The sequence below is a fragment of the Leptothrix cholodnii SP-6 genome (assembly GCF_000019785.1).
GTDB classification, from domain to species: domain Bacteria; phylum Pseudomonadota; class Gammaproteobacteria; order Burkholderiales; family Burkholderiaceae_C; genus Sphaerotilus; species Sphaerotilus cholodnii.
Window position 1 is genome coordinate 2,840,001 of record NC_010524.1, and the last position, 57,671, is coordinate 2,897,671.

Consider the following 57,671-nt stretch of genomic DNA (forward strand, 5'->3'; position numbering starts at 1 on the left):
GACCGGGAACGGAACTGTGGCTGGAATCGATTGCAGCCGCGGGATTAGCACGTTCCGAGCCAGAGCTCGTCGACACGCGGACGCTCAGCGCGACCGGTGTCGCGCCAGTTCCTGAGCCACGGCCCGCCGGACGACGTCTCGCAAGGTGGCGGCGAGTTCGTCGCGGGTCTGTTCGATGAACGACTCCATCAGGCGTGCGAATGCCGGGCCGACGCTTTCACGCACCCGGAACTCGAACATGCGATCGATCTGGCGCTGGACGTCGAGCAGGACCCGCTGCGTGAGTTCGTCTTCGTCGATCGGGAACGCACCCACCGTCAGGCTGCCATCTGCCGCACCGGGCCCGCAACGGTCGTTCGACAGGTCCACCGGCAGGTCGACCTCGAGCGAATGCAGGGGCACCACATTCAAGGGCATGACATTCGCGCCGCGGGCACCGGCGGCCGGGCTGGCCTGGTCGGCGGCGACCGGCGCGGTCTCGGAGAAGCCGACCACCTCGGTGAGCGTCGGGACGATGTCAGGAGGCGGACGCATGGTGGCGCTCAAGGTCGCACCTCGTGGCGTTCGATGGCGGCGCCCAGGCTGGCGTAGTGACGCCAACGCAGGCGGGCCTGCGAACGATCGGCCTCGGAGCGCCCGACCACCTCGATGACGCGCGCGAACTGCGATGCACAGTCGGGCACCTGTTCGGCCAGGTTCAGGAGCACGTCATGTCCGGCCTGTGTGCCGGCCTGATCGAGCAGGACGATCGGTGTCGCCTTCAATCGTGCGGGCAGGCGATCGGCCGAAACCCCGCGCCAGTGCGGCACGAAATCGATCGGATCGAAGATCCACAACTGGCGATCGAGTTCACCCAGCGCCGCGGAATCGCCTGTCACGGCGACCCGTGCGCCGGCCCGGCAGGCCTTGCGCAGCAAGCGGCAGGTGTAGTCCTGCCGTTGCGGCACGTTGAAGTGAAAGGCCACCGCCCCCATCGCCATGACACGCCTCAGCCTGCGTGCGAGAGCACGAAGTGGGTCAGCAAGGGCACCGGCCGACCGGTCGATCCCTTGGCCGCGCCGCTCTTCCAGGCGGTGCCGGCGATGTCGAGGTGCGCCCAGCGGTAGGCCGCGGTGTAGCGCTTGAGGAACATCGCCGCCGTGATGGCGCCGCCGGCACGCGGGCCGACGTTGCCCATGTCGGCGAAGTTGCTCTTCAGGGCCTCGTCGTATTCGTCGAGCAGCGGCATGCGCCACGCAGGATCGAGGGCACCCAGGCCGGCAGCGAGCAGGCCGTCCGCGAGCGCATCGTCGGCACTGAACAGGCCGCTCAGATGGTGGCCGAGCGCGACCACGCAGGCGCCGGTGAGCGTGGCGATGTCGACCACCGCGGCAGGCTTGAAGCGCTCGACGTAGGTCAGCGCATCGCACAGGATCAGGCGGCCTTCGGCGTCGGTGTTGAGCACCTCGATGGTCTGGCCGGACATGCTCGTGACGACGTCGCCCGGCTTGACCGCGCGGCCGCTGGGCATGTTCTCGCAGGTCGGAATCACGCCGATCAGGTTGACCTTGGGCTTGAGCGCGGCCACGGCGCGCATCGTGCCGAGCACGCTGGCGGCGCCACCCATGTCGAACTTCATCTCGTCCATCTCGGCCGCCGGCTTGATCGAGATGCCGCCGGTGTCGAACGTGATGCCCTTGCCCACCAGCACCAGCGGAGCGTCCTTCTTGGCGCCACCTTCGTAGTGCAGCACGATGAACTGCGGCGGCTCGTCGGAGCCCTGTGCGACGGCCAGGAACGCGCCCATGCCGAGCTTCTCGATCGCCTTGCGGTCGAGCACCTCGATCTTCAGGCCCTGCTCGCGCGCCAGGATGCGGGCCTGCTCGGCCAGCATCGTCGGGGTGCAATGGTTGCCGGGCCGGTTGGCCACTTCACGCGCCAGCGTCACGCCGGCGGCAATCGCCTTGCCACGCAGGATGCCGGCACGCACCGACGCCGCGCCGGCCTTGTCGCAGGCCAGCTGGAGCTTGACCAGCGCGGCCGCCGGCGGCGCGCTCGGCTTGCTGTGCCGGTAGGTGTAGAGCGCGTCGGCCAGTGCGGTGACCGCCGCTTCCGCATGCTCGGCGCCGAGCGGACCGGGCCCGGCCCAGGCCAGCACGGCGCCGGCTGCGCCGCTGGACTTCACTGCCGACAAGGCCCCGGCAACCGCCTTCTTGTAGGCCTTGACGGAAGCATCGGCCGCGACGGACAGCACCAGGCGCGATGCCTTCAGGCCCGTCGGCCGATGAATGTAGAGAACCTTGCCCGCCTTGAGTTCGAGATCGCCGTGACGCACGGCGTCGTGCGCAAGATCGGACAACACCGGTGGCAATTGCCATGCAGACGCATCGGCGGACAACACGACCACCAAGGCTGCGGCGGCTTGTCCGGGCAGATCCTCGTTGGCAACCTGGAGGGCTCGAACGTCCATAATTCCGTACTGATTTGAGACGGCTTGATGTTATTCGATTCCACATTGCGTAAAGAGTTGTCACGCAGCTTCGGCGGCACGCTGATCGTGATCCTGACCATCGTGCTGACGATGATGCTGATCCGCACGCTCGGCCAGGCCGCGCTCGGCCGCGTCTCGCCGCAGGACGTGGTGCTGCTGCTCGGCTACACCAGCCTGGGACACCTGCCGACGATGCTGTGCCTGTCGCTGTTCGTCGCGGTGGTCTCCACCCTGACCCGCATGTACGGCGACAGCGAGATGACGATCTGGTTCGCCAGCGGCGTGTCGCTGACACGCTTCGTGCGGCCGGTGGTGCGCTTCGGCACGCCGATCGTGTTCTTCGTCGCGGCCCTGCTGCTGTTCGTGTGGCCCTGGTCGAACCGCAATATCAGCGAACTGCGCGGTCGCTACGAGCAACGCTCGGATCTGTCGCGGGTCGCGCCGGGCCAGTTCCAGACCTCCAGCAACGGCCAGCGGGTCTTCTTCATCGACAAGCAGTCACCCGACGCCGGCACCGGACGCAACATCTTCATCCTCGATCAGCGTGTCGACCGCGAGTCGGTCACCAGCGCGCAGACCGGCCGCATCGACCTGCCTGACGCAGACGACACGCACCGCCGCCTGGTGCTCGACAACGGCGCCCGCACCGACCTCGACCTGAAGGGCGAGACCCGCACGATCTCGCGCTTCGACCAGTACAGCATCCGCATCAGCGAGAAGGCGCTCACCCGCATCGACGAGCCGCCGCCCAAGGCGCGCTCGAGCTTCGACCTGCTGCTCAGCAGCGACCCCAAGGTGCGCGCCGAACTGGCCTGGCGCGTCGGCATGGTGCTGGGCGGCATCAATCTGATGCTGCTCGGACTGGGCCTTGCGCAAGGCGGGCCACGCAGCGGTTCGGGCTGGACGCTGCTGCTGGCGCTGCTGAGCTTCGTCGTCTACTTCAACCTCATCAGCCTCAGCCAGGCCTGGGTGGCATCGGCCAGACTGAGCCTGGGCACGGCCCTGGCGAGCGTGCACGGCGGCGTGTTCGTGCTGTGCGCCGCCCTGCTGTGGTGGCGGGTGCGCGGCAAGGCCAGCTGGCGGCCGCTGCGCCCGGCCTGAAGGGAGATCGACATGCACACGATCCGTCGACTGCTCTACCGCGAGATCCTCGGCGCCACCGGCTACGTGATGGTGGCGTTCCTGGGCCTGTTCTTCTTCATCGACTTCATGGCCGAGCTCGAGAACATCGGCCAGCACGGCTACGGCGCGGCGCAGGCGGCGCTGGCCTGCCTGCTGCAGGTGCCCGGCCACGTCTACGAACTCGCGCCGATCGCGGTGCTGATCGGTGCGATCTACGCGCTGGCGAGGCTGGCGCATTCGTCGGAGTTCACCATCTTGCGCACCGGCGGGCTCGGCCCCGGGCTGGCGCTGCTGCTGCTCACCTGGCTGGGCCTGGGGTTTGCCGCCATCACCTTCGTGATCGGCGACTTCGTCGCGCCCTGGTGCGACACCCAGGCGACCCTGCTGCAGGCGCGCGCCAGCGGCAACCTGAGCGTGGCCAGCGGCGGCGCCTGGCTCAAGGACAGCGCCAGCGCGGCCGATGGCGAGCATCGCTACACCGTCAACTTCGCCGCCGCTCGCAGCGACGGCGAACTGGAGAAGGTGCGCATCTTCGAGTTCGGCCCCAAGGGCGCCCTGATCACCCGCACCACGGCCGAACGCGCGGTCATCGGCGACGACGGCACCTGGCAGCTCACCGACGTGCGGATCTCGCACTGGACCAGCGACCACACGCCGCGCCTCGATGCCGACGAGAAGCTCGCCAGCCACGTCTGGCAATCGGGCCTGACGCGCAACGTGGTGGCCGCCGCGGTGCTGCCGCTGCGCACCATGTCGACGCTGGCGCTCTACAACTACATGACCCACCTGGCCGATCACGAACAGGCCGCGCAGCGTTACGAGATCCAGTTCTGGAAGAAGGCGCTCTACCCCTTCGCCTGCCTCGTGATGATGGGCCTGGCGCTGCCGTTCGCCTACCTGCACGGGCGCAGCGGCGGCATCGGCCTGATGGTGTTCGGCGGCATCATGCTGGGCATCGGCTTCGTGCTGCTCAACAACCTGTCGAGCCACCTCGGGCTGCTGCAGAACTGGACGCCCTGGCTCGCCGCCAGCGCGCCGAGCGCGATCTTCCTCCTCCTGTCGCTGGCCGCTTTCAGCTGGCTGGTGCGCTACCGCTAGAACCCTCTCCCATGCAAGGCATCCTTCTTTTCGCCCACGGCGCCCGTGACCCGGCCTGGGCGCGGCCCTTCGAAGCCATCGCCGCGCAGATGCGCGCCGCCGCGCCGGGCACGCCGGTGGCGCTGGGTTTCCTCGAACTGATGCAGCCCGACTTCGGCGTCGCCAGCAGCGCCCTGATCGAGGCCGGCTGCACGCAACTGCAGGTGGTGCCGCTGTTCCTCGGCGCCGGCGGCCATGTGCGCCGTGACCTGCCGCTGCTGATCGAGCAGGCGCAGGCTCGCCATCCGGGCGTGGTGATCGCCGCGACGCCGGCCATCGGCGAGACCGAGGTCGTGACACGCGCGATCGCGCTGGCCGCGCTCGACCTGGCACGCGGCCACGCCTCGACAGCGGGCGCCGGTGCATGAACCTGCACCAGTTCCGCTTCGTGCAGGAGGCCGCGCGCCGCAACCTCAACCTGACCGAAACCGCCAAGGCGCTGCACACCTCGCAGCCTGGCATCTCGAAGGCCATCCTCGAACTCGAGGAAGAGCTCGGCGTCGACATCTTCGTGCGCCACGGCAAGCGCCTCAAGCGCATCACCGAGCCGGGCCAGCAGGTGCTGAAGTCGATCGAGGTGATCATGCGCGAGGTCGTCAACCTCAAGCGCATCGGCGACGACTTCTCGCTGCAGGACGTCGGCACGTTGTCGATCGCAGCCACCCACACGCAGGCCCGTTACGTGCTGCCGGCGCCGGTGGCGGCGCTGCGCAGCAGCTACCCGAAGGTCTCGGTCAGCCTGCACCAGGGCACGCCCGACCAGGTGGCGCAGATGGTGCTCGACGACGCCGCCGAAGTGGGCATGGCGACCGAGCGCCTGATGCAGTACGAAGACCTCGTCACGCTGCCGTGTTACGAGTGGCGCCACGTCGCGGTGATGCCGGCCGACCACCCGCTGGCGCTGGTCGAGCGCATCAGCCTGGAACAGCTCGCACACGAACCGCTGATCTCCTACCACCCGTCGTTCACCGGCCGCAGCAAGATCGACGCGGCCTTCGAGGCGCGCAACCTCAAGCCGCAGATCGCGCTCGAGGCGATCGACTCCGACGTCATCAAGACCTACGTGCGCCTGGGCCTGGGCGTGGGCATCGTGGCCGAGATGGCGGTGCGCGACGACCCGATCTGCGGCCCCGGCGGCGAGCTGGTGGCCCGGCCGGTGGGGCACCTGTTCGGCCCCAGCGTGGCGCGCATCGCCTTCAAGCGCAGCGCCTACCTGCGTCACTTCGTCTATGCGTTTGCCGAGCTGCTGTCCGAGCGGCTGTCGCGCGCCCTGATCATGCGGGTGATGCAAGGCTCGACCGAAAGCGGCAACGCCGCCGACGCCATGTGAACACCCGCACAAGCCACCGCCCCGCGACCTGAACCCCGAGCACCATGACCCTCGCCCTGCCCGCCTCGATGCCCGTCCCCGTCAGCCGCCTGCCCGCGGTCGGCACGACCATCTTCACCGTGATGTCGGCCCTTGCACAGGAGACCGGCGCGGTCAACCTCGGCCAGGGGTTCCCGGATTTCGACGGCGACCCGCGCCTGATGCAGGCAGTCAAGGACGCGCTCGACGCCGGCCACAACCAGTACCCGCCGATGGCCGGCGTGGCGCTGCTGCGCGAGGCGATCGCTGCCAAGATCGAGACACTCTACGGCCAGCGCTACGACGCCGGCAGCGAGATCACCGTCACCGCCGGCGCCACCCAGGCGATCCTGACCACCGTGCTGGCGCTGGTGCATCCGGGCGACGAGGTGATCGTGCTCGAGCCCTGCTACGACAGCTACGAGCCGAGCATCACGCTGGCCGGCGCGCGCACGGTGCACGTGCCGCTCACGCCGGGCACGTTCCGGCCCGATTTCGAGCGCCTGGCCGCCGCCATCACGCCGCGCACCCGGGCGCTGATCGTGAACACGCCGCACAACCCCAGCGGCACGGTCTGGACCGAAGCCGAGATGCGCACGCTCGCCGAGCTGCTGCGCCCGACGCCGATCATCCTGATCGCCGACGAGGTCTACGAGCACATGGTGTATGACGGCGCGGCACACCAGAGCGTGGCGCGTTATCCGGAGCTGGCGGCGCGCAGCGTGCTGATCTCGAGCTTCGGCAAGACCTATCACGTGACGGGCTGGAAAGTGGCGTTCGCGGCCGCGCCGGCCGCGCTCAGCGCCGAGTTCCGCAAGGTGCACCAGTTCAACGTGTTCACGGTCAACACGCCGATGCAGTACGCGCTGGCCGCCTACATGGCCGATGCGGCGCCCTACCTCGGGCTGGCGGCGTTCTATCAGCGCAAGCGGGACCTGTTCCGCGCCGGCCTGACGCAGACCGGCCTGCGGCTGCTGCCGTGCGAGGGCACGTATTTCCAGTGTGTCGACTACAGCGGCCTGCCCGCCGCGGTGGCCACCCTGCCGGAGGCCGATTTCTGCCGCTGGCTGACGCGCGAGGTCGGCGTGGCGGCGATTCCGCTGTCGGCCTTCTATCGCGACGGCTTCAACCAGCAGGTCGCACGGCTGTGTTTTGCCAAGCGTGACGAGACCCTGCAACTCGCGCTCGGCCGCCTGCAGCAGCACCTGCCGGGCTGAAGCGCCGCAGCGGCTCGACCGGCCCAGGCGTCAGAGCTTGTGATCGGTCGGGATGCCGATGCTGAAATTGGTCATCAGCTCGTCGTCCGCGTCGACCGACAGCTCCTCGGCGCTGACGCCCGGATCGGCGACCAGCGACGCCTGCGGCACGCCTTCGACACCCGGCTGACGGGTCTGCGTGAGGCCGGCCAGACCCACCTCGACCGGACGCAGCCCGGCGCGTGAAACCACCCGCAGCGCGCTGTCGGCCGCCGCGTCGATCAGCTGGCGAACCCCTTCGAGCAGCTTGTCGTCGAGCGCACGTGCCTCGGTGCGCAGGTAGAGCCGCCCGCGCAATGTCATCAGCACCAGCGGCGCGTCGGCGCTCAGCCAGCGCTCGCGGGCGCGGATCAGCCGACCGGCGAGTTCACCCTCGACCCAGCGGCGCGCATGCGGCGGCGATGCCGCCATCACGAGAAACGCATCGCCGAAAGCCGCCGGCGCCGCCAGCGCAACCGGATCGAACATCGCCAGCCAGCGCGCCTCTTCGGGCATGGAGGCGTCGATCTCGGTCTGCTGATCGCGGGTGAGCTGGTCGTAGGCCTGGGTTTCGAGCCGCTCGGCCAGCGCGCGGCTCATCACCAGCATCTCGAGCGCCTCCGGCAGCGCCAGTTCGACCCGCACGCGCAGTTCACGGTGGTGGATGTAGTCGCGCTGCGCGGGGCCCCACTCGAGCCGGGCCGGCAGGCCCTGGCTGCGGAACTCGAGCACGCAGCCGCTGCCGTCGCGCACCCGCTTGATCGTCTCGCCGCGCTGGCGCGCCCAGTCCTCCATCAGACGAGAGTCGGTATCGGGCGAGGGCCTGCGGCGCAGCAGGCGTGTCAAGGAGTCGAGCATGGCGTGGCCGTTTCAAATAAAGTGGGCTTCCCTCGTTCTTATCGACCGGCAACCGCAATGATTGAACTCTACTCCTGGGCCACGCCCAACGGTCACAAGGTCCACATCATGCTCGAGGAGTGCGGACTGCCTTACCGGGTGCACCCGGTCGACATCGGTGCGGGCGACCAGTTCGATCCCGATTTTCTCGCCATCAGCCCGAACAACAAGATCCCGGCGATCACCGATCCCGACGGGCCGGACGGCAAACCGATCTCGCTGTTCGAGTCGGGCGCGATCCTGCTGTACCTGGCCGGCAAGACCGGACGCCTGCTGCCCGCCGACACCGCCGGCAAGTACGAGGTGCTGCAGTGGCTGATGTTCCAGATGGGCGGCGTCGGCCCGATGCTGGGCCAGGCGCACCACTTCCGGATCTATGCGCCCGAGAAGGTGCCCTACGCGATCGATCGCTACACCAACGAGGCGAAACGGCTGTACCAGGTGATGAACAAGCGCCTGGCCAGATCGAAGTACATCGGCGGGCCGACCTATTCGATCGCCGACATCGCCATCTACCCCTGGCTGCGCTCCTGGAAGAACCAGGGCATCGACTGGAGCGACTACCCGCACCTCAAGGGCTGGTTCGACGAGATCGGCGCCCGGCCTGCGGTGCAGCGCGGCGTCGAGGTGCTGGCCGCCCGGCGCAAGCCGATCACCGGCGACAAGGAACGCGAGATCCTGTTCGGCCAGTCACAGCTGAACCAGCACCGCTGATCAGGCGGCCGAGCCGGTGGCGTCGGCCGCATCGGCCGCATCGGCCGGCTCGGCATCTGCTTCGGCATCGGCAGTGTCGGCAGCGGTGGCCTCGGCCGGTTCGACGGCGTCGGACCTGGCTTCGATCGACCGACCGGCCTCCTCGGGCTCGGTGAGCGGCTCCACCGTGACCGACACCCGCGGCTCCGGGCCGCCGCCGCCGCGGATCACGCCCCGCAACGGCGCGACATCGGCGTAGTCGCGGCCCCAGGCGAGCGTGACGTGATCGAGCCCTGCCGGCACCGCATTGGTCGGGTCGAGCGCGACCCAGCCGTGCACCGGGCACCACACCTGCACCCAGGCATGCGAGGCGTCGGCCCCCACCAGCCGCGGCTGGCCGGGTGGCGGCTGGGTCAGCAGATAGCCGCTGACGTAGCGCGCCGCCAGGCCCAGCGAGCGCAGCGCACCGATCATCACGTGGGCGAAGTCCTGGCAGACGCCGCGCCGCTGCGCCAGGGCCTCGGGTGCGCGGGTGGCCACCGAGGTCGCGGTGGTGTGGTATTCGAAGCGCCGGTAGACCAGGTGCATGAGCGCGACCGCACCGGCCAGCAACGGCGTGCCGGGCAGGAACACCTCGGCGCCCAGCCGCGCCAGCGCCGCGTCGCGCGGGGCGTAGGTCGACGGCAGCACGAACTCGAGCGCCTCGTCGAACGGCTGGCCGGGCTGATAGCGCAGGCGCCGGGCCACCTGCTCCCAGGGCGGGCTGGCCTTGAGCCGCATCGGCGGCGGCGCCAGCAGTTCGGCCGTGAAACAGGCCCGCACGGTCAGGCGCCGATGCACCCGCGAATGCGAGAACACCGCGCGCCAGTTGCCCCACGGATCCTGGCTCTGCTGCACCCCCGGCGCCATGTCGGCACCGGGATAGGACCGCAGCGCGCCATCCGGGTGCGAGCGCACGGACACCGCCACATCGGAGTCGGCCTGCGCGGCCGTTTCGGCGCCGGGCAGCGGCTCGGTCAGCGGCAGATCGAGTGGCGTGGGCGCATCCCACACCACGGCGTCGGGCCACGGATTGATGCGCAGCGACCAGTCGCGGATGCGCTGCCAGGGCGTCATGCGCGGACGCAGATGCGCCATGTGATGCGCGAGCTCGACCGGCCCGTCGTAGTCGTAGCGGGTTTCGTGCTGCACCCGCAACACCCGCACCGGGCGCTGGATCGGATGCACGGCCTCAGGCGTCGAGGGCAGCGCGCCCTCGCGTGGTTCTGCGCTCATTGCCACACCGACCGATCTGCCGCGCGGACGTGCGAGAACAGATGCTGGCTGACTTCGTTGGACAGCGTGCGGGCCGCGTCGCTGCAGCTCGCGAGGGCATCGATCAGGGTGCTGTAGGCGCCGTCCTCGTCGACGCTGCTGAGCGCCTCGAGCGACCACGAACCGGGCTGCGGCAGGGCATCGCTGGCGGCCTCGGCCCAGATCGGATCGTGGCGCGCCAGCTTGCGCAGGCGGTCGCGCATGGTGCGCGAGACCCAGGCCAGCGAGCGCGGGTTGTCGGTGTCGAGCACCAGCAGGTGCAGCAGCGGCGGCACTTCGCGGCGGGACTGGAAATTGGCGCGGTACGTGATGGTGGTCTCGAAGATCTCCAGCAGCAGCGCGAAGCCGTCGTCGAGGGCCGGCAGGCCGCTCTCGAAACCGAGCCGCAGCGCGTGCGCCAGCACGTCCAGACGCTCGATCTGGCGGCCGACGCTGAGCAGGCGCCAGCCGTCGTCGCGGGTCATGCGGTCGGTCTGCGCACCGGTGATGGCGCTCAGCCGGGTCATGGCGCGCGACAGGACGCCCAGCACATCGGACAGCGGCTCGTGGCCTTGCTGCGCCAGCACCTCGGCCAGTTCGCGGCCGAACTGCCGCTCCAGGTCGAGGATCAGCGACCAGTGCTCGGTCGACAGCCGATCGCGCAGGGCCTCGGCGCACTGGCGCAGCGACTGCAGGTTGAAGGCGACGCTGGAACCCGACGAACGATCCGCCAGCGCGCGCACCAGCGAGCGCTCGAACAGGCGCCCGGCCTGGGCCGAGGCCAGCGCCGGCGACGGCACGCCGGCATCGATCAGCCCGTGGCGCAGCAGCAGCGTGTGCAGCATCTGCAGCACCGGCGGGCTCGCGGTGGCCAGGCCTTCGAGCGCCAGGCGGGCCAGCCGCACGGTGTTCTCGGCCCGCTCGGTGTAGCGGCCGAGCCAGAACAGGTTCTCGGCCGACCGGCTGGTGATGACACGGTGCCAGCGCGCCAGGTCGGCCGGCGCCAGCGGCTTGGGCAGCAGGCTGGTGTCGTCGACCTTGCCGTCGGTGAGCACCCAGGTGTCGGTGCTGGCGCTGCCGCGCTGCATCGACAGGTAGGCGTCGGCGCCACCGCTGGCACCCGGGTTGGCGCTGCTGGTCTGCGTCGACGGGCGAGCGGCCACCCGGGTCAGCCCGCCGGGCAGCACGCACCAGCCGCCGTTGCCGTCGGTCATGGCGTAGACCCGCAGCACCAGCGGCCGCGGCTCCAGCCGGCCGTCGCGCCAGACCGGCTGCTCCGACGGATGGACCCGCGCCATCAGCGTGTGCGCGGCCGGATCGGCGTCGATGCGGGCACGCCAGGCCCGCACGCTGGCGCGGTCGAGGTCGCTGCCGAGCACCGGCTCGAAACCCTGCGTGACCGGGCCGCCGGGGAAGGTCGGCATGATCACGTAGTCGGCCAGTTCGTCGCGGTTGGCGGCCCAGACGCTGGCTTCGCCGCACCACCAGCTGGTGGTGGCCGGCAGGATCAGCTCCTCGCCGAGCAGGCGGCGCGCCGCGCCGGGCCAGAACGCGGCCAGGCCGGGGCTCTCGAGCACGCCGGCGCCGGGCACGTTGGCCATCACGAGCTCGCCGGCCCGCAGGGCCTGCAGCAGGCCCGGCACGCCGAGCGCCGACTCGGCGCGCAACTCGAGCGGGTCGAGCCACTCGTCGTCGACCCGGCGCAGCAGCACGTGCACACGCTCCAGGCCGTGCAAAGTCTTGAGGTAGAGACGCTGGTCGCGCACCGTCAGGTCGGAGCCTTCCACCAGGCTCAGCCCCAGGTAGCGCGCCAGGAAGACGTGCTCGAAATAGGTTTCGCTGCGCGGACCGGGCGTCAGCAAGGCCACGCGCGAGCGCTCGCCCGCGGGGCTGGAACGCATCAGGCCGTCCATCAGGGCCCGGAACGCCGACGCCACGCGCTGCACCCGCAGGTCGCGGAAGGCCTCGGGGAACTGCTGCGCGATGATGAGCCGGTTCTCGAGCAGATAACCCAGGCCCGACGGCGCCTGGGTGCGCCGATCGACCACCCACCAGTGGCCATCGGGGCCGCGCGCCAGATCGACCGCCACCAGGTGCAGCCAAGCGTCGTCGACCGGCTTGACGCCGTGCATCGGCCGCAGGTATTGGGGATGACCGAGCACCAGCGACGCAGGCAGGATGCCTTCGTGCAGCAGATCCTGGGCGCCGTAGATGTCGGCCATCGCGGCGTTCAGCAGGCGTGCATGCTGGCGCACGCCGCGCTCGATGTGGGCCCACTCTCGCGGCGCGATCAGCAGCGGCAGCAGTTCGAGCGGCCAGGTGCGCTCGCCGCCACCTTCTTCGGAATGCACGTTGAACGTGGCGCCGTCGTCGCGCACGCGGCGCTTCACGCGGGCGTGGCGCGCCGTCAGGTCGAGCCAGCCGTCGAGCCCCGAACTCTGGAAAAACCGCTGCCACAGCGGTGCCAGCGGCGGGTGCGCCTTGTGATGGGACTCGGCCGACGCCGTGGCGGCCGTGTCGGTGTCGCCGTCGATGTCGATGTCGGCAGCCGCTTCGGCCGCGTCAGCGACGGCGGCTTCTTCTGATTCGGTCGCCTCGCCGGGCGACACGACGCTCATGCCGAAATGGACACCCGAAGGCAGCACCGCTCCGCGCAATTCGTCGTGGTGCCCGGGCGTGCCGCGGCCGGCCGCCGCGGCGGCCAGTTCGGCGGCGTCGGGCAGATCGTCGGACAACAGGCTGGATTGCATGGCGGCATCATGCCTTGCCCCAGGGATGGACGTCATGCGGGTGAGCCTCAGTGGCCAAAAACACCCTGCCGGTGCAGCTCAGGCACCGGCATGGGGATGGGAAGACGCGGTCGTTCAGTTGCGCCGCAGATCGAGCGTGAACGGGAACTCGCGGCTGCGCTGGGGTGCCTCCACCGTGACACGCCCCGGCGTGTGACCCATCGCGATGAACCGCGCCAGACGCCGGCTTTCGGCTTCGAACGAGTTGATCGGGAAGGTCTCGTAGTTGCGTCCGCCCGGATGCGCCACGTGATAGCGGCCACCGCCGAGCGAGCGCTGCATCCAGCTGTCGATCAGGTCGATCGTCAGCGGTGCATGCACGCCGATGGTCGGGTGCAGCGCCGAGCTGGGCTGCCAGGCGCGGTAACGCACGCCGGCCACGTATTCGCCGACACGGCCGGTGGGCTGCAGCGGCAGCGGCACGCCGTTGACGGTGAGCACATGGCGCGGATCGATCAGGCCGGTGACCTTGACCTCGATGCGTTCCAGCGACGAATCGACATAGCGCACCGTCGTGCCCGCCCCGCCCTCCTCGCCCATCACGTGCCAGGGCTCGAGCGCGTTGCGCAGCGTGACGTGCACGCCGCGCGCGGTGATCTCGCCCACCTTCGGGAAACGGAACTCGAAGTGCGGCGCGAACCAACTCGACTCGAAGGCGTAACCCTCGTTGGCCATGTCGTCCATGACGTCGTCGAAGTCCATCTGCACGAACGAGGGCAGCAGGAAACGGTCGTGCAGCTCGGTGCCCCAGCGCACCAGCGGCGCGCGGTAGGGTTCCTTCCAGAAGCGCGCCACCAGCGCGCGCAGCAGCAGCTGCTGCACGATGCTCATGCGCGCATGCGGCGGCATCTCGAAGGCACGCAGCTCCAGCAGGCCCAGGCGGCCGGTCGAGCTGTCGGGCGAATAGAGCTTGTCGATGCAGAACTCGCTGCGGTGCGTGTTGCCGGTGACGTCGATCAGGATGTTGCGCAGCGTGCGGTCGACCAGCCACGGCGGCATGTCGTTGCCGTACACCGCCTTGTTGCGCTCGATCTCGGCCAGCGCGATCTCGAGCTCGAAGACCTGATCGTTGCGCGCCTCGTCCACCCGCGGCGCCTGGCTGGTCGGGCCGATGAACATGCCCGAGAACAGGTAGCTCAGCGACGGATGGTTGTGCCAGTAGGTCAGCAGGCTGGCGAGCAGGTCGGGCCGGCGCAGGAACGGCGAATCCGCCGGGGTGGCGCCACCCATCACCATGTGATTGCCGCCGCCCGTGCCGGTGTGCCGGCCGTCGAGCATGAATTTCTCGGTCGACAGCCGCGACAGGCGGGCCGCCTCGTACAGGAACTCGGTGTGCTCGACCAGATCGCCCCAGTTGTGCGCCGGGTGGATGTTGACCTCGATGACACCCGGGTCGGGCGTGACCTGCAGCATCTTCAGGCGCGGATCGCGCGGCGGCGGGTAGCCTTCGAGCACGATCTTGACGCCCTGCTCGGCCGCGGTCGCCTCGACGGCGGCGAGCAGCTCGAGGTAGTCCTCCAGGCGCGCCAGCGGCGGCATGAAGACATACAGCACGCCGGTGGCCTCGCCCACCTTCTCGGCCTTCGGGCCGTTGGCACGACGCGGATCGCGCGCTTCCACGCACAGCGCAGTGCGGGTGATCCAGTGCGCCGACTGGAAACGCTGCGGCGAGCGCGCCAGCTCTTCGGCGCTCATCCACTTTCCCGGGCCGGCCACATCACCGGCGGCCTCACCGGTCACATGACCGGCCTTTGCGGCCGCCGACGCGATGCCCGGCCGGCCGAACACCGAATCGCCCTCGCGCGGGCCGATCGGCTCGGACTGCACCGCCACGGTGCCGCCCTCGGCAAAACCGCCGCCGATCACGTGCGCGGCGTACTGGCTGCGCAGCTGGCTGGCAGCCGGCAGGCTCGAGCGGTCGGCGAACGGATCGTGTTCGATGTGGTACGGGTACTCGCCCTTGCTGACCCAGGGCAGCGAGTCGAGCGGCAGGCGCAGGCCCATCGGCGAATCGCCCGGGAACAGGTACATGCGCTCGTCGCGGAAGAACCACGGGCCGGTGACCCAGCGCTGGCCGGCCAGCGTCACGCCCTCGGCGCGCGTGATCGGCAACACGTAGCCGATCTCGGTGTCCAGGCCCTGCGCGAAGACGCGGCGCAGGCGCACGCGCTCGAGCTCGTCGTCGAGCCGGCTGTCGAACGGATCGACGTTGACCGGCAGGCGGCGCTCGCGCCACAGGTAGTACCAGGTGTCCTCGTAGCCGGTCTGGATGTAGTCGGTGGTCAGGCCGAGCTTGCGCGTCAGGTGGTGGATGAAGCGCTTGGCATCTTCCGACGTGTAGGCGTGCGGGTCACGCTCGTCGGCAAACAGCGACGGGTCGTGCCAGCACGGCTGGCCGTCCTCGCGCCAGAACACCGACAGCGCCCAGCGCGGCAGCTGCTCGCCCGGATACCACTTGCCCTGGCCGAAATGCAGGAAACCGCCGTCGCCGTATTCCTTGCGCAGGCGCTGCACCAGGTCCTGCGCGAACAGGCGCTTGGTGGGGCCGAGCGCGTCGGTGTTCCATTCGGCGCCATCGCGGTCGTCGACCGACACGAAGGTCGGCTCGCCGCCCATCGTCAGGCGCACGTCGCCGGCCACCAGCTCCGCGTCGACCGCCGCGCCCAGCGCCAGCACGTCCTGCCACTGGTCTTCGGTGTAGGGCTTGGTGACACGCGGCGATTCCCAGATGCGGGTGATCTGCATCGTGTGCGCGAACTCGACCTCGCACTCGTCGACGCCGCCGGAAATCGGCGCCGCGCTCGACGGCTGCGGCGTGCAGGCCACCGGCACGTGGCCTTCGCCCGCCAGCAGGCCGGAGGTCGGGTCGAGGCCGATCCAGCCGGCGCCGGGCAGGTAGACCTCGCACCAGGCGTGCAGGTCGGTGAAGTCGACCTCGGTGCCGCTCGGACCGTCGAGGGCCTGCACGTCGGACTTCAGCTGGATCAGGTAGCCCGAGACGAAACGCGCCGCCAGGCCCATGTGGCGCAGCGTCTCGACCAGCAGCCAGCCGGTGTCGCGGCACGAACCGCTGCCGTTGACAAGCGTTTCTTCGGGCGTCTGCACACCCGGCTCCATGCGGATCAGGTAGCTGATCTGGTTCTGCAGGCGCTGGTTCAGGCCGACCAGGAAGTCGATCGTGCGCACCTCGGTGCGGTCGATCGAGTCGATGAACTTCTTGAAGGCCGGCGTGGCCGGCTCGGTGACGATGTAGGGCGCGAGTTCGAGCGCCAGCGCCTCGTCATAGACGAACGGGAAGTTCTCGGCACCCGGCTCGAGGAAGAAGTCGAACGGGTTGTAGACCGACATCTCGGCCACCAGATCGACGGTGACCTTGAACTCGGTGGTCTCTTCGGGAAAGACCAGTCGCGCCAGGTAGTTCGAGAACGGATCCTGCTGCCAGTTGACGAAATGGCCTTCGGGCTCGACGCGCAGCGAGTAGCTCAGGATCGGCGTGCGGCAGTGTGGCGCCGGGCGCAAGCGCACGATCTGCGGCGACAGCCCGACCCGGCGGTCGTATTTGTAGTGGGTGACGTGATTGAGAGCGACGTGGATGGACACGGACGGGCCCTGCTTTTAGTGAGTGAAATCATGAATGGCACCCGGCCTGTCGGCCGGGTGCCACCGTCGTGGTTCTTGAAAGAGCGAGAGGCCGCGGCGCGTGGTGTCAGTGCGCCGTGGGAACCAGGAAATCGCGGCTGATGCCCGCACCCAGGTCGCTCACCCGGTCGAGGAACTGGGTCAGGTAGGCGTGCAGGCCGGTGGCCAGGATCTCGTCGATGCGGCCGTATTCGAGATCGGCACGCAGACGGCCGGCGCGCCGCAGCGTCTCGGACGACTGGTCATTGGCCACCAGGCCGAGGTTGGCGATCACCTCGTTGGTGCAGGCTGCCAGCGAACGGGGCATGTCCGGGCGCAGGATCAGCAACTCGGCCACCTTCTCGGGCTGGATGACGTTGCGGTAGACCTTGCGGTAGACCTCGAAACCGGACACCGACCGCAGTATCGCCGACCAGTGATAGAAGTCGTATTCGATGTCCTTGGCGTCGGCCGCGCCGTAGAAGTCGCTCTCGACGGCATGGAACTTGACATCGAGCAGCCGGGCGGTGTTGTCGGCACGCTCCAGGAAGGTGCCGATGCGCACGAAATGCAGCGCCTCGTCCTGCAACATGGTGCCCACCTGCACGCCGCGCGACAGGTGCGAGCGGAACTTGACCCACTCGAACATGGCGCTCGGATCGCGCTCGAAGGAGCGTTCGCGCAGCAGGCTGTTGAACTCGAGCCAGGTGTGGTTGGTGGTCTCCCACACCTCGGTGGTCAGCGCGCCGCGCACCGCACGGGCGTTTTCACGCGCCGCGCGCAGGCAGCAGAGGATCGACGACGGGTTGCGCTCGTCGCGCAGCATGAAGTCCATCACCTTGCGGGCATCGATCTCGCCGTAGCGGGTGGCGTAGTCGCCGCTCAGCTCGGAGATGCTCAGCAGGCCGCGCCAACCTTGTTCGGTGACGGCGGCCGACTGCGGCAGCAGCGAGGTCTGGTAGTTGACATCGAGCATGCGCGCGGTGTTTTCCGCCCGCTCCATGTAGCGCGACATCCAGAAAAGGTGATCAGCAGTTCGGGAAAGCATTCTTTTAATCCTCCAGCACCCAGGTGTCCTTCGTGCCACCGCCCTGTGACGAGTTGACGACCAGCGAGCCCTCCTTGAGCGCCACCCGCGTCAGGCCACCGGGCACCATCTGCACCTCCTTGCCCGACAGCACGAACGGCCGCAGGTCGATGTGGCGCGGCGCGATGCCCGAGTCGACGAAGGTCGGGCAGGTCGACAGGCTCAGCGTCGGCTGCGCGATGTAGTTGCTCGGGTTGGCCAGCAGGTGCTCGCGGAAGTCGGCGATCTCGGCCTTGGTCGAGGCCGGGCCGACCAGCATGCCGTAGCCGCCGGCGCCGTGCACTTCCTTGACCACCAGTTCGCCGAGGTGGTCGAGCACGTACTTGAAGTCGTCCTTCTCGCGGCACAGATAGGTCGGCACGTTGTTGAGGATCGGCTTCTCGCCGAGGTAGAACTCGATCATCTTCGGCACGTACGGATAGATCGACTTGTCGTCGGCCACGCCGGTGCCGATGGCGTTCGACAAGGTGACGTTGCCGGCGCGATAGGCCCTCAGCAGGCCCGGGCAGCCCAGCGTCGAATTGGGGCGGAACGCCTCCGGGTCGAGGAAGTCGTCGTCGAGCCGGCGGTAGATCACGTCGACCCGGCGCGGGCCGCGCGTCGTGCGCATGAAGACGAAGTTGTCCTTGACGAACAGGTCCTGGCCCTCGACCAACTCGACGCCCATCTGCTGCGCCAGGAAGGCGTGCTCGAAGTAGGCCGAGTTGTACATGCCGGGCGTGAGCACCACCACGGTCGGCTCGTTGACACCGCCGGGCGCGACGCTGCGCAGCGTCTCGAGCAGCAGGTCGGGGTAATGCGCCACCGGCGCGATGCGGTGCGAGGCGAACAGCTCGGGGAACAGCCGCATCATCATCTTGCGGTTCTCGAGCATATAGCTCACGCCGCTGGGCACGCGCAGGTTGTCCTCGAGCACGTAGTAGTCACCGCCGCCCGAGGCATTGGCCGCGCGCACGATGTCGACGCCGCTGATGTGCGAGTAGATGTCGCCGGGCACGTTGACGCCGACCATCTCCGGGCGGAACTGGGCGTTGTTGAGGACCTGGTCGGCGGGGACCAGGCCGGCCTTGATGATCTCCTGGCCGTGGTACACGTCGTGGATGAAGCGGTTGAGAGCCGTCACCCGCTGGCGCAGGCCCTTCTCCATCTCGCGCCACTCGTGCGCCGGGATCACCCGCGGGATCAGGTCGAAGGGGATCAGGCGCTCGGTGCCCTCGCCGGCATCCTTGTCGCCGTAGACCGCGAAGGTGATGCCGACACGGCGGAAGATCATTTCCGCCTCTCCCCGGCGGTCACGCATCATGTCGGGCGGCTGCTGTTGCAGCCAGCGGTCGTAGCCGCGGTAGTGGTCGCGCACCTCGGTGCGGTTGGCATGCATTTCGTCGAACATGGGTGTCATGGTGATACGTCGCTGGGCCCAGTGTCATTAGCAATATCAAGGCCATCGCCCTCTGGCGGGGCATGCCAATACCGTCGATGCCGCCGTCGTTCGCACCAGTGCGCAGCATCCGCACTCTGCCAGTGCCACGCGCCGCACGAATTCGTGCGAATGACACCAACAGCGTGCAGCCGATAACGTTCGATGACGTCAGCGGCTGGATGCCCGTAGCGGTTGCGATGGCCCGCTTGAACCAACGCCCACGTCGGACGGACGGCCTCGAGCCAATTCTGCGTCGAAGAGGTGCGACTGCCGTGGTGCGGCACCAACAAAACATCGGCTTGCAGGCTCAGTCCGTGAGCCAGCGCCAACGCTTCTTCGGTCAGGCCCGCATCCTGGCCGTGGCGGGCCAGGATCGCGAGCTCCTGCTGGCGCTCGATGTCGCCGGTCAGCAAGACGGTGCGCCGGCCATTGCTGATGCGCAACACGCACGACAGCCCGTTGGGTCGCAGGCCGCCGGCACGCGCGAGCCGATAGTCGGCGGCGGTGGGGTGCAGCACCTGCAACTCGACGCCATCCCAGCGCCAGCGTTGCCCGGCCACGCAGGGCTGATGCGGCGCCAGGGCGCGCAAAACATGGCCCGGTTCGAGCGAACTCATGACCCGCACGGCGCCCGGCCCCGCCAGCACGGCAGCCGCGCCGCCGGTGTGGTCGGCATCGCGGTGCGACAGCATCAGCAGATCGAGGCGCCGCTCGCCGAGCGCGGCCAGCAGCGGCACCAGCACCCGCTCGCCGGCATCGCTTTCGCGGCCGTACAGCGGCCCGGCGTCGTACAGCAGCGTGTGCCGGGCCGTGCGCACCAGCACCGCGTTGCCCTGACCGACGTCGACGCCGAGCAGATCGAAATCCCCCGCTGGCGGCCGCGGCACCAGCGGCCAGAGCATCGGCAACAGGAACGCCCCGCCCAGCAGCCGGACGGCCACCGGCCAGGGCAGGATCAGCAAGGCGGCGCCGGCAGCGCCGAGGCACTGGGCCCAGGCCGGCGCAGCAGGCACCTGCCAGCTGGCGCCGGGCCAGCCGGCCAGCCACTGCAGCGCGACCATCATCGACTCGATCAGCCCGGCCGCCAGCGACCAGCAAGGCGGCATCAGCACGCCGAGCAAGGCCAGCGGCGTGATGAGCAGCGTGACGAGCGGGATCGCCAAAGAATTGGCCAGCAGGCCGACCGCCGACACCTGGTTGAAGAAGATCAGCGTCCAGGGCGCCAGTCCGATGCTGGCGACCCATTGGCTGCGCCATCCGGCATGCAGCGCGGCGCGGGCAGTGGCGACGAAACCCTGCGGCCGCTCGGCGCCCGCGCTGGCCGGGGTCGATCCGCCGAGCAAGGCGACCGCAACAAACGACAGCCAGAAGCCCGGCTGCAGCAAGGCCCATGGATCGAGCAGCACCACCGCCGCGGCACAGGTCAGCAGGACCACCGGCGCGGGCCACTGCAGGCCGGCACTTCGCAACAGGGTCAGCACCGCCAGCATGTAGACCGTGCGCTGCGCCGGCACGCCCCAGCCGGCCAGCAGCGCATAGGCCGCAGCGGCCAGCAAGCCGCCCCAGCGCGCCGCCTGCGGCGTCGGCCAGCGCAACGCACAGGCACGGCTGCGGCGCCACGCCATCGCCACCACGGCCGAGGCCATCCAGGCGAACAAGGTGATGTGCAGGCCGCTGACCGCAAGCAGATGTGCCACCCCGGTGGTGCGGAAGACCGCCCAGTCGGCGCGATCGATGGCCGCCTGGTCGCCGACCGCCAGGCCGGCCAGGATGCCCGCAGCGGGCGTGTGGCCCAGCCGCGCCACGATGGCTGAACGCACCTGCTGACGCCAGCGCTGCACGGTGTGGCCACCCGCATCCGCCAGGCGCACGGGCCGATCCGCCACGAGCGGACGCACGCTGCCGCCGGCACGCAGTCCCTGCTCGAACATCCAGAGCTCGGAGTCGAAGCCGTGCGGATTGAGGTTGCCATGCGGCCGGCGCAGCCGCACCGTCCAGCGCCAGCGCTGCCCGGCGCCGATGTCGGACGGCGGCCAGGAGCCGACGGCCGAATCCTGGAAACCGTGATACCAGCCCAGCGACACGCGCCGCGGCACCGCACGACCCGGCGCCAGCGGCTCGCCGTCCACCGTCGCGGACTCCAGCTCGAACACGAACCGCACGCCGTCGCCGCGCCAGGTCGGCAGGCTGGCGACCACCCCTTCGATCTGCAGGTCGACCCCCTCGAGCGCGGCCGACAGCTGCTCGTCAAGGCGCTGCTGGGCTCGCCAGCTGGTCGCCGCAAATGCCAGCCCCGCGGCGCCGACCAGGGCCAGCCCGAAGCGCCAGCGACCCCGCACGACCCGCTGCGGCCAGGCGAGCAGACCCCCGAACACCAGCGCCGCGAGCGACACGCCGATCAGCGCCGGCAGCGACGCCACGTCAGGCTGGCGCAGCTGCAGCGCGGTGCCCAGCAAGCCGCCACAAAGGGCCCCCATCCAACTGCGTCCTGTTGCCATCGCTGCATCGCTCGGTCGACCGGCCGGCGGCCCTGCGGCCGGGTCATCGACACGCGAATCGGGCGTGTCGACGCGGTGTAGGATCGCTCCCCGCCGCGCCGCGCCAGCTCCCTCTTAAGGGGGATGCGTGGCGCGCAACCTCCGTACAACCGACCGGCCAGCGTCCATGAACATCGAACAGCGTCTGCAAGAACTCGGCATCGTGTTGCCGCCCGTGGCGGTGCCCGCTGCGGCCTATGTGCCGTTCGTGCGCACCGGCTCGCTGGTGTTCCTGTCCGGCCACATCGCCAAGCGCGACGGCCAGGCCTGGGTCGGCCAGCTCGGCCTCGACTGCGACACGGCGCAAGGCCAGCAGGCCGCTCGTGCGGTCGCCATCGACCTGCTCGGCACGCTCAAGGCCGCCATCGGCGACCTCGAAAAGGTGCGCCGCATCGTCAAGGTGATGAGCCTGGTCAACAGCACGGCCACCTACACCGAGCAGCACCTGGTGACGAACGGCGCGTCGCAGCTGCTGGTCGAGGTGTTCGGTGCCGAGCGCGGCGCGCACGCCCGCAGCGCCTTCGGCGTGGCGCAGCTGCCGCTGGGCGCCTGCGTCGAGATCGAGCTGATCGCCGAAGTGGCATGAGCCCCGCCCGGCCGCCCGAAGGGGCTCATTCCCGCTCGGCAGGACCGGCCACAGGCCGAAGGGTGCACCGATGAGATTGCCGTCTCGCGCGGTCTGGGCCGCGATGGGCGTGGTCAGCCTGGCGTCGGTCGCCATGGCGGTGTTTTCGCAGCACCGCTGGGAGATGCAACCCTGCCCCTGGTGCATCCTGCAGCGGCTGATCTTCATCGGCATCGGCGTCCTGAGCCTGATGGCAGCCTGCCTGCCGCCGCGCGGCAACACGCTGACCCGCCTGGCCGGCCGACTGCTGGCGGTGCTGGTGACCCTGCTGGCGGCATCGGGCGCGGCGGCGGCGCTGTACCAGAACCAGGTCGCCGCCAAGTCGGACTCATGCGACATGACACTGGCCGACCGCATCATCTCGGGCATCGGCGTGGATGCCCGCTGGCCGGACATGTTCGAGGTGCGCGCATCCTGCGCCGATGCGGCGGTGTCGCTGATGGGCGTGCCGTACGAGCTCTGGAGCCTGCTGCTGTTCGTCCTGATGGGCGCGCTGGCGGTGCATCGTCTGTTCGCCCGCGACCGCTGATTTCCACCGCGCGGCGGTGATGCCGTCGGACATCGGCGACGGGCCCGGGCGCACATCCGTGCGGAATCGGGCACCTTGCACATCCTGCTCCGGGACGTCGCAGGGCAAGCACCGGTTTCAGGGGGACGTATGAAATACTCTTTCGTCTGTTACCTGAGCAACGATGACGACCGTATTTCAGCCCGTTTTCAGTGGATCGCCTCCCCGTCGTCCGGTGCCATCGGCATCGGCGTCGACGATGTTTGCGGGGTTGCTGATGGCCACGGTGAGTCCGGTCTGCGCCCAGGTCTATGTCAGTGAACCGACCGGCGATGTCGACGCGCCGCTGGTGCTGTCGAATTTCTCGAGCAGCGAAACGCCGCACCTGATCGTTGCGCCGGCCGCTGCGGTCGCGCCGCCCAGCCGGGCAGAAGCCGCCTCCAGGCCATCGATTCCTGCCACCGGCCCGACGGCCCAGGCCGCCGTCGGTCGCATCCATGCCGCACCGGCCGTGCCGGCCAATCTGATGGCCGTGTTTGCGTCGGCGGCACGCGAGCACGGCGTGCCGGCCAGCCTGCTGATGGCGGTGGCGGCGGCCGAATCCGGTTTCAATGCCCGCGCCGTGTCGCCCAAGGGCGCCCTGGGCCTGATGCAACTGATGCCGCAGACCGCACGCCAGCACGGCGTGCGCGAAGTCTGGTCGGTGCTCGACAACGTGCGCGGCGGCGCCGCCCACCTGCGGCAGCTGCTGACGCGATTCCCGGGCCGCCCGGCTCTGGCCTTGGCCGCCTACAACGCCGGCGAACAGGCGGTCCTGAAGGCCGGTTCGCAGATTCCGCCCTTCGACGAAACACAACGCTACGTGCCCAAGGTGCTGGCCTGGCAAACGCACTATCAGAAATTCGTCGAACAGCCGATAACCCGTTCATACCCGCAGCGCAAGGCGATGCCACCTGTGGCTGAACGGCGGCTGGCGTCGACGCAGGGCACACCCCGCACAATCCGCCAGCCCTGAGCCCGAGCGCGTCGCCGCTTGAGCTGTTCTTCAACCCCCATCGTCTCGACTCCCATGGCGCAAGTTCCGTACACCGCTGCATCCGACCTGCGCCGAACGCGCGGCCCGAGCCCGTTGCAGAAGGGCTTCACCTTGCTTGAACTGCTGGTGGTGATGGTCATCATCGGCTTGCTGGCCGGCATCGTCGCGCCCCAGTATTTCTCGCAGCTCGGCAAGTCCAACACCAAGGTGGCCCGGGCTCAGATCGAGGCCTTCGGGCAGGCACTCGACCAGTACCGGCTCGACGTCGGCAGCTACCCCACCACCGAACAGGGACTGATCGCGCTGCGCACCGCGCCGGCCGACACGCCGCGCTGGCAAGGCCCCTACCTCAAGCGCGACATCCCGGCCGATCCCTGGGGGCGTCCCTACGTGTACCTGGCGCCCGGCCAGAAGTCCGAATACGACCTCTCGAGCCTGGGCAGCGACGGCCAGGTCGGTGGCGAAGCCGAAGCCAGCGACGTGGTGTCCTGGTAAGCCGGACCGAGCGTGTACACCCCCCCGTCAGCCGAAGACCGTGCGTCGATGAAGCGAGCCGCGCCCGCTCACGCGCCGGCCTCTCGCGTCGCACGCAGCCCCGGCGCCAAGCCGGCCGTGGCGGCAGCGCGTGCGAGCGGGCTCGCGGTGTCGACCTTGCGGGACGCACGTCTCGATGAAGAGCAGTTCTCCCACGACCTGGCGCTGATGCTGCGCTCCGGCCTGAGCCTGATCGAGGCCCTGCGCACCGTGGCGGAGCGCCAGCACGGCAGCGCCGCCACCGCCATGCAGCGCCTGCTCGAGGCGCTGAGCCAGGGCGAGACGCTGTCGACCGCCCTGCAGTCGAGCGGCCAGTTCAGCACCGCGATGCTGGCCTGCGTCAAGGCGAGCGAACTCACCGGCGACCTGGCCGACAGCCTGGGCCGCTTCGCCCAGAACGCCACCCGGATGCGCCAGCTGCGCTCGCGCCTGGTCTCGGCCTGCGTCTACCCGGGGCTGCTGATCACGGTGGCGTCGCTGGTGGTGCTGTTCCTGCTGATCTACGTCGTGCCGCGATTCGCGATGGTGCTCGAAGGCGCGGCACGCGACATGTCGCCGATGTCGCGGCTGCTGATCGACGTCGGCATGGCGCTGTCGAACGTGCAGCTGCCCCTGATGCTCGGCCTGGCGGCGATCGCCGGGGCGCTGGCCTGGGTCACCCTGCGCGCGATGCGGGCCGGCAAGCTCGGCACCCTGCTGATCGGTCTGGCCGCGCGGCTGCCCGTGCTGCGGGGCCTGGTGCGCACCTACGGTCAGGCCCAGCTCGCCCGCACCGGCGCCATGCTGGCGCGCTCGGGCGTGCCGGCGCTGAAGGCCCTGGCGATGTGCCGCGGCCTGCTGGCGCCGCCCGACCAGCTCAGGCTCGACCGTGCACTGGCCGCCGCCACCAACGGCGCACCGCTGGCACCGGCCCTGCACGACGCCGGCCTGGTCGACAGCCTCGGCCTGCGCGTGTTGCGCGTGGCCGAGCAGACCGGCGCGCTCGACGTCGCCCTCGACCGCCTTGCCGACGTGCACGACGCCGTCGTCGAACGTGCGCTCGAACGCCTCACACGCGTCATCGAACCGGTGCTGATGCTGACCATCGGCACCGTCGTCGGCGGCATCGTGGTGCTGATGTACCTGCCCATCTTCCAACTCGCCGCGAGCATCCGCTGACCCATGGAAACCCAACGAGATCCGGCCGACAGCGAGCCCGCCTACGCGATCGAGGACTCCGGCTCCGAGCTGATGCAGGAGCAGGTCAACACGGTCCAGCAGCGCCTGCTCGAACGCTTCGAGGCCGAATCGCAGATCAGCTCGCAAGCCCATGCGCCGGTGCGCGAGGCGGCCTTCCGGCGCTGGCTCGGCGAGGCCAGCGGCATGCTGCTGGGCGACCTGCGCCAGGCGCGCACCGAGCTGGCCGACTTCGGCCTGATCCCGTTCGCACAGGGCCAGCGGCGCCTGTGCGTGGCCCTGCGCCGTGCCGACCACGCCATCGACCTGGTGCTGGCCGACCCGTTCGACCGCGGCATCCGGCTGTGGATCGAATCGCGCCTGCGTGAAGCCGGCCACCCGCGCACCCGCTGGTACGTCGCCACCACCGGCGACGTGCAGGCCTTCTACGCCCGGCTCGAACGCGAGACCCGCGCGCTGCAGGCCGAAACCGGCGGCATCAGCGACAGCGCCGGCAGCGACAGCGGCACGCTCGAACTCTCGCTGGCGCAGATCAGTGCCGACGAGAGCCCGGTGGTGCGCTTCCTCAACGGCACGCTCTACGACGCGCTGCAGGCGCAGGCCAGCGACATCCACCTCGAGTGCGGCCCGCGCGGCCTGGTCGTCAAGTACCGGCTCGACGGCGTGCTGCAGAGCGTCAGCCGCCCCGAGGGCAAGGAGTTCGCCGATCGCGTGATCTCGCGCCTGAAGGTGCTGGCCGACCTCGACATCTCCGAGCGCCGCGTGCCGCAGGACGGCCGGCTCAAGCTCAGCCGCGCCGGCCGCGAGATCGACGTGCGGGTCTCGATCATGCCCAGCAGCTACGGCGAGGACGCGGTGCTGCGGATCCTCGACCGCTACCAGCTGGCGGCCGACCAGACCCTGTCGGTCGACCACCTCGGCTTCGACGCCCACGCCGCCGCCTTCATCCGCCGGCTGGCGCAGATGCCCTACGGCCTGCTGCTCGTCACCGGCCCGACCGGCTCGGGCAAGACCACCACGCTGTACGGCGTGCTGTCGGAGATCCACACCGGCCAGGACAAGATGATCACCATCGAGGATCCGGTCGAGTACCAGCTGCCCGACGTGCTGCAGATCCCGGTCAACGAGGCCAAGGGGCTGACGTTTGCACGCGGCCTGCGCTCGATCCTGCGCCACGACCCGGACCGCATCATGGTGGGCGAAATGCGCGACGCCGAGACCGCCCAGATCGCCGTGCAGGCGGCGCTGACCGGCCACCAGGTCTATGCGACGGTGCACGCCAACAACGTCTTCGACGTCATCGGCCGGCTCGCCAGCATGGGCGTCGACCCCTACAACCTGGTCGCGGCGCTCAACGGCGTGGTGGCGCAGCGGCTGGTGCGGGTGATCTGCCCGCATTGCACCGAGCCGGAACGCCCGGCCGTCGACCTGCTGGTCGCCAGCGGCCTGAGCCCCGACGTGCTCGACCAGGGCTGGCGCTTCCAGCATGGCCGCGGCTGCAGCCATTGCCGCGGCACCGGCTACAAGGGCCGGCGCGCGATCGCCCAGACCATGGCGCTGGACATCGAACTCAAAAGCCTGATCGCCGAACGCGCCAGCCCGGCGCAGCTGCGCCGGGCCGCCGAAGAGCGCGGCCTCACCACCCTGCGCCACGCGGCGCTGGAGCTGGTGCGCGCCGGCACCACCACCCTGGAGGAAGCCAATCGTGTCACTGCGGTTCAAGAGTGAACTGCGCCTGGAGCTGCGCATGCGCAGCTGCCAGGCGGAGTTGCTGCCGCCCGGCTGGCAGACGCGCCCCGCGGCCGTGGCCAGCGGCACCGGCGAAGGCGCGTCGGCGCTCAACGCCGCGATGTCGGCGCTGCGTCTGGCCGATGTCGACGAACTGCCCGGCAAGGCCAGCCTGACGGTGGCCGACGAATACCTCTACTACCGCCTGATCGACGCCGACCTGAGCTGGTCCGAAGCGCTGCAGGAAGCAGTCGCCGCCTTCACCGAAGACCTCGGCCGCGACGACCTGCGGGTGCAGGTCATCCCGCTGAAGAACGGCCTGCGCTGGATCGCCGCGGCCGTGCCCGAGGCCGACGTGACCGCCTGGAGCGAATCGCTCGCGCTGGCCGGCGTGCGGCTGTCGCACCTGCACGGCGCGCTGGTCGAAGACCTGCGCCTGCTCGCCGGCCAGATCCCCGACGACGACGCCGTGATCGCGCTGCTGCGCGAGGAAGGCATGTCGCTCGTCAAGCTGCAGGACGGCGTGCCGGCCACGCTGGCCTGGGAGCGTTTCGACGCCAGCGATTCGGTCACGATGGAACAGCGCCTGCGCGCCTTCGTGCGTTCGGTGACCACGTCGGCCAACGCCGAATGCGTGGTCTACCTGCTGCCCGAAAGCAAGGCGCTGTGCCGCTACACCTGGGCCAACGGCCAGCAGACCGGCCTGGTTGCCGCGCCCCTCGACAGCATGGCGCGGAGCTCGACATGAAGCGCATCCACAGCCTCGACTTCATGCAGGCCAGGCCCACGCCCTGGCTGGGCTGGGCTGCGGCCGGCATCGGCCTGATCGTGCTGGCCGCCGTCGCCCTGCCGCTGCTGCCGCTGGTGCAGGACAACCAGATGCGCGCCGACGCCTTGCGCACCATCAGCCGCCAGACCCAGGAAGACAGCGCACAGGTGATCGTGCAGAGCCCGGCCGAGCGGCGCCGCCAGGCCCAGTCGCGCCGCTTGCTGCAGCAGCTCGACGCGCCCTGGAACGAACTCTTCGCCCTGCTCGAACAGCATGCCGATCCTCAGGTCGGGCTGCTGCGCATCGAGCCTGACGCCGGCAGCGGCCAGATCCGCCTGATGGCGATGTGCAAGGACCTCGGCGTGATGGCCACCTGGCTGCGCCGCCTCGAACAGGATCCGCGCCTGAGCGACGTGCAGATCGTGCAGCACCAGATCGAGGAGCTGGCGCCGGGTCGGCCGGTTCGATTCAACCTGGTGGCGCGCTGGCGCGGTGCACCCGCAGGCGGCAAGGTCGCCGCGGCGCGCCAGACCGCCGACCCGGTCGGCGCCGGACTCAGCCGCACAGGGGGCCAGCCATGAAGATCATCACCTCCGGCACGCCGCTGCGGCAATGGGCCGTGGCGTGGCAGCTGGCCCTCGGCCGCCCCGGCCTGCTGGGACTGGTCCTGGTGGCACTGGCCGTATATGCGGTCGTGGTGCAGGGCCCGGCCCTGCGCCAGGAGCAGCGCGAGCTGCTGGCCCGCCAGCAGGAGGCCGCGCGCGAGCCGGTCGTCAGCAAGCGGCGTCTCACGCCAGCCAGCACGGCGCCGCAGCTGCTCGACAGCCTGCCGTCGGCCAGCCAGCGTGGCGCCGACCTGGCCCGGCTGATCGAGATCTCGCGGCGCACCGAGGTCGAACTGACTCGCGGCGACTACAGCATCGAGAAGCTCAGCGCCAGCAACGAGCCCGGCGCGCAGCTCGACAACGTGTCGCAGTGGCGGCTGCAGCTGCCAGTGCGCGGCAGCTACAAGCAGCTGCGCCGCTTCATCGCCGAGCTGCTCAACAGCGTGCCGCACGCCGCGCTCGACGGCCTGCAGATCGACCGCCCCGACACCCAGCAACCCTGGCTCGAGACCACCCTGCGCGTGACCCTGTACTACCGCGGAGACGGTTCATGAGCGCGCCGGTCCGCCCCGAGGGCGAATACCGCGGTGCGCAGCACGGAGGTACCCAGTGAACGCGCAGAACCGCAAGACCCTGTTGTGGGGCACCGCCGCCGTCGTGACCGCCTGGGCCGGCTGGATCGTCTGGCGTGGCGACGAGGTGTCGCAGGCGGTCGTCGCACCGCGCGCCACGGCCGATCGCGCGCCGGCCCGGTCGCAGCGGCCGGTGACGGCGATCGATGCGGCGGCCGATGCGGTCGCGGTGTCGACATCCGCATCGGCACCCGCGTCAGGGCTGCCCGCCGGCGAGCGCCTGGCTGCCGATTCCGAACGCGACGCGTTCGGCACCCGCAACTGGCTGGCCCCGCCACCACCGCCGCCGAAGGCCGCGCCGGCGCCGATCGAAGTGGTCGCGGCGCCGGTTGCGCCGCCGCCACCGCCGCCGCCCACGCTGCCCTACCGGTTCGTGGGCATGCTCGCCGGCGAGCCGGCTGGCCGGCCGCAGGTGTTCCTGGCGCTGGGTGACAAGCTGCTCGTCGCTGCGCCCGGTGATGTGCTCGACGGCGGCTTCCGCCTCGAGACCATCCGCAACACCGAACTCGTCTTCACCCATGTCCAGCAAGGCCTGACCGTGCGCATGCCCCTATCCGGAGTTCCTTCGTGAACCGATCCATTCGCCGCCCCCTGACCTGGCTCAGCCTGGCCTGCGTCACCCTGTTGTCGGCCTGCGCCGCGCAGCGGGTGCATGACAACGGTCTCTCCGACGTCGCCAACGGCCGCACCGAACAAGGCCTTCAGCAGCTGCGCGAAGCGGCCGACCTGGAGCCCAGCAACGCCCGCTACCGGCTCGACTACCTGTCCCAGCGCGCCCTCGCCACCCAGCAGCTCAACAGCCGCGGCGACGACGCCCGCCTGGCCGGCAAGGCCGACGAGGCGCAGCGCCACTACCGCGCGACGCTGGCGCTGGACCCGAGCAACGAACGCGCCCTGCGTGGCCTGCAGATGCTGCAGGACCTGCGCCGGGTGGCGGCGGTCAAGCAGCAGGTCGAAGACAGCCTGCAGGCCAAGCTGCCCGATCAGGCACTGGAGCAGCTGCGTCGCGCCCAGCGCGAACTGCCGAACCAGCCCGAGCTGCAGCAGCTGGCTCGCCGCATCGAAGAGCAGACCGAAGCCGAGCGGATCGAGCGCGAGCGCAAGGCCGGCCTCGAAGCGGCCTTCAAGCGGCCGGTCACGCTGCAGTTCCGCGACGCCAACGTGAAGATGGTGTTCGAGGCCCTCTCGCGCACCGCCAACATCAACATCATCCTCGACCGCGACGTGCGCGCCGACCTGCGCACCACGATCTACGTGCAGAACGCGTCGGTCGAGGACACGCTCGACCTGATCCTGCTGCAGAACCAGCTCGACCGCCGGGTGCTCAACGGCAACACGATCTTCGTCTACCCGGCCACCCCGGCCAAGCAGCGCGAGTACAACGAGCTGAAGGTGCGCACCTTCCAGCTCAGCAACATCGAGGCCGCGCAGATGGCCACGATCATCAAGACGATGCTCAAGACGCGCGACGTCGTCACCGATGCCAAGAGCAACTCGCTGGTGATGCGCGACACCGCAGCCTCCATCGCGGTGGCCGAGAAACTGATCGCCGCCAACGACGTGCCGGATCCCGAGGTGGTGCTCGAGGTGCAGGTGCTCGAGGTGTCGTCCGACCGGCTCTCCAACATCGGCCTGCGTTTCCCGGACGCCTTCACCGTGGGCACGCCCAGCACCGCCACCACGGTGGGCGACCTGCGCGCGCTCACCAGCGACAACCTGACCGCCAGCTCGCTGAGCCTGGGCCTGAACCTGCTGCTGCAGGACACCGACACCAACATCCTCGCCAGCCCGCGCATCCGCGCACGCAACAAGGAAAAGGCCCGCATCCTGGTGGGCGACAAGGTGCCGGTGATCACCAACCTGATCACGCCGCAGCAGAGCGGCCAGAGCTCGGTCATCACGGGCTCGATCCAGTACGTCGACGTCGGCATCAAGCTCGAGGTCGAGCCGCAGGTCTATGCCGACGGCGATGTCGGCATCAAGGTCAACCTCGAGGTCAGCAACATCGCCAAGACCATCACCACCTCGTCGGGCGTGGCCTACCAGATCGGCACCCGCAACGCGACCACCGCGCTGCGCCTGCACGACGGCGAGACGCAGATGATGGCCGGCCTGATCAACGACCAGGACCGCAGCACCGCCAGCAAGCTGCCCGGGCTGGGCCAGCTGCCGGTGATCGGCCGGCTCTTCACGTCGACCAACGCGAGCGGTGGCAAGAGCGAGATCGTGCTGTCGATCACGCCGCGCATCGTGCGGCCGCAGTCGACCCCCGAGGCGCGCCTGGGCGAGGTCTGGTCGGGCACCGAGAGTTCGGTGCGGGATCGGCCCCTGCGCATCGAACCGGTCGGTGCCATCCGCACCGGCACGTCGGGCGCGGCCGGTGCACCAACCGGTGGCGCGGCCGGCCAGCCTGCGCGTGTCCGACCGAGCGCGCCGGGCCGCCTGGGTCTGCCGGGACGCCCCGCCAACGCCCCGGTCAACACGCCGGCCCAGCCCGAAGCGGCCGCGCCGGGCAACGACGTGGATGCCGAGGAGCCGGCGACGCCGGAGAACTGACGTGACATCGGGACGGCCGATGCGCCGCGGCGCTCGCAGATCGGGTTTCACCCTGATCGAACTGGTCGTCACGCTGGCCCTGCTCGGCGTGCTGGCCATGCTGGCGGCGCCGATGGCCGAACTGGCGGTGCAGCGCAGCCGCGAGCAGGAGCTGCGGTTGGCGCTGCGCGACATCCGCAACGCGCTGGACCGCTACAAGCGCGCCGCCGACACCGGCCAGATCACCCGCCAGCCGGGCGACTCGGGCTACCCGCCCGATCTCGAGGTACTGGAATCCGGCGTCGACCTGATCGGCAGCGGCGAACGCAAGCGCCTCTACCTGCTGCGCCGCCTGCCGCGCGATCCGCTGGCCGACCCCAACCTGCCGGCCGCGCGCACCTGGGGGCTGCGCAGCTACAGCAGCCCGCCGGACGATCCACGTTCGGGCGAGGATGTCTTCGATGTCTATTCCAAGGACCCGGGCACCGGGCTGAACGGCGTGCCGTACCGACAATGGTGAAATTCATGGAACGCTCCCCCGCACGGGCACCCCGGACGAGCCGCAGGGGCGCGGCGCGTGGCTTCACGCTGATGGAACTGGTGGTCGTGATGACGGTGATCGGCCTGCTGCTCACGCTGGCCCTGCCGCGTTATCTCGACACCATCGACCGCGGCAAGGAGAAGGTGCTCGAGCGCAACCTGGCGCTGATGCGCGAGGCGATCGACCGCTATTACGGCGACCAGGGCCGCTATCCCGACCGGCTCGAGGACCTCGTCACCAAACGCTACCTGCGCGCGATCCCGCCCGACCCGTTCATCGAGAACGCGACCTGGGTCGTGATCGCACCGCCCGACCCCAGCCTGGGCGGCGTGATCGACGTCGACACCACCGGGAACGACCTGCAGGGCCGCCCGCGCAGCGCCCGCATGATCGCCCCGACCGAGGCATCCGAAGACGGCCAGGTCGCCGCCACGCCCGGCGGCGAGGCCACGCCGCGCAACCCGGCGCAGAGCGGCAGCCGGCAGACCGTCACCGTCAGCCCTGGCGGGGACGGATTCGGGCGCTGATCGGGCGTCCGCCTCCGCTGCACACCCCGACGATGCGCACCCACCACCGACCCGCACGCCTGAACGGCGCCACGCCACGCCCACGCGGCGCGGTGCTGCTGGGCTTCCTAATCCTGCTGGCGGCGACCGGCTGGACGCTGTCGCAATGGAGCCAGCGGGCGGTCGACGAGCGTCAGCGCGACAACGAGGCCGAGCTGCTGTGGGTCGGCGGGCAGTACCGCGCGGCCATCGAGTCGTACTTCAACGGCACGCCGATGGGCGTCAAGCAGCTGCCCTTGAAACTGGAAGACCTGATCGAGGACAAGCGCTTTCCCAAACCGCGCCGCCACCTGCGCAAGGCCTACACCGATCCGATGACGCCGGGCAAGCCGCTCGAACTGCTGATGCAGGGCCGGCAGATCATCGGCGTGCGCAGCACCTCGGGCGGCGAGCCGTTCCGGCGCAGCGGCTTCGAGGCCGGCGAGGAGAAATTCGCCGACGCCGTCACCTACGGCGACTGGCGGTTCGTGGCCAACGTGCGCAGCGTCGCGTCACCGGGCGCGGCCAGCGCACCGGCGGCAGCCGGTGCGTCGGCACCGGTGACGGGCGCACAGCCCTGAGGCCGTGCCGGCGCGCTCGCCGGCATCCAGCCGATTCGCACCCGCAAACCGCCGAGCGTCGGCGAACGGTCGACCTGCACCACCAGATCCAGTGCCGCCGCGATCCGGCGCACGATCGACCAGCCCAGGCCGCTGCCTGACGCGTCGTTCAGGCGCGCCCTGAAAAACCGCTCGCCCAGGCGCTGCAGCAGGGGCGGTGACAGACCCGGTCCGCTGTCCTCGACGCTGACCCACAGCCGGCCCTGCGCATCGACAGCCTCGAACGTGACCTGGACGGTCGACATCGGCGGGCTGTAGCGCAAGGCGTTGTCGATCAGGTTGCGCAGCAGTGCGCTGACAAGCACCGGGTCGGCCGCCATCAGCCAGGACCCGGGCAGGTCACCGGTTTCGAGCACCAGCTCATGACCGGACTCGAACGCCTTGCTGGCCAGTTCGACGACTTCTTCGCGCGCCACCACCAGCACGTCGCTCACCTTGGACGGCGTGTTCGGCGCCCGCGCGCCTTCGAGCCGGGCCAGCTGCAGCAGCTGGTCGACCAGGTGGGCTGCGTGGTCGCAGCCGGCGAGCGTGCCGTGCAGGGCCTGGCGGCGCTGCGCGTCATCGGACACCTCGAGTGCGGCCTGCGCCTGCGCCCGGATGCCCGCGATCGGCGTGCGCAGTTCGTGCGCCGCATCGGAGGTGAAGCGGCGCTCGGATTCGAGCGAACTTTCCATGCGGATGAAGAGCTGGTTCAGCGCCGCGATCAGCGGCGCCAGCTCGCGCGGCGAGTCCTCGATGGCGATCGGATCGAGTGCATCAGGTTTGCGAGCGCTCACTTGAGATCCCAATCGAACCACCGGAACCAGCCCCTGGCGCACCGCCAGCCAGATCGCCAGCGCGACCAGCGGCAGCCCGGCGAGCATCGGCACCCAAGTGTCGCGCAGGATGGAACTCATGATCTCCACGCGCGCCTCGCGCGACTCGCCCATGATCACGTAGGAATCGGGCCGGATCGCCGGGGCGGTGTAGACCCGCCAGGCCACGCCCTTGACGACGGTGTCCGAAAAGCCGGGCTTGAGCTCGGCCAGCGGCTCGTTGGGCGCATCGGACGAACGCAGCAGCAGCTGACCCTGATACCAGACCTGGAAGACCGCCTTGGTGGCGTAGCGATGCAGCGCGAGTTCGGCATCCGTGCTGCCGGACCAGCTGGGTGGCGCACCGGGCGGCGCGTGGTCAGGGGTCGTGATGTGATCGACGCCGAGCATCTCGTCGAACTCGTGGTCCTGCACCTGCAGCGCCATCAGCAGCGCCATGCCCTGGGCCAGATGGCCATCCAGCAGATCGTCGACCTGCTGGCTCAGGTTGTACCAGGCATAACTGGCGACACCCAGCCACAGGACCAGCACGGCACCGAGCACACGCCACTGCAGGCCGTGCTGGAGCGACCAGGCGCGTACAGGCTTGTGCATCGGTCAGTCCATCGGCTGGGCCAGAGGGCCGGCCTGTGCGGCATCGAGCGGCGCCTCGCTCGACGGCGGCGGCGCAAATGCGTAACCGACGCCGCGCACGGTGCGGATGCGCTGGTTGCCGAGCTTGCGCCGCAGGTGGTGGACGTGCACCTCGACCGTGTTGCTGCCGACCTCCTCGCCCCAGCCGTAGAGGTGGTTCTCGAGCTGTTCGCGGGTCAGGACCCGGCCCGGCCGAAGCATCAGCGCGTGCAGCAGGTCGAACTCGCGGGTCGACAGCTTGATCGGATCGCCGTCGAGCCTGACCTCGCGGGCACCGGGATCGAGATCGACGCCGTTGACGCTGATCAGGTCCTGCACCTGACCGTGCGAGCGGCGCACCAGGGCACGCAGCCGTGCGGCCAGTTCGTGCAGGTCGATCGGCTTGACGACATAGTCGTCGGCACCGGCATCGAGGGTCTCGATGCGCTGGGGCACGGCATCACGGGCGGTCAGCACCAGCACCGGTGTCTTGACGCCACGCCGACGCACCGCCTGCAGCACGTCGAGACCATCGATGCGCGGCAGGCCGAGATCCAGCACGGCGGCGGTATAGCTCTGGTTGGAGAGTTCGCGCTCGGCCGCCACCCCGTCGCGCACCCAGTCGACCTGGAAGCCCAGGGCACGCAGGCCAGCGCGCAATCCATCGCCCAGCAGGGCATCGTCTTCAGCAAGCAAAAGGCGCATGTGATCCACATCCTTCAGGTGAATTCAGGATATCGCAGCCTCCAGGCGCCTGGCCGGCACGACACACTTTTGCGGGGCCTCTTTGCTTAACAGCCACTTAAAGCGGCTGCTCGACGCTTGCCGGATCGGATCCGGAAAAAAAACACCCGACGCGAGGGTCGGGTGTCCGGATCGGATCGAGTCCGCTTTCAGGCGGGCCCGACGGGGCCCGCGTCGCTCGTCATTGCACCTTGAACAGACCCCACAGGCCGGTGTTCACGAACTGCGTCGGGCCGTCACGGTAATGCCAGTAGCCCTTCTTCGCGCCACCGTAGAGGTCGGCCGTGACCGCCTTGCCCGGGGCGATGAGGCTGGCGCCGGTGGCCAGGAAATTGTCCATGCCCAGATCGGCATAGCTGTGCCCGATGACGCGGAAGCTGTGCTGGCGGGCACGGCCATCGGCCTGCAGGACACGGAAGCGCACGGCGTCACCCGCCTTGGCCTCGAACACCGGGGTCTCCACCGGCAGACCCCGCAGGTCGGCGGGCAGTCGGCTGTCGTTGTCGACCATCAGCGTCGGCTGCAGCACGCAGGGGTTGATGTCACCCGAGATCACCAGCGCCTCGGTGCAGTTGCCACCCGACATCTGCGCGGTGTAGTCGATGCGTGACCACAGCGGCTCGGTGCGGTAGTTCAGCGCACGCTCGCCCAGATCGTACGAATCGTCACCCACCCAGTGCTGGCGGATCTCGTTGGCCGCGGGGCCATCCTTGCGCAGGTTCAGGCCGTCCTGGTAGTGCAGCACGAACTCCTTGAACTTCTTGGCACCCGTGCGGATCGTCGCCGTGGTCGACGTCGCAGCGCCCACCATCGACGTGTTGGCGGCGTTCCACCAGGTCGAGTTCTGCGGCTCGACGATCAGCGAACCGATCAGACCCTGAGCGCCCTGCTTGACCACGTCGCTCATGGCGCGCAGCGGCACGGTGCCGAACTCGATCGGCTGACCGATGTCGAGCATGCCGAGCACGGCGTCCTCAGTCTTGATGCGGCCGGCGTACCAGGTGTAGCTCTTGGTCTGGCCCGGAGCAGCGAGCTGCTCGGGGTTGAGGCCGACGTTGGCGCCATCGCTGGTGCGGGGGTCGAAGCTCAGCACGCCGGCGTGCATGCCGACGTACTTGGAGGGCTTCAAGTGATCGGCATTGAGCGTCACGGTCCTGGGCATCTCCGCATCACCCGGCAGATCGGGCACCGGCAGGTTGGCCGGCAGCTTGTTGGTCAGGTTGACGATGATGCACTCGCCTGCATTGGCGCGCATGACCAGCGGTTCGGGCGCCTTGACGCCGGCCCGCAAGGCCGCCACGTCGCCGGCGTGCACGTACATCAGCGCGGTCGGATCGGTGATGCCGGCGCGCTTGTTGTAGACCAGGGTCTTGCCCGGCAACAGGTCACGTGCGGCCCAGACCTGCACGTTGTAGGTGCGCTGCTTCGAGTTGAACGGGCAGCTGTTGGCCGACAGCAGCGACTGGATCAGCTTGTTCACGCCCGACGTCTCGGCCGTCACCGTCTCTTCGAGCGGCTGCAGGATGTTAGACAGCACCTGCTTGCTCACCGGGTCGACCGAGCCGGGCTTGTCGTAGGCACGCAGGATGCCCCAGGCACCGTTCCACAGCGCGTCGGTCGTGCCGTAGTGGTAGAGGTAGTCGCGCTGGGCCTCGGCGGAGCTCACCTTGGCCAGCTTGCCGGTGTTGATCTCGAAGTGCTCCGAGATGCCGATTTCCTGGGCACCCACCCAGGTGGACGTGTTGTCGCTGACCTCGCGGCGCCAGCGGTGACCGTGCAGCGTGAAGACCTGCTGGACTTCCTGTGCACCGTGGATCAGCTTGAGCTGCACCCGCTCGCCTTCGTAGGCCTTGAGCACCGGCGTGAACGGGTCGCCGTGCACGCTGGAGCTGAAGGCGAAGGCCTGGTCGCCACGCTTGTCGGTGTACAGCGTCGACGGGTCGCCATCGGCCGACAGGCGCAGCGGCAGCGGTTCGTTCTTGTAGTTGACGAGGTACGGATTGTGGTGACCGGCCGAGATCGCCTCGGGCCGGGCCGGCGGGTCGACCGGCTTGCCGCTCGAGGTGTAGAGCAGCGAGAAGTCGGCGCTTGCCAGCATGAACTCGCGGAAGTTCGGATGCGTCTTGCGATCGTCGGCGCCGCGGATGATGGCTTCCGGGCCAACGCCGGTGGTCAGCGGCTGACCGTCGGGCTTGAGCCACTTGCTGCCCTTGGGCTCGACCACCAGCGCGTTGTAGAAACCGTGCTGCTGGATCGACGAAGCGCCGAAGTGATCGTGCGTGAACACGGTGCGCAGGGTCTGGTCAGCACCGGTGCTGTCGAACACCGGATCGGCCCACCAGCGCTGGATGGTGGTCTGGTAGCCCAGATCGGCCGCGTGCGGCAGCACCGCGCTCGCGTTGCGGACGACTTCGGTCCCGTTCGGCCGCACGACCGTGACCGTGCCGAAGTGATGAGCCGCCTCGACGCGCTCCACCAGGGCCTCGCGGGCGAAGGTGCCGTCTTCGTAGTTCCAGCCGTTGCCGCCGCCGTCCGACGAGGTGACGTCGAACTTCACGAGGTGGATGTGCTGGCCGATGGTGTCGGTGGGCGTGCGAGCCTGGAAATCGTCGGCGGCCAGTTCGGCGGGCAGCCGGTTGGTGTGCTTGAAGACGATGCAGTCGCCCGAGTGGGCGCGGAAGAAGAACGGATCCGCCGGCCGGGAACGGCCTTCGTAGTCGGCCACTTCGCTCGACAGCACATTGATGCGTGCCTGCGGGTCGTGCCAGCCGGCCTTGTTGACCACCAGGTCGAGCTGGATGGCCGAGACCTCGTACTGGCGCACCGGCGCCGTGGCCGGGCACGGATCGGCAAACGGCGCACCCGGCTTGGCGGGCTGGCCGTTGACCTTGAAGACAGCCGGCGTGCCGTCCGGACGGGTCGTGCTGTGACCGGCGGCGTTGGCGTGGAAATTCATCGCCGCGCGCTCGAGCGTCGTGCCGGCATGCGGCAGCAGCTTGAGTTCAGCGGTCTTGAGCACCGACGACATGTCCGCCTCGGCCACACCGGCCCCCAGCACGCGCGTGCCCTGGGTGACCACATGGCGACCCAGACCGGTCACGCCGAGCTGGCTCTCGGCGGTCAGGTCGAGCGGCGGCTGGGGCGGACGATGGCCCGGCTGGCCCGGCACGAAGAACGGGAAACCCGGCGTGGCATTGGCGCCGTAGGTCGGCGTCGGTGCCATCGCCATGCCGCGGATCGGCACCACGGCGGGGCTGAACGCGCCGCCCTCGGTCGCACCGGTGAGGGGATCGGTGCCTTTGCCCAGTTCGCCGTCCGGCAGGCGGCGCGAGCCGTCCTCGAACACGTCATGGCCACGCCACAGGGCCCACATGCCCTGCGCGAAGTGCGGGTACATGTGGCAGTGGTAGATCGCGTCACCGACCGACAGGTTGCGGTTGCTGCCGTTGTAGGCGATGTCGTACGTCAGGGACTGGCGGGGGCTCAGGGTCTGGCTGTCAAGATAGGTCGCCTTGCCCTTGTTGGCGCCACTCTTGGAAAACCACTGGTTGGCGTGCAGGTGGAAGACGTGCGTTTCCTTGACGCCGGCCTGCATCGCGCGGATCTTGATCGGGTCGCCGATGTAGCTGTGATGGACGTTGCCCGGATCATCCGGATAGAGCTGCTGCGGACGGTTGTCGGCGTCGTACTTGACGACCATCGCCGGGTCACCGTTGGCCCACGACGTGAGGAAGAAATCCTCTAGCGCACATTCGGCGCAGTTGGCCGCCGGGCCCGTGCCCAGCCGGTTGGAGGCGACCATCGCGCCCAGTCCGCTGGCGCCGTAGTTGATGCCGAAACCGTCGCGCAGGCCGGCGCCGGCGCCGGTGTGGTCGAAGACCTCGCCATAGGCCTGCACCGTCTTGAGTTCGTCGTGGAAGATCGTCGTGAACTCGCGGAACCAGTTTTCGTTGGTGGCCGGATCGTTGTCCGTCACCACCGCGTAGTCCTGGACCACGGCATTCAGGTCGGTGTGCACCACCTCCCAGCGGTTGCCGCCCATGCTCTGATGCATGTTCAGCAGCGGCGCGCCCACCTTGCCGGTCAGGTAGCCGGTGGTGTCGACGGCGTCGTAGTTGATCACGCCGTTCACGCGCACGGCCGCCATCACCTCCTTGGTCACTTCGCCGCGGTAGACGTTGGCGCCGGTCGGCTCGACCGTGACGGTGCCGAACAGGCCGAGCACGGTCGAACCACCGTCGCCCTCGCCACCCGCGGGGGCGGCGTTGTCATGGAACAGGTGACCGCCTTCGCGCTCGAGCAGCAGTCGATACGTGATCGACTGACCCGGTGCGATGCCCGAGATGCCGGTGATACGCGGATCCCAGGTGTTGTAGCCCGGCGCGGAAATGTCATGCGTCAGGCCGTTGAACATCATCGACGCGTCACGCGTGGCCGGACGACTGAAGCCGTTCAGCACCTCGACCTCGGCAACGCCGCCGGGCTCGATCTCGCCGGCCTCGGCGCCTGCAGCCTCGGGCGCTTCGACCTCGGCAAACGGATCGTTGCCCGGCGTGCCGGGAGCGCTGTCGCACAGCAGGTTGGTGAAATTCACCTCCAGCTTGTCGCCGATGTTGCCGCGGATGACCAGCGGACGCGGACGCTTGTCGGAGCGCAGCGCCACGCGGCAGGGCTTGGCCTCGACGCCGGGCTGGTCGAGTGTCTTGCCGGTGTCGAGATCGACCACGTCGCGCTTGAGCGCGTAGATCATGCCGTAGGGGTTGAACGACCCGTAGCGGTTGTAGACGATCGACTGGTCGAGCGCGACCACGTCGGCGACCACCGTACCGGCCGGGCGCGCCAGCGCCACGGTCGGCCAAGCCGCGCTGAGAGCCAGAGCCAGCACACCCATTGCGCCCGGCCCTGACACCGACAACAGATTCTTCTTCGACTTCACATACACCCCGACATAAAACGTCGCTGGTAAACCAGCCATGCCACTGGACCGAGACAAGCCCCAAAAAGCACTCACCTTTTGGTACACGGTTTTGATTGAATTCAGTATCGCTTAATCATTCAACCTGAAACAACTGACACCCCAGAGCTACGGGGGCACCGGATCAAAGGCTGAACGCACGCTGAATAAAGACGACCCCATCCTCGACTGGCGCCCACCCCTGGTAGCGCGTCCGAAGCTGATAATCAATGAAAATCAACAACTTGTGAAAACTTCGTCGCATCAGGAAGTCACAGCCAAGCAGCCAAAGTATGGACAGCGTTGAATCAGCAACGGCAAGATCACACACTCAAGTAACGAGTCCGATACAGATCGGCCTTCAGAAAAGAAGATGAATCAGGCCAAAACCGCCGTTCGTGACATAAGTCACGCTTCATACCAAGACACAAGCAAAGCCGTAATCGTGAAAACTTGGCTGCTCAAGTGCCTCGGCGTTCTGGCGCTTGTTGCGCCGGGTGCACACGCCGGAGACGTGCTGCCGCTGGTTCAACAATCGGTTCAGGCCGGCGTGCGGGCCGAGCTCTCGCTGTCGGCCGAGCAGGCCGGCCTCGCGCCGGTCGGCAAACCGGTCAAGATTGCCCTGACGTTGACCGACGAGCTCAGCGGCACGCCGCTGCGAGGCCTGCGACCGCGCATGTGGATGAGCCGCCAGGGCGCCGACAAGGCCGAGCCCTGCAAGACCCAGATCCGCCGTTTTGCCAGCGGCCGCCTGGCTCAGCGTGCCGATCGCGACCTGAACAGCTTCCAGCTTCTGACGCTCAACGCGGACGCCAGCGTCTCGGTGATCAATCCGCTGCTGCAGCTCAACAACACCAAGCTCGAAGCGCTGATCCCGTTGCCGGGCGTGGGCACCGACTGGGTTCATGCCCGCGGCATGGACCGGCTGTTCGTGACGCTCGCCGACCGTGGCGAACTGGCCGTGGTCGATCTGGGCACGCAGAAGCTGGCCAAGGTGATCGCGCTCGGCAGTGGCAAACCCAGGCGGCTCGCGATCAGCCCGGATGAATCGACCGTCTGGGTCGCGATGGACGACGCAGACCGGCTGATTTCGGTCGATGCCAACACCCTCGAACGCAAGGCCGACCTGCCGATCGGCGCGGGCAGCCATGCCCTCGTCATCAGCGACGACGGCCAGCGCCTGGCCGTCACCAGCAGCGGCGCCGATCAGGTCAGCGTGATCGATGCGCGCGAGGGCCGCGTGATCGCCAGCGTCAAGGTACCGGGCACGCCGCTGCCGCTGACGTACAGCGCGCTGTCGCGGCGCGCTTACGTCGGCAGCCTCAACGCCCCGAGCCTGACCGTGATCGACCTGGATGACGGCCGCGTGGTCAAGCGCGTCGACGTGCCACGGCCCATCAGCGCCCTGCGTGCCGACCCGAGCGGGCGCCATGTGCTGGGCGTCAACACGGCCGGCAGCCTGCTGATGGCGTTCGACGCGGCCAGCGGTTCGCTGGTGGCGCAGTCCCAGGTCGTGGCACAGCCCGACCAGATCGCCTTCACGCAGCGTTTTGCGTTCATCCGCGGCCTGGGCAGCCTGTCGGTCCAGATGGTGGAACTGCGCTCCCTCGACGAAGGACGGCTGGCGCTGAGCGAATTGCCGGTGTTCCAGAAACTGCCCAACCAGATGCCCGAACACGTCGGCCCCGCCGACCTGATGGCCGCCGGCCCCGAGCCCGGCACCATGCTGCTGGGCAGTGCCACGGACACCGCACTCTATTACTACACCGAGGGCATGATGGCGCCGCAGGGCACCTACGCGACCTACAGCCGGGCCGCACGCGCCGTGCGCGTGATCGACCGCAGCCTGAAAGAAACCGCCCCCGGCGTCTACACCGGCAGCATCAAGCTCGACCGCGGCGGACGCTACAGCCTGCCGCTGCTGCTGGAGCAGCCGCGACTGGCGCACTGTTATGCACTGGCGATCGACGAAACCGGCACCACCGCGGATGGCCGCAGGCTCAACGTCGCCTACCAATGGCCCGAGGCGGCGGACATCCGCACCGGTCGCGACTGGGAACTGCAGATCCGCCTGACCGATGCCCAGAGCGGTGCGGCGGTCACTGGCGTGCGTGACCTGCAGTTGATGGTGCTCGAGCGCCCCGGCCTGTCGCAACAGCGTCAGTTCGCGCAGGAACGGGAGCCCGGCGTCTACGTGGTGCGTCAACGCTTCCCGCGCCCGGGCGTCTGGCGCCTGATGGTGCAATCGGTGAGCCAGCGCCTGAGCTTCGATCGCTCGCCACTCCTTGATCAGGCGGTTCGCACGGCCGATATCCCGTCAGACACCAGCGCGGCGACCAATGCGCCCCGTTGACTGCCGACCATCCCCACACACTCGATCGACCCAGAGCATGCACCTGACCTCACGCACCGACCGCCGCAGCCCGCCCGGATCCAGCCCTCGCCAGATCAGGCACTCGGGCCTGCTGCGGCGCTGCGCGGCACGGGCTTTCGTGATCGGCGCCAGCCTGCTGGGCCTGGCGGCTGGCCAGGCCCAGGCGGCCCCGGCACAGCCCGCCGCCCGCTCGGCGGCGGCCGAAACCCAGACCCTGCGCCTGAACGTGCCGGACGTGCAGGTGCTCGACCAGAACGGCAAGCGCCGCTCCTTCTATCGTGACCTGGTCGCCGGCCGCACGGTGGCGATCAACTTCATCTTCACCTCCTGCACCTCGATCTGCTCGCCGCTGAGCGCGACCTTCAAGGCGATGCAGACCGAAGTGGCGCGGCAGGCCGGCGGCGATGTGCACTTCATTTCGGTCAGTGTCGATCCGCTGAGCGACACACCGGAAGAACTGAACAAGTTCGCGCGCAAGTTCGAGGCCGGCCCGGGCTGGACGTTCGTGACCGGCTCGCGCAAGTCGATCGACGCGATCCTGAAGGCCTACGACGTCTCGGCCGGTGACCCGAACGACCACTCGCCGATGATCTATCTGGGCCACGAACCGAGCAAGCGCTGGGTCCGCACCTACGGGCTGGCTTCGCCGCAGCAACTGGTCGAGCGGCTCACCGGGTTGTCCAAGGCCCCGTCGGCCACCGACGCCAAGGCCGCCACCCAGGCGTCCGCCGATGCCACCGCGGCGCAGATCGGCGCCATGCGGCAGATCGCCGCCCAGCAGGCCACCCGCGCGAGCGTGGTGTCCGCAGCCAGCGGCACACGCGGGGTCGACTACTTCACCAACCTGCCGCTGATGACGCAGGACCGACCGCGTGTGCGCTTCTACGACGACCTGATCCGCGGCCGAGTGGTGCTGATCACGTCGTTCTACACGAGCTGCAAGGACGTCTGCTCGCCGGTGAGTTTCAACCTCGCCAAGGTCCAGGAACTGCTGGCGCAGGAAGTGGACACGCCGGTGCAGCTGATCTCGATCAGCACCGACTCCGGCATCGACACGCCCGAGGTGCTGCGCGACTTTGCGCGCCGCCACAACGCGCAGCCGGGCTGGTCGTTCGTGACCGGCAAGAAGGAAAACGTCGACTGGGTGCTGCACAAGCTGGGCCTGTACAACGAAAAGCCCGAGCAGCACACCGCCGTGCTCTGGGTCGGCAACGATCGCACCGGCGCCTGGCTGAAGCTGCACGCGCTGGCACCGCCGCAGGCCATCCTTGAGGCCGTGCGCAAGGTTCTTTGATGGCGCCGATGCCGCCACGGCACACCGCGCTGCGCCGCGCCCTCGCCCCGTGCGTGCTGGGCCTGCTGATGCTGACCATCGGCGGCGGCGCCTGGGCCCAGCCCACCGATGAAGACGCTGCGCTGCGCAGCGGGCGAGCGATCTTTCACGACGGCATCAACCGCCAGGGTGGCGACGTGCTCGCGTCGGCGGGCAGCAATGTCGACCTGCAGGGCACCAAGGTGGCCTGTGCCCGCTGCCACGGCAGCGACGGCACCGGCAACCGCGAAGGCGGCCTGACGGCACCCGCGCTGCTGTGGACGGCACTCGGACAAGCTCGCCCCGCCAGTCCCGGACTGCTGCCGCGCTCGGCCTACACCGAAACGACGCTGTTGCGCGCCCTGCGCCAGGGGATCGATGCCGACGGACGCCCCTTGTCGTCGGCCATGCCGCGATTCACGCTGGCACCGCGCGACGAGGCGGACCTGCTGACCTATCTGCGCGTGCTGGGCAGCGCCGCCGATCGCGATCCCGGCATCGCAGATGACGAGATCGTGCTCGGCGGCGTGCTGCCGCTGAGCGGCCCGCAGGCCGACGCGGGCCGGGCAGCAGAGGCGGCGATCCGCGCCTGCATCGAACAAGGCAACCGCAGCGGCGGCGTGTTCGGCCGGCGCATCACCTGGCAGGCCCTGGACGCGGCCCGGCTGGCGCCGACCGAGATCGCCAAGCACCTGCAAGCACGGACGCTCGCCGTCATCGCGCCCTGGTGGAATGAACTCGGCAGCAACGAACTCGCTCTGCGACTGCCCGGCGTACCGGTGATCGGCCCGCTCGGCGCAGCAGCAGAACTCGAGGGCCAGAACGCCATGCTGTTTGCGGTGGTGCCGCAGTTGAGCGACCAGGTGCGGGTGCTGATCGACGCGTTTGCAGGCGGGGACCTCGATGCCGTGAAGCCGCCGACCGCGACGACACCCAGGATGCGGCGGCTGGCTGTGATCACACCCCCCGGCCCGCACCACCGCAGCGCGCAGCGGGCCAGCCAGCGCCAAGCCCTGAATCACCCGGAACTGGAGCTCGTGGTCTGGCAACCCATGCTCGGACGCTCGGAGGCGACCCTCAAGCGCGACGCCGTCTCCTGGCTGGCCCGGCAATCGGTCGATGCGGCCCTGGTCCTGGGTTCGCCCGACTGGATGCACGCGGTTGCCGCGGCGACCGACGCACCGGTCTCCGCGCCGCAAGACCTTTGGCAGGCGCCGCTCCTCCTGGGCACGTTCAGCGAACTGGGGCGGCGTGTACTCGATTGGCCACAGTCGATGCGCAGTCGCTTGCGCATGAGTCATGCGCAGCCGACTTCGCCCCCCCCGGATGCGGGGTCCCTGGGACGCTCGCTGGGCGACATCGGCGAGCAGGTGACGCACCCTTCCCTGCAGGGCGTTGCTTACGCAGCCTCCTGTCTGGCCGTGGAAGGGCTGCGGCGCACCGGGCGTGACGTGAGCCGGCAACGGCTGCGCACGGCCATCGAAGAGATCCGCGATTTCCGCACCGGAGTCCTGGGCCCGTTGAGCTACTCACGCTCGAACCACGTCGGCTCCCAGGGCAGCGCCATCGTGCGCGTCACGGCAGACGGCCGATCACTCGAACCGGTTCGCGCCTGGCGCACACCAGAGGCCTGGTGAGATTCAGTCTGGTTAACGGCCAGCCCGACCGGGACGGACCCCGAAGTTGCAAATACGCACTACATCGGGCGACGGCGTGCCAACTCTGTCACAAGACTTCGGGTGGATTACCGTTAAGCCTTCCTAAATGATGTTTTGCATCAAGAGGCAGATGGACACTCCGGATTCCTGAAGCAGTTGTTCAGGAATCCAAGCTTTCCGATCAATCTGATCAACCAAAAATGAGCCCCGGAAGACGCAGCAGGATCGCGCCCCGCGTCCGCTCGCGACTGATAGATCGCCCATAAATCATTGATTCGATTGAATTTATTCCAAAAAAATCGAAACAGAAAATCAATGCCACAAGCAACAGAAAACATCAAGATGCCGTTTACATTTCATAACCCAAGCTGAACAAGACATCCCCTTAACTCAGGTTAAGCATCTTGAACTCGAAGCGACATCTGCCCCACACTGCAACCCAGATCAATGAAATTCAACTTAAGGCCTGATGCACCTCAAAAACTGTGTGCCGGGCCTTGATTGAAGCCGACACGAATCACCAGACGCTCGCGTCGTCAGTTGCTCAAGATCTTGGTGACGCCTCGATACCGATCCGCCTGCCTCCTCCGACACTGAAGGAACTCAGATGACCTCTAGGAAGAAACTCGCCGCAGCCATCGCGCTGATGCTCGGCGCCACCGCCAACCCGCTGATGGCTGCGGTTTGCCAACCGAACTCCGCGACGCCCATCGTCGGCTCGGCCGTCGACACCTACAACCCGGCGCAAGGCCTGCTCGGCCACGGCTTCCCGAAGACGCTGACCGACTCCGAAGGCGTGGCGCTGCAGATCTGCACCGACCCCGGCCTGTGCTTCTTCGACCCGGTCGTGCCCGGCAACGCCTACTCCGAGACCATCGGGTTCGGCGCCGAAGGCTTCTGGTACCTGGCCGAGAGCGCGTTCGCGAGCGCCAACGCCGACGTGCTGGTGGTGATGGCGGCCGAGGCTGCGTTTGCGGCCGAGGTGCCGAACCCGGCCGAAACCTTCCCGTTCACCCGCCTGCGCATCCGTGTCACGGTGCCCGAGCCGGGCCTGTACACGGTGATCCATCCGTACGGCCAGAAGACCTACGAGGTGCTGTCGGTCGTCGACGACCGGGGTCGCCCGACCAATCGCCAGATCAACGACACCGCCGACATCTCGTTCGCGGGCGCCCCGGGCGGCCTGACCAACACCGGCAACGTGGTCGGCCCCTGGCTGCGCTGGACGCGCGCTGGCGAAGCCGGCTACCAGGTCGGTGAACTCCCGGCACCGGCCGGTTATCTGGGTGATGGCCCGACCACCCCGCACACCGTGATCGGCAGCCCCTGCGGCCAGAACTTCGTCAAGCTGATCGCCGGCACGCGCGCCAACGGCACGCCGATCGTCATCGACGCGGCCAACTCCGACGGTGACGGCAATCCGTCCACCCTGACCAGCAACCTGTTCACCGTGCAGGGCAAGATCGCCCCGAACGAAGCCCTCACGCCGCTGGTGGTGAACAGCGCCTACTACACCCGCCAGGGCGGCAAGGTCGACGTGCACGCGTTCACGACGGCGCCGACCACGGCCGTGCTTTCGGCCACCGTGGGCGCCCAGTCGGCCACGCTGCTGCGCCGCGACAGCAGCTTCTACGCGACGCTGGACTCGGTCGCCACCGACGGCACGGTGCCGGCGCAGCTCACCCTGAACGCGACCAACATCGTCGACGGCGTGGCCATCAGCGCCAACCGCACAGTGACGGTGAGCCCGGTTCCCGATCTGGTGACGATCACCAAGGCCGACGCGACCTGCACCGCCGACACGAACGGCGCTCGCACCTGCTCGCTCGTCGTCAACGCCGAGTCCAGCGACAACGGCGCCGTCAAGCCGACGCTGACGGTCACGGCAGGCGGCACCACGGTCAACCTGGCCGACGGCATCGCGACGATCCCCGGCCTGAGCGCGCTGCCCAGCCGCGTCACCGTCAACTCTTCGGCGACCGGCACGGCTAGCAAGCCGGTGACGATCATCAACCAGTGATTGCGAGATTCTGAACATGCAACGCAAACTCATCGTGGCCCTGGTGGCCAGTGCACTCGAGCTGTATGCCGCTTCGGTTTCGGCACAGTCCATGACCTGCACCCAGCCGTTCACGACCGGCCCGCTGAACCCGGTCAACGGTTACGCCGAAACGGTCACCGACATCAACGGCATCTCGCTGCAGATCTGCAAGGATCCGGCGATGTGCTTCTTCGACCCGGTCGTCACGGGCAACCTGACCTCCGAGCAGGCCGGCACCGGCGGCGAGTCGTTCTGGTGGCTGGCGAACGCCACGCTGGCCAACAACAGCGGCCTCGACGCCGTGCTGGTGATGGCCGCCGAAGCGACCTACAACACCGAAGATCCGACCCCGGGCGAGCAACTGAGCTTCACCCGCCTGCGCCTGCGCATCGACGCGCCGTTCACGGGCGTCTACACGGTCGAGTACCCCTACGGCCGTGAAAGCTTCAACATCGAACTGCTGGACGCCGGCGACGAGATCCGCGAAGTCTTCGACATCTCGTTCACCCCGAACATGCTGTCGAACACGCCCGCCACCGGCCGTGTCGGCCCGTGGCTGCGCTGGACCGGCAACGACGCACCGGCCGGCTTCATCGGCGACGGCAACACGCCGCACGCCGTGACCGGCAGCCCTTGCGGCCAGAACTACTTCCGCATCACCGCGGTCGACGTGGACGGCACGCCGCTGCCCATCGGCGGCTTCGATGCGCAAGGCCAGCCGATCAACGTGGTCGAGACGGATCTGTTCACGGTCCAGGGCCAGCTGTCGGACAACAAGGTCCAGACGCCCCTGGCATCGGATCGCATCAGCTACGCCCGCACGGCTGGCGGCACGCAGGTCGACGCCTTCGCGGTGTCCGGCGCCGCCACCGGCGTCGAGATGCGCGACTTCGTGACGACCACCGGCGTCTCCTCGCCCGTGCTGGCCGCCCCGGTCGCCCTGCAGAAGGAAACCAACGGCAGCGCCTTCTCGAAGAGCCAGGGTCTGGTGAACGCACCGGCCACCCTGCCGGCGGCGATGGAACTGCATGGCAGCGATGCCACCGGCACGACCGACACGACCCGCCTGGTGCGCGCGCTGACCGACTCGGTCGTGATCAGCCAGGCCGACTACAACCCGCTCACCGGCAAGCTGCTGGTTCTGGCGACCTCGAGCGACAAGGTCGCGAACCCGGCCTTGACGATCGAGGAATTCGGCGTCGCCACCGGCACCGAACTCGATGTCGGCGGCGTGCCCCCGGCCACCGTGACGGTGCTCTCTGCCGCAGGTGGCAAGGAGACGGTCAAGGTTCGCGTCACCGTGCCCCAGTCGGTGATCGCCCCCAACGGCGTGGCCGCCAGCCTGCTCACGCCGACCAGCGTGCAGGTCAGCTGGACCGATCGCTCGGACAACGAGACCGGCTTCGAAGTCGTCCGCAAGGTCGGCGCCGTCACGACGGTCGTCGGCACGCCTGGCGCAGCCAACGCGGCGGGCAACGAGCTGTCTTTCGTTGACACGACCGCGCCTGACGACACCCTCGTCAGCTACAGCGTGCGCTCGGTGCTGGGCGCCGAGAAGGCCGAGTCGGCCTTCTCGAACGAAGTGCTGGTGCCGATCGCGGCTCCGACGCTCAACAGCGTGTCCCCGGTCGCCGGCAACACGTCGACGAACCTGCGGCTGAGCTGGACCGGTTCGGCCAAGGCCGTGTCGTACAACGTCTACCGCGACAACGCGCTGATCCGCAACGTCACCGGCCTGACGTACGACGACATCGGACTGACGCCCAGCACGACCTACTCGTACCGTGTCGAAGCCGTCGGCGCCAACAGCAGCACGACGTCGAATTCGATCTCGGGCAGCACCACGGCAGGCAGCCTGCTGAACGCACCGACCAACCTGGCCGTCGTGGCCGGCGTGACCGCAGCACGTCCGCGCGTGATCTGGGGCGATGCCTCGCAAGGCGAGACCGGCTATCGCGTCAGCCGCGCGGCCGTGAACGTGACAACGCTGGTGGCAGGCACGGCCACCGTCGCCAACCTGGCCGCGAACACCACGTCGTTCAGCAGCCCCGCACTGACCGCGCAGACGCTCTACCAGTTCACGGTCAACGCCGTGAACGGCGCCGAAGCCGGTGCGGCCGCCAGCATCTATCACTACCAGGGCAATCTGCCTGTCGCGAGAACCGTGCGCGCGACCGTGCGCAGCACCGGGGCAGTCGCCAACCGCACGCCGCTGGGTCAGGTCCCGGTGACCTGGCAGGCGCCGGCCACGACCACGGCTGGCTACGCCAACGTGCTGGGCTACGAGGTGCAGTACTGCGTCGGCGCATCGACCACCTGCACCTGGACCGGCCTGGTGACGAAGACGGGTGTCACCAACGTCAACCACACCTACACCGGCCTGGCGAACACGCTGCATTCGTTCCGCGTGCGCAGCATCACCGCGGCAGGTTTCGGCTCGGCCTGGAGCGTCGTCAGCGCCACCCCGCGCTGATCCGACCGGATCTGCAAGCCCGGCCAGCCGGCCGGGCCCTCGATCGAACGCGCCCTCGGGCGCGTTTTTCTTTGGCATTGCGCAACCACAAACGCCTCATGCAATCCGCACCACAACGTGGCGCAACCCTGCGATGATTCTTCCGTCGGCCCGCTGACGGCCGGCGCGATGACCGATCAATTCAGGAGACCCAGATGAGTTATTGGCCCCATCTCTTCAACAAGCCCGACCACGCATCGACCAGCAGTCAGGAAGGCCGTCTCGACTGGGAAGACGCCATGCATGCACAGCAACGCTTCTGGAACGAATGGATGGAAGCAGGGCAGCTGTGGATGTCGTGGTGGGTGTCGACGCTGCCGTCGGTCGGCTGGCCGCCGGCCGGTGTCGTGCTGCCGCCGGTGCCATCAGAACCGGCCAGCGCCGTGCCGCGCACCGACAGCGGCAAGCCCGCCCCCGACATCGCCGCAGCCACCGACCGGCCGGCGGCACGCAAGCCGCGGGCGCCGGTGGTGCGCCACCACTGAGTTCAGGCCGGCAGCATGCGCTGCACGGCCATGCTGCTGGCGAGCGGCTTGCCCTTGCGGGCACGTTTGCCCAGGTGGATCTCGAGCGACGGTGCGCGCAAGGTGTCTTCGCGCACCTTGCCGCCCCGGCCGGTGCCGACCAGCTTGAGCACGGCGCCGAAGGTTGCCACGGCCGCCAGGGCATCGGCCTCGTCCAGATCCATCAGCATCAGGCCGCGCCCGCCGTTGGGCTGGCGCTTGAGTTCATCCAGACCGAACACCAGCAAGCGCCCTGAGCTCGACAGGCAGGCGACCTGCCGGTGTTCCAGCGCCACCGGCAGCGGCGGCAGGCAGCGCTCGCTCGGCTCCAGCGTCAGGAAGGCCTTGCCGCCCTTCTGACGGCTGATCAGGTCGCCGATCTGCGCCAGCAGGCCGGTGCCGCCACTGTGCGCCAGCAACAACGGGGTGGACGCCGAACCGGCGATGTAATGCAGGATCTGGCTGCCCGCCTCCAGTTCGATCAGCGAGGTGATCGGCACGCCGTCGCCGCGTGCGCCCGGCAGGGTGTTGACCGGCACCGAGTAGACCCGCCCGTCGCTGCCCAGCACCACCAGCGCATCGACGGTGCGGCACTCGAAGGTGCCGTACAGGCCGTCCCCGGCCTTGAACGCGAAGCCCGCCGGATCATGGCCGTGGCCGGTGCGGGCGCGCACCCAGCCCTTCTGGCTGACCACCAGCGTGACCGGCTCGTCGACCACCTTGACCTCGACGACGGCCCTCTTCTCGGCCTGGATCAGCGTGCGGCGGGCGTCGCCGTGGGCCTTGGCATCGGCCTCGATCTCGCGGATCAGCAGGCGCCTGAGCGTGCCGGGGTTGGCCAGGATGTCGTCGAGCTTGCCCTGTTCGGTGCGCAACTCGGCCAGCTCCTGTTCGATGCGGATCGCCTCCAGCCGCGCCAGCTGGCGCAGGCGGATCTCGAGGATGTCCTCGGCCTGCCGGTCGCTGAGCGCAAAGCGCGCGATCAGCGCCGCCTTGGGCTCGTCGCTCTCGCGGATGATGCGGATCACCTCGTCGATGTTGAGCAGCACCAGCTGCCGGCCTTCGAGCACGTGCATGCGGTCGAGCACGCGCGCCAGGCGGTGCTCGGTGCGCCGGCGCACCGTCGCCTGGCGAAAGCCGATCCACTCGACCAGGATGCGGCGCAGGCTCTTCTGCGTCGGCCGGCCATCGGCGCCCACCATCGTCAGGTTGATCGGCGCCGAGCATTCGAGGCTGGTGTGCGCCAGCAGGATCGTGATCAGCTCCTGCTGCTCGACCGTGCGGCTGCGGGGCTCGAACACCATGCGCACCATCGCGTCCTTGTTCGACTCGTCGCGCACCCCGTCCAGCACCGACAGCAGCAGCGCCTTGTTCTGCACCTGCTCGGTGCTGAGCGCCTTCTTGCCGGCCTTGATCTTGGGGTTGCTGAGTTCCTCGATCTCTTCGAGCACGCGCTGGGCGCTCGCGCCCGGCGGCAGTTCGGTCACGACCAGCTGCCACTGACCGCGCGCCAGTTCCTCGATCTTCCAGCGCGCGCGCACCTTGAGCGAGCCGCGGCCGGTGCGATAGGCCTCGCGGATGTCGGTCTCGCTGCTGATGATCTGGCCGCCGCCCGGGTAGTCGGGCGCGGGCAGCAGCGCGTACAAGTCCTCGTCGGACAGGTGTTCGTCGCGGATCAGGGCGACCACGGCCGCCGCCACCTCGCGCAGGTTGTGGCTCGGCACCTCGGTGGCCAGGCCGACGGCAATGCCCGACGCACCGTTGAGCAGCACGAACGGCAGCCGTGCCGGCAGCAGGGCGGGCTCTTCGGTCGAGCCGTCGTAGTTGGGCACGAAGTCGATCGTGCCCTCGTCGATCTCGTCGAGCAGCAGGCGCGCGATCGGCGCCAGCCGGGCTTCGGTGTAGCGCATCGCAGCGGCGCCATCGCCGTCGCGCGAGCCGAAATTGCCCTGACCGTCGACCAGCGGATAGCGCTGGCTGAAGTCCTGCGCCATGCGCACCAGGGCGTCGTAGGCAGCGGTGTCGCCATGCGGGTGATAACGGCCGAGCACGTCACCCACCACCCGCGCGCACTTGACCGGCTTGGCGCCACCGGCGCCGGCAAAGGCCAGGCCCATGCGCTGCATCGAATAGAGGATGCGCCGCTGTACCGGCTTCTGGCCGTCGCAGACATCCGGCAAGGCGCGGCCCTTGACGACACTGAGCGCGTATTCGAGGTAGGCCCGCTCGGCGTAGTGCGCCAGCGTCAACGCATCGCCGCCGTCGTCACCGGGCGGCAGCGTCGAGAAATCGTTCGGGTTGGGGTCCATCGTCGCGCTTGTGCAGCCTTGCTGCGGCGCAACAAGGCCTGTCTTGAGAGGCGGCGGATGTTATCCGACCGGCTCAGGTCGACAGCGACTGCAGCCTGAAAGCGCGCTCGGCCGCCAGCTGCTCCTGCAGGCTGGACTTCTCGCGTTCGTGCTGACCGAGCACCTGCGCCAGCTCGGCCCGGTTGGCCGCCACCTGCTTGCGCAGCGCCTCGAGCTCCTCGCGGTGTTTCAGGCGCTCGGCCATCAGGCCGCGGCGCACGCCTTCGGCCTTGGCCAGATCGCTGTTGACGCGCATCAGCATGGCGCTCAGCTCCTTGATCTGGCGATCGCGCTCGGTGATGCGGGCCTGCATGCCTGCCGCGTCGGCGGCGGTGCTTTCGAGTGCCAGATTGGCCTCGTACTGGGCCATCTCGAGTGCCGCAAGGGCGGCATCGTGTTCGGCACTGACGGTGTAGAGCTGCTCGGTGTGCTTGAACTCCACGTCACGCAGCGACGCCTCGCTGCGCACCGACCAGAAGCGCCGCGCCAGCGACACGCCGATCAGCACGCCCAACACCGCGGCCAGCATCAGATAGAGCCAAAGTTGCGCGAGCAGGAACATGGAAATCTCCGAATGGATAGTTTGAAATGACGAGGCGAGGCCGCCGACGACTGGCGCCTCAGCCCTTCTTCAAGGCCGCAAGGTGGAACTCGATGCGCCGGTTCTTGACCGAGGCCTGCGCATCGCTGGAGGCGGCAATCGGGCGCGATGCGCCGCGCCCCACCGACTCGATCTGATCCAGCGGGACGCCTTCGAGAATCATCGCCGCCGCCACGGCTGCAGCGCGTCGCCTGGACAGGCGCTCGTTCTGGACCGGGTCGCCGCTGGTGTCGGCATGCCCTTCGATGATCACGCGCCAGCGGCTGCAGCGTTGCGCCAGGGCGGCGATCTGGTGCACCACCGGCATCGCTGCCTGTTCAAGCTGGGCCGAACCGGGCTTGAAACGGATGGCGCGGGCCGCCTGGACGGCCCCGAACGCCTTCTCGCAGGCCGCCAGGTCCGGGCCACGCGCCGAGGACTTGCCGGCGCCCGGCGGGGCCAGGTTGGCCAGCAGGTCGTCCAGCGGTTCCGGCGGTGGCGCCGGCGGGCGCTTGGGCAACTCCTCATTGAGCTGCGCCTGATTCTCCAGGTGCAGAAAAACGCCCGGCACGCCCATCAGAGGTCGCAACAGGCGGTTCGCCTCACCCGTGAGCGCAGCCCGGCTGCGCTCGTCGGGGGCCTGGCCCTGCAGCCGTCCGACGGTGTCGTCGATGCGCAGGCGCGCCCATGCGAACCCGCCCTCGGCCAGCATCGAATCGGCCCGCGCCTCGGCGCGCTGGCGCAGGACATCAGGCCGAGCGTCGCCATGCGAAAACACCGCCCACCCGAGCAACAGGACGCCGAACGCGCACAGCCACGCGTCCCAGGCTCCTCGTCGACCGCCCATGAGGGTCATTGTTCTCTCCCGTCAAAACGCCAGCGCGGATGGCTTACCAGCAAAAGAACGGCTTCGCTGCCGCCCAAAGAAACAAAATGTACACAATTCCACAAATCGATTCGCCTGCCCCGCCCTGAACACGGAATCAGGAGGCTTGACAACCGCTTCTTGCATCGAAACGAGCGCTTCCGGCCCTGCAGCCGGATCAGGTCAGGCTGGCGCCGGACCGTGAAATCGAGACAAATTCCACAGCTCGAAATGCACAGTCGCCATCATCTGTGTCGCGACCACGACGCCGCCATCCCCGAACCCAGGGATGTCCGAGAACTGCGTCACCACCGGATGCGGGTGATCGAACCGGGTGGCGGCGTGCTGGCCGCCAGCAGGGGGCGACTCAGACGTCGACCACCACCGAATCGCCATGCAGCTCCATCAGCTCGCGGCGCGATGCCGCTTCGCCCTTGCCCATCAGCTTGGTCAGTGAATCCACCGTGGCGGCGAAGTCGAGCCGGCCGTATTCGACCCGCAGCAGGCGGCGGGTGTCGGGGTTGAGCGTGGTTTCCCAGAGCTGCTCGGCGCTCATCTCGCCCAGGCCCTTGAAGCGGCTGATGCTCCAGCTGCCTTCGCGCGCGCCTTCCTTGCGCAGCTTGTCGAGGATGGCCTGCAGCTCGCCGTCGTCGAGCGCGTACATCTTGGCCGCCGGCTTCTTGCCGCGCGCCGGCGCGTCGACCCGGAACAGCGGCGGCTTGGCGATGTAGATGTTGCCGTTCTCGATCAGCTTGGGGAAATGCCGGAAGAACAGCGTCAGCAGCAGCACCTGGATGTGCGAGCCGTCGACGTCGGCGTCGCTCAGGATGCAGATCTTGCCGTAGCGCAGGCCCGACAGATCCGGGCTGTCGTTGGCGCCGTGGGGGTCGACGCCCACCGCCACCGCGATGTCGTGGATCTCGTTGTTGGCGAACAGCCGGTCACGCTCGACCTCCCAGGCGTTGAGCACCTTGCCACGCAGCGGCAGGATCGCCTGGGTCTCCTTGTTGCGGCCCATCTTGGCGCTGCCGCCGGCCGAATCGCCCTCGACCAGGAACACCTCGTTGAGGCTCAGGTCGCGGCTCTCGCAGTCGGTCAGCTTGCCGGGCAGCACGGCCACGCCCGAGCCCTTCTTCTTCTCGACCTTCTGCCCGGCCTTCTGGCGCGCCTGGGCCTGGCGGATCACCAGTTCGGCGAGCTTCTTGCCGTGTTCGACGTGCTGGTTGAGCCACAGCTCCAGCGCCGGGCGCACGAAGGCGGTCACCAGGCGCAGTGCGTCGCGGCTGTTGAGCCGCTCCTTGGTCTGGCCCTGGAACTGCGGATCGAGCACCTTGGCCGACAGCACGAAGCTGGCGCGGCCGAAGACGTCGTCGGGCATCAGCTTGACACCCTTGGGGCACAGCGCGTGCAGCTCGACGAAACCTTTCACGGCCTGGAACAGACCGTCCTTCAGGCCCGCCTCGTGGGTGCCGCCGGCCACCGTCGGGATCAGGTTGACGTAGCTCTCGCGCAGGTTGACGCCCTCTTCGATGAAGGCCACGCACCAGGCGGCGCCCTCGCCTTCGGCGAAGTTCTCGGTCTCGCCGGCGCTGGCGTACTGCTCGCCTTCGAACAGCGGGATCAGCGGCTCGGCGTTGAGGTTCTGCATCAGGTAGTCGCGCAGGCCGCCCTTGTAGAGCCAGGTCTGGACATCACCGGTCTTCTCGTTGCGCAGCGTCACCGTCACGCCGGGCATCAGCACCGCCTTGCTGCGCAGCAGGTGCATCAGCTCGCCGCGGGGCAGTTCGGCACTCTCGAAATACTTCGGATCCGGCCAGACCCGCACCGACGTGCCCTGGCGGCGATCGCCCGAGGCGATCGGCCGCACCACCAGCGGCTCGATCACGTCGCCGCCGGCAAACGCCAGCGTCGCGACCTTCTTGTCGCGACTGACCTGCACCTGCAGCCGCGTCGCCAGCGCATTGGTCACGCTCACGCCCACGCCGTGCAGGCCGCCCGAGAAGCTGTAGGCGCCCCCCGACCCCTTGTCGAACTTGCCACCCGCGTGCAGCCGCGTGAAGACGATCTCGACCACCGGCACCTGCTCCTCGGGATGCAGGCCGAAGGGGATGCCGCGGCCGTCGTCCTCGACGCTGACCGAGCCGTCGGCGTGCAGCGTGACGGCGATGCTCTTGCCGTAACCGGCCAGCGCCTCGTCGGCGGCGTTGTCGATCGCTTCCTGCACGATGTGCAGCGGCGTGTCGGTGCGGGTGTACATGCCCGGGCGCTGCTTGACGGGCTCGAGGCCCTTGAGCACCCGGATGGAGGCTTCGGCGTAGGCGTTGTTGGGTTTGGGGGTCGACATGGCGGCGGATTCTAGGCAGCTGCGCCGCCGGCCCGCGCCGTCGAAGGCAAGCCCGGGGTGTCGCGCCCGAACCGCGCCCCGAGGCCGGGTGTCACCAGAGGTCACAACTGGGCGCCGACTGCGCACCGAGGGTTTGCCCGGGCGGTGCTAGCCTCGGCGCCATTCAAATTCCTGCCTGAAGGACGACCGATGAAGCTGCTTTCCCTGCGCTGCGCCGCCGCGCTCACCGTGCTGGCCGCCACCTCCGCCCACGCCGCCGACATCACCAACGTCGGCGCACTCAACCAGACCCAGTTCCGCGCGCTGAGCGAAGACCTGGGCGCCGCGGTGTCCTATAAGCCGCTGGTGCCGGCCGAAACCCTCGGCCTGATCGGCTTCGACATCGGCCTGGCCGTCACCGGCACCTCGCTCGAGCACCGCGACGTGCTGTCGCTGGCCGCCGGCGGCTCGACCGTGCCCAAGACCCTGCCGCTGGTCTCGGCGCGTGCGGTCAAGGGCCTGCCGTTCAA

At 68.9% G+C, this 57,671-nt stretch carries 44 protein-coding genes (1 of these 44 only partly in view); 27 read left to right on the plus strand and 17 right to left on the minus strand.

The window, feature by feature from the left end; genetic code table 11:
• Positions 1 to 84: 84 nt before the first annotated feature.
• Genes LCHO_RS12980 through LCHO_RS12990 form a run of 3 tightly spaced genes read right to left on the minus strand, consistent with a single transcriptional unit; the run spans position 85 to position 2,449 of the window.
• Positions 85 to 546, minus strand: coding sequence for a hypothetical protein (locus LCHO_RS12980; RefSeq protein ID WP_150105470.1), 462 nt, complete (start codon positions 544 to 546; stop codon positions 85 to 87).
• A complete protein-coding gene (locus LCHO_RS12985) occupies positions 543 to 980 on the minus strand; it encodes a DNA polymerase III subunit chi (RefSeq protein ID WP_012347615.1) in 438 nt (145 codons plus the stop codon). Before LCHO_RS12985 ends, LCHO_RS12980 begins: the two co-directional genes overlap by 4 nt.
• 8 nt (positions 981 to 988) lie before the next feature.
• Entirely contained in the window at positions 989 to 2,449 is a 1,461-nt protein-coding gene (locus tag LCHO_RS12990) for a leucyl aminopeptidase (RefSeq protein WP_012347616.1), read from the minus strand.
• Positions 2,450 to 2,476: 27 nt separating this feature from the next.
• On the opposite strand from LCHO_RS12990, the gene lptF reads away from it, so the two are divergent.
• From lptF to LCHO_RS13015, 5 genes are read left to right on the plus strand one after another with little or no spacing between them, the layout of a single operon-like run.
• The gene (lptF, locus tag LCHO_RS12995; protein ID WP_012347617.1) at positions 2,477 to 3,571 is read left to right on the plus strand and encodes an LPS export ABC transporter permease LptF; all 1,095 of its coding nucleotides are present in this window, start codon (positions 2,477 to 2,479) and stop codon (positions 3,569 to 3,571) included.
• 12 nt (positions 3,572 to 3,583) lie between these two features.
• Positions 3,584 to 4,690 carry an LPS export ABC transporter permease LptG gene (gene lptG / locus LCHO_RS13000; protein WP_012347618.1) on the plus strand — a complete coding sequence of 369 codons (1,107 nt, stop codon included), beginning with the start codon at positions 3,584 to 3,586 and terminating at the stop codon, positions 4,688 to 4,690.
• A gap of 11 nt (positions 4,691 to 4,701) precedes the next feature.
• Positions 4,702 to 5,097 (plus strand): sirohydrochlorin chelatase, encoded by a 396-nt coding sequence (locus LCHO_RS13005; RefSeq protein ID WP_012347619.1) that lies wholly within the window; start codon positions 4,702 to 4,704, stop codon positions 5,095 to 5,097.
• The gene (locus LCHO_RS13010) at positions 5,094 to 6,059 is read left to right on the plus strand and encodes a CysB family HTH-type transcriptional regulator (protein ID WP_012347620.1); all 966 of its coding nucleotides are present in this window, start codon (positions 5,094 to 5,096) and stop codon (positions 6,057 to 6,059) included. The genes LCHO_RS13005 and LCHO_RS13010 overlap by 4 nt, the downstream gene beginning before the upstream one ends.
• 44 nt (positions 6,060 to 6,103) lie before the next feature.
• On the plus strand, positions 6,104 to 7,294 hold the full coding sequence (locus tag LCHO_RS13015; RefSeq protein WP_012347621.1) for a pyridoxal phosphate-dependent aminotransferase: 1,191 nt from the start codon (positions 6,104 to 6,106) through the stop codon (positions 7,292 to 7,294).
• Between the two features lie 30 nt (positions 7,295 to 7,324).
• Here LCHO_RS13015 and LCHO_RS22240 read toward each other — a convergent pair whose 3' ends face one another.
• Positions 7,325 to 8,170: a hypothetical protein gene (locus tag LCHO_RS22240; protein ID WP_012347622.1), complete on the minus strand. Its 846-nt coding sequence runs from the start codon at positions 8,168 to 8,170 to the stop codon at positions 7,325 to 7,327.
• 57 nt (positions 8,171 to 8,227) lie between these two features.
• Between LCHO_RS22240 and LCHO_RS13025 the strand changes: the two genes are divergently transcribed.
• Positions 8,228 to 8,923 (plus strand): glutathione S-transferase N-terminal domain-containing protein, encoded by a 696-nt coding sequence (locus LCHO_RS13025; RefSeq protein WP_012347623.1) that lies wholly within the window; start codon positions 8,228 to 8,230, stop codon positions 8,921 to 8,923.
• Here the strand turns inward: LCHO_RS13025 and LCHO_RS13030 are convergent, their stop codons facing one another.
• The 6 genes from LCHO_RS13030 to LCHO_RS13055 form a co-directional block, all read right to left on the minus strand.
• The gene (locus LCHO_RS13030) at positions 8,924 to 10,177 is read right to left on the minus strand and encodes a transglutaminase family protein (protein ID WP_012347624.1); all 1,254 of its coding nucleotides are present in this window, start codon (positions 10,175 to 10,177) and stop codon (positions 8,924 to 8,926) included.
• Complete coding sequence (locus tag LCHO_RS13035; RefSeq protein WP_043704290.1) at positions 10,174 to 12,945, minus strand: circularly permuted type 2 ATP-grasp protein; 2,772 nt, start codon at positions 12,943 to 12,945, stop codon at positions 10,174 to 10,176. The genes LCHO_RS13030 and LCHO_RS13035 overlap by 4 nt, the downstream gene beginning before the upstream one ends.
• 114 nt (positions 12,946 to 13,059) lie before the next feature.
• Positions 13,060 to 16,584: a transglutaminase family protein gene (locus LCHO_RS13040; protein ID WP_012347626.1), complete on the minus strand. Its 3,525-nt coding sequence runs from the start codon at positions 16,582 to 16,584 to the stop codon at positions 13,060 to 13,062.
• A 106-nt stretch (positions 16,585 to 16,690) separates the two neighbouring features.
• Entirely contained in the window at positions 16,691 to 17,650 is a 960-nt protein-coding gene (locus LCHO_RS13045) for an alpha-E domain-containing protein (protein WP_012347627.1), read from the minus strand.
• 4 nt (positions 17,651 to 17,654) lie between these two features.
• The gene (locus LCHO_RS13050) at positions 17,655 to 19,088 is read right to left on the minus strand and encodes a circularly permuted type 2 ATP-grasp protein (protein ID WP_012347628.1); all 1,434 of its coding nucleotides are present in this window, start codon (positions 19,086 to 19,088) and stop codon (positions 17,655 to 17,657) included.
• Positions 19,085 to 21,586, minus strand: a complete 2,502-nt coding sequence (locus tag LCHO_RS13055) for a DNA internalization-related competence protein ComEC/Rec2 (protein WP_012347629.1) — start codon at positions 21,584 to 21,586, stop codon at positions 19,085 to 19,087. Before LCHO_RS13055 ends, LCHO_RS13050 begins: the two co-directional genes overlap by 4 nt.
• Positions 21,587 to 21,773: 187 nt before the next feature.
• On the opposite strand from LCHO_RS13055, the gene LCHO_RS13060 reads away from it, so the two are divergent.
• The 14 genes from LCHO_RS13060 (at position 21,774) to LCHO_RS13125 (ending at position 33,461) form a co-directional block, all read left to right on the plus strand.
• Positions 21,774 to 22,232, plus strand: coding sequence for a RidA family protein (locus LCHO_RS13060; protein WP_012347630.1), 459 nt, complete (start codon positions 21,774 to 21,776; stop codon positions 22,230 to 22,232).
• A gap of 70 nt (positions 22,233 to 22,302) precedes the next feature.
• On the plus strand, positions 22,303 to 22,800 hold the full coding sequence (locus LCHO_RS13065; RefSeq protein WP_012347631.1) for a disulfide bond formation protein B: 498 nt from the start codon (positions 22,303 to 22,305) through the stop codon (positions 22,798 to 22,800).
• Positions 22,801 to 23,056: 256 nt separating this feature from the next.
• Positions 23,057 to 23,794 carry a lytic transglycosylase domain-containing protein gene (locus tag LCHO_RS22245; protein ID WP_085986874.1) on the plus strand — a complete coding sequence of 246 codons (738 nt, stop codon included), beginning with the start codon at positions 23,057 to 23,059 and terminating at the stop codon, positions 23,792 to 23,794.
• A 54-nt stretch (positions 23,795 to 23,848) separates the two neighbouring features.
• Positions 23,849 to 24,310: a type II secretion system major pseudopilin GspG gene (gspG, locus tag LCHO_RS13075; RefSeq protein WP_012347633.1), complete on the plus strand. Its 462-nt coding sequence runs from the start codon at positions 23,849 to 23,851 to the stop codon at positions 24,308 to 24,310.
• A 48-nt stretch (positions 24,311 to 24,358) separates the two neighbouring features.
• Entirely contained in the window at positions 24,359 to 25,507 is a 1,149-nt protein-coding gene (locus LCHO_RS13080) for a type II secretion system F family protein (protein ID WP_012347634.1), read from the plus strand.
• 3 nt (positions 25,508 to 25,510) lie between these two features.
• Positions 25,511 to 27,253 carry a GspE/PulE family protein gene (locus tag LCHO_RS13085; protein WP_012347635.1) on the plus strand — a complete coding sequence of 581 codons (1,743 nt, stop codon included), beginning with the start codon at positions 25,511 to 25,513 and terminating at the stop codon, positions 27,251 to 27,253.
• Positions 27,231 to 28,001, plus strand: a complete 771-nt coding sequence (locus tag LCHO_RS13090; RefSeq protein ID WP_012347636.1) for a hypothetical protein — start codon at positions 27,231 to 27,233, stop codon at positions 27,999 to 28,001. Before LCHO_RS13085 ends, LCHO_RS13090 begins: the two co-directional genes overlap by 23 nt.
• Positions 27,998 to 28,603, plus strand: a complete 606-nt coding sequence (locus LCHO_RS13095) for a fimbrial assembly (RefSeq protein WP_012347637.1) — start codon at positions 27,998 to 28,000, stop codon at positions 28,601 to 28,603. Before LCHO_RS13090 ends, LCHO_RS13095 begins: the two co-directional genes overlap by 4 nt.
• Positions 28,600 to 29,181: a GspMb/PilO family protein gene (locus tag LCHO_RS13100; RefSeq protein ID WP_012347638.1), complete on the plus strand. Its 582-nt coding sequence runs from the start codon at positions 28,600 to 28,602 to the stop codon at positions 29,179 to 29,181. The genes LCHO_RS13095 and LCHO_RS13100 overlap by 4 nt, the downstream gene beginning before the upstream one ends.
• A 55-nt stretch (positions 29,182 to 29,236) precedes the next feature.
• Positions 29,237 to 29,830 (plus strand): hypothetical protein, encoded by a 594-nt coding sequence (locus tag LCHO_RS22250; RefSeq protein WP_012347639.1) that lies wholly within the window; start codon positions 29,237 to 29,239, stop codon positions 29,828 to 29,830.
• The gene (locus tag LCHO_RS13110) at positions 29,827 to 31,815 is read left to right on the plus strand and encodes a secretin N-terminal domain-containing protein (protein WP_012347640.1); all 1,989 of its coding nucleotides are present in this window, start codon (positions 29,827 to 29,829) and stop codon (positions 31,813 to 31,815) included. Before LCHO_RS22250 ends, LCHO_RS13110 begins: the two co-directional genes overlap by 4 nt.
• A 1-nt stretch (position 31,816) precedes the next feature.
• Positions 31,817 to 32,314, plus strand: coding sequence for a type II secretion system protein (locus LCHO_RS13115; protein ID WP_338033616.1), 498 nt, complete (start codon positions 31,817 to 31,819; stop codon positions 32,312 to 32,314).
• Between the two features lie 5 nt (positions 32,315 to 32,319).
• Entirely contained in the window at positions 32,320 to 32,862 is a 543-nt protein-coding gene (locus tag LCHO_RS23975; RefSeq protein WP_420805682.1) for a type II secretion system protein, read from the plus strand.
• 32 nt (positions 32,863 to 32,894) lie between these two features.
• Positions 32,895 to 33,461, plus strand: a complete 567-nt coding sequence (locus LCHO_RS13125; protein WP_012347643.1) for a type II secretion system protein — start codon at positions 32,895 to 32,897, stop codon at positions 33,459 to 33,461.
• Here the strand turns inward: LCHO_RS13125 and LCHO_RS13130 are convergent.
• The 3 genes from LCHO_RS13130 to LCHO_RS13140 form a co-directional block, all read right to left on the minus strand.
• Positions 33,350 to 34,909, minus strand: coding sequence for an ATP-binding protein (locus LCHO_RS13130; protein ID WP_012347644.1), 1,560 nt, complete (start codon positions 34,907 to 34,909; stop codon positions 33,350 to 33,352). The genes LCHO_RS13125 and LCHO_RS13130 overlap by 112 nt on opposite strands.
• A gap of 3 nt (positions 34,910 to 34,912) precedes the next feature.
• Positions 34,913 to 35,632 carry a winged helix-turn-helix domain-containing protein gene (locus LCHO_RS13135; RefSeq protein ID WP_012347645.1) on the minus strand — a complete coding sequence of 240 codons (720 nt, stop codon included), beginning with the start codon at positions 35,630 to 35,632 and terminating at the stop codon, positions 34,913 to 34,915.
• A 220-nt stretch (positions 35,633 to 35,852) separates the two neighbouring features.
• Entirely contained in the window at positions 35,853 to 40,562 is a 4,710-nt protein-coding gene (locus LCHO_RS13140; RefSeq protein WP_012347646.1) for a cupredoxin domain-containing protein, read from the minus strand.
• 508 nt (positions 40,563 to 41,070) lie between these two features.
• On the opposite strand from LCHO_RS13140, the gene LCHO_RS13145 reads away from it, so the two are divergent.
• The 6 genes from LCHO_RS13145 to LCHO_RS13170 all read left to right on the plus strand — a co-directional run bounded on the left by LCHO_RS13145 (position 41,071) and on the right by LCHO_RS13170 (position 51,007).
• Positions 41,071 to 42,978 (plus strand): YncE family protein, encoded by a 1,908-nt coding sequence (locus LCHO_RS13145; RefSeq protein WP_150105471.1) that lies wholly within the window; start codon positions 41,071 to 41,073, stop codon positions 42,976 to 42,978.
• Positions 42,979 to 43,015: 37 nt separating this feature from the next.
• Positions 43,016 to 44,293, plus strand: coding sequence for an SCO family protein (locus LCHO_RS22255; RefSeq protein WP_012347648.1), 1,278 nt, complete (start codon positions 43,016 to 43,018; stop codon positions 44,291 to 44,293).
• A complete protein-coding gene (locus tag LCHO_RS13155) occupies positions 44,293 to 45,948 on the plus strand; it encodes an ABC transporter substrate-binding protein (RefSeq protein WP_012347649.1) in 1,656 nt (551 codons plus the stop codon). The genes LCHO_RS22255 and LCHO_RS13155 overlap by 1 nt, the downstream gene beginning before the upstream one ends.
• A gap of 628 nt (positions 45,949 to 46,576) precedes the next feature.
• On the plus strand, positions 46,577 to 47,989 hold the full coding sequence (locus tag LCHO_RS13160; RefSeq protein WP_012347650.1) for a hypothetical protein: 1,413 nt from the start codon (positions 46,577 to 46,579) through the stop codon (positions 47,987 to 47,989).
• A 16-nt stretch (positions 47,990 to 48,005) separates the two neighbouring features.
• Entirely contained in the window at positions 48,006 to 50,483 is a 2,478-nt protein-coding gene (locus LCHO_RS13165; RefSeq protein WP_012347651.1) for a fibronectin type III domain-containing protein, read from the plus strand.
• Positions 50,484 to 50,677: 194 nt separating this feature from the next.
• Positions 50,678 to 51,007 (plus strand): hypothetical protein, encoded by a 330-nt coding sequence (locus LCHO_RS13170; RefSeq protein ID WP_012347652.1) that lies wholly within the window; start codon positions 50,678 to 50,680, stop codon positions 51,005 to 51,007.
• A gap of 2 nt (positions 51,008 to 51,009) precedes the next feature.
• Here LCHO_RS13170 and parC read toward each other — a convergent pair whose 3' ends face one another.
• The 4 genes from parC to LCHO_RS13190 form a co-directional block, all read right to left on the minus strand.
• The gene (gene parC / locus LCHO_RS13175; RefSeq protein WP_012347653.1) at positions 51,010 to 53,334 is read right to left on the minus strand and encodes a DNA topoisomerase IV subunit A; all 2,325 of its coding nucleotides are present in this window, start codon (positions 53,332 to 53,334) and stop codon (positions 51,010 to 51,012) included.
• A gap of 73 nt (positions 53,335 to 53,407) precedes the next feature.
• On the minus strand, positions 53,408 to 53,935 hold the full coding sequence (locus LCHO_RS13180) for a hypothetical protein (protein ID WP_012347654.1): 528 nt from the start codon (positions 53,933 to 53,935) through the stop codon (positions 53,408 to 53,410).
• 58 nt (positions 53,936 to 53,993) lie between these two features.
• On the minus strand, positions 53,994 to 54,809 hold the full coding sequence (locus LCHO_RS13185; RefSeq protein ID WP_012347655.1) for an OmpA family protein: 816 nt from the start codon (positions 54,807 to 54,809) through the stop codon (positions 53,994 to 53,996).
• 376 nt (positions 54,810 to 55,185) lie between these two features.
• Positions 55,186 to 57,162 (minus strand): DNA topoisomerase IV subunit B, encoded by a 1,977-nt coding sequence (locus tag LCHO_RS13190; RefSeq protein ID WP_012347656.1) that lies wholly within the window; start codon positions 57,160 to 57,162, stop codon positions 55,186 to 55,188.
• Positions 57,163 to 57,351: 189 nt separating this feature from the next.
• On the opposite strand from LCHO_RS13190, the gene LCHO_RS13195 reads away from it, so the two are divergent.
• Positions 57,352 to 57,671: the start of a hypothetical protein gene (locus LCHO_RS13195; protein ID WP_012347657.1), read on the plus strand. 403 nt of this gene lie beyond the right edge of the window; only the first 320 of its 723 coding nucleotides appear in the window; the start codon lies at positions 57,352 to 57,354; the stop codon falls past the right edge of the window.

Bases quoted from the DNA above. Each gene is read 5' to 3' on its own strand.
- LCHO_RS13180 (WP_012347654.1), bottom strand. From the start codon at position 53,935: ATGTTCCTGCTCGCGCAACTTTGGCTCTATCTGATGCTGGCCGCGGTG.
- LCHO_RS23975 (WP_420805682.1), top strand. From the start codon at position 32,320: ATGGAACGCTCCCCCGCACGGGCACCCCGGACGAGCCGCAGGGGCGCG.
- LCHO_RS13030 (WP_012347624.1), bottom strand. From the start codon at position 10,177: ATGAGCGCAGAACCACGCGAGGGCGCGCTGCCCTCGACGCCTGAGGCC.
- parC (WP_012347653.1), bottom strand. From the start codon at position 53,334: ATGGACCCCAACCCGAACGATTTCTCGACGCTGCCGCCCGGTGACGAC.
- LCHO_RS22240 (WP_012347622.1), bottom strand. From the start codon at position 8,170: ATGCTCGACTCCTTGACACGCCTGCTGCGCCGCAGGCCCTCGCCCGAT.
- LCHO_RS13135 (WP_012347645.1), bottom strand. From the start codon at position 35,632: ATGCGCCTTTTGCTTGCTGAAGACGATGCCCTGCTGGGCGATGGATTG.
- LCHO_RS13140 (WP_012347646.1), bottom strand. From the start codon at position 40,562: ATGGGTGTGCTGGCTCTGGCTCTCAGCGCGGCTTGGCCGACCGTGGCG.
- LCHO_RS13155 (WP_012347649.1), top strand. From the start codon at position 44,293: ATGGCGCCGATGCCGCCACGGCACACCGCGCTGCGCCGCGCCCTCGCC.
- LCHO_RS13160 (WP_012347650.1), top strand. From the start codon at position 46,577: ATGACCTCTAGGAAGAAACTCGCCGCAGCCATCGCGCTGATGCTCGGC.
- LCHO_RS13035 (WP_043704290.1), bottom strand. From the start codon at position 12,945: ATGCAATCCAGCCTGTTGTCCGACGATCTGCCCGACGCCGCCGAACTG.
- LCHO_RS13095 (WP_012347637.1), top strand. From the start codon at position 27,998: ATGAAGCGCATCCACAGCCTCGACTTCATGCAGGCCAGGCCCACGCCC.
- LCHO_RS13185 (WP_012347655.1), bottom strand. From the start codon at position 54,809: ATGACCCTCATGGGCGGTCGACGAGGAGCCTGGGACGCGTGGCTGTGC.
- LCHO_RS13100 (WP_012347638.1), top strand. From the start codon at position 28,600: ATGAAGATCATCACCTCCGGCACGCCGCTGCGGCAATGGGCCGTGGCG.
- lptF (WP_012347617.1), top strand. From the start codon at position 2,477: ATGTTATTCGATTCCACATTGCGTAAAGAGTTGTCACGCAGCTTCGGC.
- LCHO_RS13015 (WP_012347621.1), top strand. From the start codon at position 6,104: ATGACCCTCGCCCTGCCCGCCTCGATGCCCGTCCCCGTCAGCCGCCTG.
- LCHO_RS13125 (WP_012347643.1), top strand. From the start codon at position 32,895: ATGCGCACCCACCACCGACCCGCACGCCTGAACGGCGCCACGCCACGC.
- LCHO_RS13190 (WP_012347656.1), bottom strand. From the start codon at position 57,162: ATGTCGACCCCCAAACCCAACAACGCCTACGCCGAAGCCTCCATCCGG.
- LCHO_RS13050 (WP_012347628.1), bottom strand. From the start codon at position 19,088: ATGACACCCATGTTCGACGAAATGCATGCCAACCGCACCGAGGTGCGC.
- LCHO_RS13085 (WP_012347635.1), top strand. From the start codon at position 25,511: ATGGAAACCCAACGAGATCCGGCCGACAGCGAGCCCGCCTACGCGATC.
- lptG (WP_012347618.1), top strand. From the start codon at position 3,584: ATGCACACGATCCGTCGACTGCTCTACCGCGAGATCCTCGGCGCCACC.
- LCHO_RS13055 (WP_012347629.1), bottom strand. From the start codon at position 21,586: ATGGGGGCCCTTTGTGGCGGCTTGCTGGGCACCGCGCTGCAGCTGCGC.
- LCHO_RS13165 (WP_012347651.1), top strand. From the start codon at position 48,006: ATGCAACGCAAACTCATCGTGGCCCTGGTGGCCAGTGCACTCGAGCTG.
- LCHO_RS13005 (WP_012347619.1), top strand. From the start codon at position 4,702: ATGCAAGGCATCCTTCTTTTCGCCCACGGCGCCCGTGACCCGGCCTGG.
- LCHO_RS12985 (WP_012347615.1), bottom strand. From the start codon at position 980: ATGGCGATGGGGGCGGTGGCCTTTCACTTCAACGTGCCGCAACGGCAG.
- gspG (WP_012347633.1), top strand. From the start codon at position 23,849: ATGGCGCAAGTTCCGTACACCGCTGCATCCGACCTGCGCCGAACGCGC.
- LCHO_RS13025 (WP_012347623.1), top strand. From the start codon at position 8,228: ATGATTGAACTCTACTCCTGGGCCACGCCCAACGGTCACAAGGTCCAC.
- LCHO_RS13130 (WP_012347644.1), bottom strand. From the start codon at position 34,909: ATGCACAAGCCTGTACGCGCCTGGTCGCTCCAGCACGGCCTGCAGTGG.
- LCHO_RS13080 (WP_012347634.1), top strand. From the start codon at position 24,359: ATGAAGCGAGCCGCGCCCGCTCACGCGCCGGCCTCTCGCGTCGCACGC.
- LCHO_RS22245 (WP_085986874.1), top strand. From the start codon at position 23,057: ATGGCCACGGTGAGTCCGGTCTGCGCCCAGGTCTATGTCAGTGAACCG.
- LCHO_RS13010 (WP_012347620.1), top strand. From the start codon at position 5,094: ATGAACCTGCACCAGTTCCGCTTCGTGCAGGAGGCCGCGCGCCGCAAC.
- LCHO_RS13065 (WP_012347631.1), top strand. From the start codon at position 22,303: ATGAGATTGCCGTCTCGCGCGGTCTGGGCCGCGATGGGCGTGGTCAGC.
- LCHO_RS12990 (WP_012347616.1), bottom strand. From the start codon at position 2,449: ATGGACGTTCGAGCCCTCCAGGTTGCCAACGAGGATCTGCCCGGACAA.
- LCHO_RS13045 (WP_012347627.1), bottom strand. From the start codon at position 17,650: ATGCTTTCCCGAACTGCTGATCACCTTTTCTGGATGTCGCGCTACATG.
- LCHO_RS13060 (WP_012347630.1), top strand. From the start codon at position 21,774: ATGAACATCGAACAGCGTCTGCAAGAACTCGGCATCGTGTTGCCGCCC.
- LCHO_RS13170 (WP_012347652.1), top strand. From the start codon at position 50,678: ATGAGTTATTGGCCCCATCTCTTCAACAAGCCCGACCACGCATCGACC.
- LCHO_RS22255 (WP_012347648.1), top strand. From the start codon at position 43,016: ATGCACCTGACCTCACGCACCGACCGCCGCAGCCCGCCCGGATCCAGC.